A 57,671-nucleotide genomic window follows, 5' to 3' on the forward strand; every position below is an offset into this window, starting at 1 on the left:
CCGGTCCCATTCCGAACCCGGAAGCTAAGCCTGCCAGCGCCGATGGTACTGCACTCGTAGGGGTGTGGGAGAGTAGGACACCGCCGAACTCAACATGATAAGAAGCGGGCCTGTCGGCTCGAGTCCGGAAACGGATTCGCCGACAGGCCCGCTTTTCTTTGTGCGTGAATGATGCCGCGGACATGAATTACGCTGGGCGTGTGACTACGTCGACCGAGCCCACGCGCATTCTCGTCCTGCAGCCCGAGGAGAACGTCCCGCTCGGCACGCTCGGCGACTGGCTGCAGGAAACGGGCGCCACCCTCGACATCGTCCGGGCCGGTATCGACGACATCCCCGCCGGCGCCGACGGCTACGACGCCGTCGTCTGCCTCGGCGGCGGCATGGGGCCCCTCGACGACGACCAGCACCCGTGGCTGCCCGCCATCCGTGAACTCCTCGCCAGCTGCACGGCCGCCGAGGTGCCGACGCTGGGTGTGTGCCTCGGCGGACAGCTCCTCGGCGCCGCCACCGGCGGGACCATCGCCCGCGGCAGTGCCGGACCGGAGGCCGGCCCCGCACTCGTCTCCAAGAAGGACGCGGCCTGGACCGACCCGCTCTTCGCCGACACCCCACTTATGCCCGACGTGCTGGAGTTCCATCGGGACGTCGTGGAGCAGCTCCCGCCGGAGGCGACCCTGCTCGCCTCCTCGCCGAAGTACCCGAACCAGGCGTTCCGCATCGGCCGCTACGCCTACGGGCTGCAGTTCCACATCGAGACCACGCCGGAGATCGTCAACGACTGGGTCGCCCGGTCACCGGACGTGGCCGCGGCCGCCGACGACGGCGCGTTCGACCCGGACAGACTGGAGCGAGCGCACCGGGACTTCGCCGAGGTGTGGCGCCCGTTCACGCACCGCTTCGTCGAGCTCGTCCGCGGCGAGCGCCCGCCCGTGCAGGAGCCGAAACGTCGCCTCCCGCTGCTCTGAACCGCGGCCCGAGGAGGACCGGATCTGATCACACCGTCGATCAGCGGGGATGTCCTAGGCTAGGGGCGATGGTAGACAGCGTTCGCCCGGCGGCATCGGTCGCGAGGTTCGGTTTCACGTCGGAGCATTCCGTCGACGAACTGCGTGCCGCGGGCTGGTGGTCGGGCAACGGCCCGGCCCCCGGCGCGGAGGCCGTGGTGACGGCGTTGTCCCACACCCCCGACCCGGACCTGGCGCTGCGTACCGTGGACCGCATCCGGCAGGCCGACCCCGACACGTGGACCCGGCTCGCCGCGGCCATCGCGGACGACGAGGTCGTGCGCGGCCGGCTGTTCGGCGTCGCCGGCACGTCCACGGCGCTGGGCGATTTCCTCGTCAGCGCACCCGCCGAATGGCGCCGGCTGCAGGACCCGACGCCGCGCACCAAGTACGGCGCCGCGCTGCAGCAGGCCGTCGCGCCCGGCGGCGCGCCACTGGCGGGCAGCGCCGCCGAGCAGGCCCTGCGCAAGGGCTACCGCGGGCTGCTGCTGGAGATCGCCGCCGACGACCTGGGCCACCTCGTCGAGGACCGGATCCCGGAGCCCACGTTCGCCGACACGGCCCAGGCGCTCACCGACCTGGCCGACGCGGCGTTGCGGGCCGGGTTGTCCGTCGCCGAGTACGAGACCCGTGGAGCCGAGAACGCGACGTTGGCCGTGATCGCCATGGGCAAGTGCGGCGGCGGCGAACTGAACTACGTGAGCGACGTGGACGTCGTGTTCGTCGGCGACGGCGACCTCGACGTGGGGACGCGCCTGGCGTCGGCGATGATGCGGGTCGTCGGCAAGGCGTGCTTCGAGGTCGACGCGGCGCTGCGCCCGGAGGGCAAGGCCGGGGCGCTCGTGCGCACCCTCGACAGCCACGAGGCCTACTACAAGAAGTGGGCGCGCACGTGGGAGTTCCAGGCGCTGCTGAAGGCCCGGCCCGCGGCGGGGGACGCCGAACTGGGCAGGCGGTACGCCGAGCTCGTCGCGCCGATGGTGTGGTCGGCGGCCGAACGCGACAACTTCGTCACCGACGTGCAGCACATGCGCCGCCGGGTCGAGAAGCACATCCCCGCCGACATCGCCGACCGCGAGCTGAAACTCGGCCGCGGCGGGCTGCGCGACGTCGAGTTCGCCGTGCAGCTGCTGCAGTTGGTGCACGGCCGGGTCGATCCGCAGTTGCGGTCGGGGTCGACGTTGAACGCGCTCGACGCGTTGGGCTCCGGCGGGTACGTCGGGCGGACCGACGCGGCGGAGATGCAGGAGTCCTACGAGTTCCTGCGGTTGCTCGAGCATCGGCTGCAGCTGCGTGCGCTGCGCCGGACCCACCTGTTCCCGGAGGCCGACGACACGGCGGCGTTGCGGTGGTTGGCGCGGGCCGTCGGCATCCGGCAGTCGCGGTCGAAGTCGGTGGCCGAGTCGCTCCTCCAGGAATTCCGCAAGCACGTGCGGCATGTGCGGACGCTGCACGAGAAGCTGTTCTACCGGCCGTTGCTGGACGCCGTGGCCCGCGTGCCGAGCGCGGACCTGCGGTTGACGGCGAAGCAGGCCTCGCAGCGGCTCACGGCGCTCGGATTCGCCTCGCCGGACGGGGCGTTGCAGCACATCCGCACCCTCACCGCGGGCGTGAGCAGGCGGGCCGCGATCCAGCAGACGTTGCTGCCGGTGCTGCTCGACCTGCTGGCCGACACGCCGGAACCGGACGGCGGCCTGCTGGCGTATCGGCGCGTGTCGGAGGCCCTGGCGGAGACCCCGTGGTATCTGCGGGTGCTGCGCGACGAGGCCGAGGTCGCCGAGAACCTCGCGACCCTGCTCGGCACGTCGCGGCTGGTGCCCGACCTGTTGGTGCGCGCGCCCGAGGTGTTGCGCATGCTCGGCGACGCGGACCGGTTGTGCGGCCGCGACCCGGCGGAGACGGCGACGTCGTTGCGCGCGGCGGCACGGCGCCAGCCGGGGATGAACGCCGCGGTGGCGACCGCGCGGTCGTTGCGCAGGCACGAGATGTTGCGGGTGGCGTGCGCCGACATCCTCGGCCTGCTCGACGTGCCGTCGGTCTGCGATGCGCTGTCGTCGGTGTGGGTGGCGGTGCTGCAGGCGGCGTTGGAGGCGGCGACGCGGTACCAGCAGGCGCAGATCGGTGGGCAGCCGGCGAAGCTGGCCGTCATCGGCATGGGCAGACTCGGCGGCGGTGAACTCGGGTACGGCTCGGACGCCGACGTGATGTTCGTGTGCGAGCGGGCCGGCGACGCGACGGACGCCGAGGCGCTCAAGTTCGCCACGACGGTCGCGGAGACGTTGCGCTCGGTGCTGGGCGCGCCGACGCAGGACCCGGCGTTGGAGGTCGACGCGGAGCTGCGCCCGGAGGGTCGCAGCGGGCCGTTGGTGCGAACGTTCGAGTCGTATCGCGCCTACTACGAGCGTTGGGGTGAGGTGTGGGAGTCGCAGGCGTTGCTGCGGGCCCGGTTCCTCGCCGGCGACGACGACCTGGGGGAGCGGTTCATCGCGGCGATCGACCCGGTGCGCTACCCGGAGGGCGGGTTGGACGCGACGAAGGTGCGTGAGGTGCGGCGGATCAAGGCGCGGGTGGACACCGAGCGCATGCCGCGCGGGGCGGACCCGACGATGCACACGAAACTCGGCCGCGGCGGACTGGCCGATGTGGAGTGGACCGCGCAGCTCGCGCAGTTGCGGTACGCGCACGAGGTGCCGGCGCTGCGGACGACGTCGACGCCGGGTGCGCTCGAGGCGATGGGCGAGGCGGGGCTGGCCGAGCGGGACGAGGTCGAGGCGTTGCGCGAGTCGTGGTTGTTGGCGACCAAGGCGCGCAACGCGGCGATGTTGGTGCGCGGCAAGGCGGTGGACCAGCTGCCGGCGTCGGGCCGGGAGTTGACGGCGGTGGCGAGCATCTTCGGCCACGGCGTCGACGACGACGCGGGAGAGTTCCTCGACGCCTACCGCAAGACCACTCGGCAAGCCCATGCGGTGGTCGAGCGCCTGTTCTACGACGCCTGACCCGCCGACACGGACCGCGAGCTGAGCGGCTGCTCACCATGGGGAGACCTGCGCCGGACGGGCGTTCTAGGGTGACAGGCGTGACTGAGCGTGCTCCCTTCTCGATCCAGACCAAGGTCCGCACCTACGAGTTGGACCCGAACGGCCATGTGAACCACGCCGTGTACCACCAGTACGGCGAGATCGCGCGCACCGAGCTGGCCGTGGCCGCCGGCGTCATGGAGGGGATGCTCAAGCAGGGCATCGGCATCGTGATGCTCGAATCGCACATCCGCTTCCGCCGCGAGCTGCACTTCGGCGACGAGGTCACGGTGACGTGCACGGCGCGGTTCGAGGAGGACAAGAAGGTCTTCTGGATGGACAACGTCATCACCAAACTCGACGGCACCGTGTCCGCGGAGATCGAGTCGACGTTGGGCCTGATGGACCTGGACAAGCGCAAGCTCGTGCCCGGCCCGTTCGAGCGCATGCAGGACGCCGGTATCGACCTGGACCTGCTCCGCGCGGCGTGACCGCGCCGCTCGCTGCCGACAGGGGCTCCGCTGACAGAGCCCCGTCGACAGGGCCTCCTCACTGACAACACAGCCTCCCCGCTGACACCCACTGATACCCGCTGACAGGTCGTTGTCAGCGCGCTGTGCGTGTGTTGCCAGCGCCGCCGTCCACCGTGTGGTTCGAGCGGCGCAGGAGGAGGCAACATGTCGCACGCGATTCAGGCCGAGGGCCTGGTCAAGCATTTCGGGGAGACGAAGGCGCTGGACGGGGTGGACCTGGAGGTCCCGTTCGGCAAGGTGGTCGGGGTGCTCGGGCCGAACGGCGCGGGCAAGACGACGGCGGTGCGCATTCTGGCGACACTGCTCAAGCCCGACGCGGGGCGCGCCACCGTCGGCGGGTACGACGTGGTGCGCGATCCGGTGCGGGTACGCAACCAGGTGGGACTCACCGGGCAGTACGCCTCGGTCGACGAGGACCTCAACGGCACCGAGAACCTGGTGCTGATCGGCAAGCTGCTCAACCTGTCCGGCCGGGACGCCCGCGCCAGGGCCGTCGAGCTGCTGGAGCGGTTCGAGCTCTCGCACGCGGCGAAGCGGCCGATCCGCACCTACTCCGGCGGGATGCGGCGCCGGCTCGACCTCGCGGCGAGCCTGGTCGGACGGCCTGCCGTGCTGTACCTGGACGAGCCGACCACGGGGCTCGACCCGCACGCCCGCAACGAGGTGTGGAACGTCGTCCGGGGGCTCGTCGACGACGGCGCCACGGTGCTGCTGACGACGCAGTACCTCGAGGAGGCCGATCAGCTGGCCGACCGGATCACCGTGTTCGACCACGGCAACGTCGTCGCCGACGGCCGCGCGGACGAGCTCAAGCGGAAGGTCGGCGGCCAGACGTTGCAGGTCCGGCCGACGTCCCTGGCCGACCTCGACGCCGTCGAGGCGATCCTCGCCGAACTCACCGGCACCCGGCCGGCCCGCGACACCGCGACCGGACTGCTCACCGCGCCGGTGGCCGATCCGATGCTGCTGTCCACAGTGGTCCGCCGGCTCGACGGCGCGGGCATCACGGCCGACGAATTGGCACTGCGGCTGCCCAGTCTCGACGAGGTGTTCCTCGCCCTGACCGGCCACGCGACCGACAAGAACACAGACGCAGACCCGAAGGGCGAACTCGAAGGGAGCCCGGCATGACCGCCACCATGACCCCCGCCGCCCCCACCGGGACGGCGACGGCCGGGGAGCCACCCCGCCGCATCGGCCTCGCCCAGGGCGCCAACCACGCGCTGTCGCTCGGGTGGCGGGGCATCCTGAAGATCCGCAAGAACCCGGAACAGCTGGCCGACGTCACGCTGATGCCGATCATCTTCCTGCTGATGTTCACGTACCTGTTCGGCAACGCGCTCGGCGGTTCCATCGACGCGTACCTGCAGATGCTCGTGCCGGGGCTGATCGTCATGAACACCCTGCAGGCCTCGATGACCGTCGGCACGCAGCTCAACACCGACGTCACCAAGGGCGTGTTCGACCGGTTCCGAGCGATGCCGATCGCCCGTTCCGCCCCGCTGGTCGGTGCGGTGCTGGCCGACATCGTGCGCTACGTGGCGTGCCTGGTGGTGCTGCTGGTCGTGGCGACCGTGATGGGTTTCGTCGTGCAGACCGGGCCGGTCGAGTTCACGGCGGCGATGCTGCTGGCGATCGCGTTCGGACTGTGCTTCTGCTGGATCTCGGTGTTCGTCGGCATGTTGCTGAAGTCGCCGGGTGCGGTGATGGGGCTGATGTTCGTGTTCATCATGCCGTTGACGTTCGGCAGCAACGTCTTCGTCGACACCGCCACGATGCCGAGTTGGTTGGCGGCCTGGGCCGACATCAGTCCGGTCAGCCTGATGGCCGACACGATGCGCGGCCTGCTCAACGGCGGCGCGGTCGCCGGACCGCTGGCCGGGGCGCTGATGTGGATGGCGGCCACCGTGGCCGTGTTCTTCCCGCTCGCGATGTGGGCCTATCGCAGGCGGGTCTGAGGGCGTCCGCCCTCGGGGGTGCGGATGCCGGTGAGCTCCGGTGCCCGGTCGGTACGCGGCCGGGCACCGGGGTTCACGTCGTGTGCTGTGCCAGCACCCACGCGATCGCCTCGTCCCGCGACCACCGCTGCATCTCGGCGGCGAGCTCGTCGTAGCGTTCGGTGCCCAGCGCGGCGGTCAGGTCGGCGGCCAGCTCGCTCACCTCGGGACTGCCCAGGTCGAGCTGGCCGCGCACCACGGCGGTCAGCGACAGCAGCCGGGCCGCGAGTTCGGCCTCGCCCTGGCGGAGGCGGATCCGCGCGAGGAGTTCGATCATCGCGGCCACGTCGGGCATGTCGGAGCGTTCGACGGACGAGGCGAGCACCGTGGACACGAGTCGTTGAGCCTCGTCCGCCTCGCCCTCGGCCAGTAGCAGACCGGCCTCGACGGTGTCGTTCCACTCCTGTTCGAACAGCTCCTGGTCCGGATCGGACTGCCGGATGCGGATCTCGCGGAACACCTCCCGCGCCTCGGCGAGGCGCCCTTCGCGCAGCAGTACCTCGACGCGGCCCATGAACAGCAGGACCCGCTGCGCGCGGCTCGGGCCCCTGGCGGCGGCGTGGCGTTCGGCTGCCTCGAGGTCACGCCACGCGCCTTCCTGGTCGCCCGCCCGCGAACGTTCCGAGGCCAGTCGCCAGTACTGGTGCACCACGTCGTCGGCCGAGCGCATTTCCATCGCCCGCCGCAGACCCTCCGTGTAGCCGGCGAGCGCCGCCTCGTGGTCGCCGCTGTAGGACTGCTGGGCGGCGCGGAACGTGACCGTGACGCCGAGTCCCCAGCGGTCGCCGACCTCGACGAACCCGCGGTAGGCGAGTTCGCGTGCCCGCCGCGCACCCTCGAGGTCACCGGAGAGGGTGAGCACGAAGCCCTGTTCCCAGTGTCCGACGGCGCGGCGCCACGGGTCCTCCCACGCGGTCACGCGGTCGACCTCGCGCATCGCCAGGTCGCGTTCACCGTTCAGATACGCCACGAGCGCCACGCCGACCCACAGCCACGGGTACTTCTGCGTGGCGCCGGTGCGCACGCAGTCGTCGACCAGTTCGGGCAGGTTGGTGATCGACTGGTTCGACCAGGCCAGGATGGAGACGTCGCACATCCGCAGGCACGCCGCGACGTCCGGTGGGAGGCGATCGGCGAACTCGAGCACCTCGGTCACGAACGCCGCGCCGCGTTCGGTCTGGCCGACGAGGTTGAGGTACCAGTACATCCCGAACAGCAGGCGGACCGCCGTGTCGGGCGAGTCCGACTCGATCGCCTCCCGCAGCGCGGCGTTGAGGTTGTCGCTCTCCCGTTCGTACACCGCGATCGCGTCGAGCTGGTCGCGCGTGCGCAGCAGCGGTTCGTTGCGTTCGACCAGGTCGGCGTAGTGGGCGACCATGGCCGCGAGCATCCGGTCCCGTTCCCCGGATTCGGCGAGCCGGTCGGAGGCGTAGACGCGCAACGTCTCGAGCATCCGATACCGCGGACCGGCGCCGTCCACAGTGGAGTCCTCGGACTTCTCGACGATGGACTTCTCGACGAGCGAGCCGAGCACGTACACCACGTCGGCGGCGGGCAGGTCGTCGTCGGCGCAGACGATCTCCACCGCCTCGGCGGAGAAACTGCCCGCGAACACGGCGAGGCGCCGGGCGAGCCGGCGTTCCGGTTCGGTCAGCAGGTCCCAGCTCCATTCGACGACGGCCCGCAGCGTGCGTTGCCGCGGCAGCGCCGTGCGGCTGCCCGAGGTGAGCAGTCGGAACCGGTCGTCGAGGCGTTCGGCGATCTGGGCCGGGGTCATCGACCGCAGCCGGGCGGCGGCGAGTTCCAGTGCGAGCGGCATGCCGTCCAACCGCAGGCAGATCTGCCGGACGGCGTCCACTGTGGATTCGTCGAGGCGGAAGTCCGGTTGTGCCGCCCGCGCGCGGTCGAGCAGCAGTCGCACGGAGTCGAGCTGTTCCAGGGCGGAGGCGGTCGCGTGCCGTTGGGCACGGGCAGCGGGCCGACCTGGCACAGGGCCTCGCCGGTGATCGCGAGCGGTTCGCGGCTGGTGGCCAGCACCCGCAACGACGGCAGGTTCAGCAGCAGCTGCTCGGCCAGTTCGGCGGCCGCGTCGATGACGTGTTCGCAGTTGTCCAGCACGAGCAGCGCCTCACCGCCGCTGAGGGTTTCCACCACCTGCGCGAACGGGTCGTGTTGGCGCCAGATCGCCTCGGTCTCGGTGGCCCGCAGGTCGCGGACGCCCAACGCGTTGGACAGCGCGGGCAGCACGTCGTCGGCGTCGCGCACGCCGGCGAGGGGCGCGAACCACACCGTGCCGCGGGTCTGCGCGGGATGCCGGGACGCCGCCTCGATCCCGAGCCGCGTCTTGCCGGCCCCGCCCGGGCCGACGAGCGTGACCAGCCGGGACACCTCGAGCAGATCGGCGAGGCGGTCGAGTTCGTCGGTCCGGCCGATGAAGCTGGTCAGCCGTCGCGGGAGCCGGTCCACGGCGGTGGCCGCGGGCGAGTACTCGCCGCGGAGCGCGCGCAGGTGCACGTCCTGCAGTTCGGTCGACGGGTCGACGCCCAGTTCGTCGGCCAGGGTGGTGCGCAGTTCGGCGTAGGCGGCGAGCGCCTCGGCCTGCCGTCCGGCGGTGGACAGGGCGCGGATGTGCAGCCCGGCCAGTCGTTCCCGCAGCGGGTGCGTCTTGGCCGCGTCGGCGAGGTCGGCGAGTACGGCGGCGTGCCGTCCGCGCTGCAGCTCGGTCTCGAACCAGTCCTCGCGGGTCTCCGTATGGCGTTCGTCGAGGCGCGTGGCGGGGCCGGCGGCGAACGGCGCGTCGAGCACGTCGGCCAACGCCGCGCCGCGCCACAGGGCCAACGCGTCGGTCAGCGTGTCGGCGGCGCGGTCGAGCCGGCCTGCGGCGAGGTCCCTGCGCCCGGCCGTGGCCAGGCGTTCGAACCGGTGGATGTCGACCGCGTCGGGATCCACCGCGAGCCGATACCCACCGGCGCCGGACTCCAGTTCCACCCCGGCCGCGGCCAGCGCCCGGCGCAACCGGGAGACGAGCGACTGCAGGGCGTTGGCGGCCCCGGCCGGCGGCTCGTCACCCCACAACCCGTCGATCAGCGCCTCCACGGGCACCGCACGCCCGGCGTCGAGCGCCAACCTGGCCAGCAGCATGCGCAGGCGCGGCCCGCCGACATCCGCCGGCGTGCCGTCCTCCGTCTCCACCCGCACCGGGCCGAGCAGCGCTACCTGCACAGACCCAGCCTTCCAGATCGCCCGCGCTCCGCGACGCCGACGGCGCCGGAGACCTCGTCGTAGGCACAAAAACCGGCGGCGGGGGCCTCGATGACTCGCAAGCCCCGCGCGGGGGTGGATCTCAGCGACGCGACGAATCAGCAGTCGTAGTACAGAGCGAACTCGTACGGGTGCGGACGCAGGCGCAGCGGGTCGATCTCTTCCTCGCGCTTGAAGGCGATCCACTTCTCGATCACGTCGGGGGTGAACACGCCACCCTCGAGCAGGTAGTCGTGGTCGGCCTCCAGTGCGTCGAGCACCGTGCCCAGGTCGGCCGGGACCTGCTTGACGTCGCTCGCCTCCTCCGGCGGAAGCTCGTACAGGTCCTTGTCGATCGGCTCCGGCGGCTCGATCTTGTTCTTGATGCCGTCGAGGCCGGCCATCATCATCGCGGCGAACGCCAGGTACGGGTTACCGGACGAGTCGGGGCAACGGAACTCGATGCGCTTGGCCTTCGCGTTGTTGCCCGTGATCGGGATACGGACACACGCCGAACGGTTCCGCTGCGAGTACACCAGGCTGACCGGCGCCTCGAAGCCCGGCACGAGCCGGTGGTACGAGTTGACGGTCGGGTTGGTGAAGGCCAGCAGGCTGGGGGCGTGGGCCAGGATGCCGCCGATGTAGTGGCGGGCCGTGTCCGACAGGCCGGCATAACCGGACTCGTCGTAGAACAGCGGCTGGCCGTCCTTCCACAGCGACTGGTGGCAGTGCATACCGGAACCGTTGTCACCGAACAGCGGCTTCGGCATGAACGTGGCGGTCTTGCCGTTGGCGAAGGCCGTGTTCTTCACGATGTACTTGAACAGCTGCAGGTCGTCGGCAGCGTGCAGCATCGTGTTGAACTTGTAGTTGATCTCGGCCTGACCGGCGGTGCCCACCTCGTGGTGCGCACGCTCGAGGTCGAAGCCCGACTCCATCAGGTGCGTCGAGATCTCGTCGCGCAGGTCGGCGTAGTGGTCGACCGGCGGGACGGGGAAGTAGCCGCCCTTGAACTTGGTCTTGTAGCCCAGGTTGCCGCCCTCTTCCTTGCGGCCCGTGTTCCACCAGCCCTCGACCGAGTCGATCTCGTGGAAGGTGCCGTTCTCGGACGAGTCGAAGCGCACGTCGTCGAAGACGTAGAACTCGGCCTCCGGGCCGAAGAACACCGTGTCGGCGATGCCCGACTCGGAGATGAACTGCTCGGCCTTGCGCGCGATGTTGCGCGGGTCGCGGCTGTAGGGCTCACGCGTGAACGGGTCGTGCACGAAGAAGTTCATCGACAGCGTCTTGGCCTGCCGGAACGGGTCGATCTTCGCGGTCGCCGGGTCCGGCAGCAGCAGCATGTCCGATTCGTGAATGGACTGGAAGCCGCGCACCGAGGAACCGTCGAAGGCGAGACCCTCTTCGAAGGCGTCCGCGTCGAAAGCCTTGGCGGGGACGGTGAAGTGCTGCATGATCCCGGGAAGGTCGCAGAACCTCACATCGATGAATTGCACGTCCTCGTCAGCGATAAGACGCAGGACATCGTCTGCAGTAGTGGACACCCTCGGTGACTCCTTCTAAATCGAGCTCGTGCGGCGTTGCTCTCTTCGGCCCAAGTTAAAAGGGCGGTGTTGCCCGACCGTCACCCGAATGTTTCACCGGGGTTAACGGATCGGGAGATACCGGATGGTCGCACGTCAGGCCGGTCACGGCACCGCCGAACCGGCGACTTACCCTGTTCGCGTGGCTAGATGGACCGGAGAGTGGCTGTCGAATCCGTCCGGAGCGGCGGATGAGGACCCTCCGCGTTGGCCGGGTGAACGACTCGGCCTTCCGGAGGACGGTATCGGAGCGGCGGCGCCCGCCGCACGGCGCTTCTTCGGCCTCGTCGCCGACCTCCTCGTCGCGTCGTTGCTGACCGCGATCTTCATCCGCCCCGACTACGGCGACATGGCCGCCATGGAGGCCTTCAACCTGTGGTCGCTGGCCACCTGGGCCGTCATCACCACCGGGTCGGCGGCGTTCTTCAGCTTCACCCCCGGCATGGCCCTGTGCGGCGTGCGGATCGGCCGACTCGACGGCGCCGGCGTCCCCGGCCTGTGGCGCGCCGCCGTGCGCTGCGTCCTGACGTTCCTCATCATCCCCGCGGTCGTGCGCAACGCCGACGGCCGCGCCTGGCACGACCGCGCCACCGGCACCGTCGCCATCCGCATGCGCTGACACCGGCCCGAACACCCCGGCCCCGAACGCACGAGAGCCGCCTCCCGGACCGGGAGGCGGCTCTCGCGTGTTCGTGCGGCTCTACATGGCGAGTAAGCCGGTCAGCGGCGACGGATCGTCCGCTGCATGTTGCGCATCTTGGCGCCCTGGGGCATCGGACCCTTCGGCATCGCGGCGCCGCGGTTGCCCAGCGCGCTCAGCTTCGCCTCGAGCGCGTCGACCTGCCCACGCTTGAGGTTGCGGGGCAGCTTCATGAGGGTGCTCTGCAGCTTGCGCAGCGGGATCTGACCCTCTTCGGTGCCGATGGTGACCTCGTAGATCGGGGTGTCGCCGATCAATCGGGCGATGCGCTTCTTCTCCTGCGAGATGAGGCCCTTGATGCGGTGCGGAGCGCCTTCGGCCACGAGGATGACGCCCGGCCCACCGAGAACCCGGTGGACGGCGTCGAGATGGGTGGTGGCCGCGACCGTCTGGGTCACGCGCCAGTTGCCGCGCAGGTTGTCGAGCGCCCACGCGCCCGCACCCGGCTGGCCCTCGGCCTTGGTGAACACGTTCCGCTGCACGCGGCGGCCGAACACGATGATCGCGGCCAGCACACCGAGCATGATGCCGACCGGCAACAGGAACCATTCGATGCCGATCCACATGCCGAGCAGGAAGACCAGGCCCGTGATGCCCAGGAGTAGTCCCAGCATCCACGGGATCAGCGCCTTGTCCTCCTTGCGCTGCATGTGGAACGCCTGGAAGATCTGACCGCGGCGCGCCTTGCTCGCGGCCTTCTTCTCCTTCTTGGCCTGCTTCTTGGCCTCTTTGTCCAGCTTCTCCGCCATAATGAGCCAGGATACGGACGCCCGGGCTGTGGGTGTTCTGTCGGCCCCCTCTGCGAGGATGCGGGGCGTGGGAAGTGCGTCGTCGAACCGTCATCCGGAACTGCTCGAGGGCCTCGACCCGCAGCAGCGCGCCGCCGCGTGCGCGCCGCGCGGGCCCGTGTGCGTCCTGGCCGGAGCCGGCACCGGCAAGACGCGGACGATCACCCATCGCATCGCCTACCTGGTGCGATCCGGCCACGTATCCGCAGGTCAGGTCCTCGCCGTCACGTTCACCTCGCGGGCGGCGGGGGAGCTGCGGACCCGGTTGCGGGGCCTCGGCGTCGAGGCGGCGCAGGCCAGGACGTTCCACGCCGCGGCGCTGCGTCAGCTGCGCTACTTCTGGCCGCGCGTCGTCGGCGACCGCCAGTGGGACCTCATCGAGGGCAACAAGCTGCGGATCGTCGGCCAGGCCGCCAACCGGCTCGGCCTGCCCACCGAGGTCGAGCTCCTGCGCGACCTGACGAGCGAGATCGAATGGGCCAAGGCCTCGCTCATCGGCCCGGACGACTACCCGGCGGCCGTCGCCCGGCGCAAACGCGACATCCCCGAACCCGCCGAACGGATCGCCGAGCTCTACCGCGGCTACGAGCGCACGAAGAACGAGGCGCAACTGCTCGACTTCGACGACCTGCTGCTGCACACCACCGCGGCACTCGAGGAACACCGCGCCGTCGCCGAGGAGTTCCGCGACCGGTACCGCTGCTTCGTCGTCGACGAGTACCAGGACGTCACCCCCGCACAGCAGCGACTCCTGGACGCGTGGCTCGGCGGCCGCGACGACCTCACCGTCGTCGGCGACGCCAACCAGACGATCTACTCCTTCGGCGGCGCGTCCCCGCGTCCACTGCTGGAGTTCACGCGGCGCTTCCCGGAGGCCGTCGTCGTCCGGCTCGAACGGGACTACCGCTCGACGCCCCAGGTGGTCTCGCTGGCCAACCGGGCCATCGGCGCGGCCAGGGGCCGTCCCGCCGGATCGCGGCTGGAGCTGATCGGGCAGCGGGCCGACGGACCCGAACCCCGGTTCGCCGAGTACGACGACGAACCCGCCGAGGCGGCCGCGGTCGCCGCGCGCATCCGCACGCTGCTCGACGAGGGCGTGCCGGCCAGCGAGGTCGCCGTGCTGTACCGGGTCAACGCCCAGTCGGAGGCCTACGAACAGGCCCTGTCCGAGGCGGGCGTGCCGTACCTGGTGCGCGGCGGCGAACGCTTCTTCCAACGGCAGGAGATCCGGCAGGCCATGTCCGCCCTGAGGACGGCGGCGGCCGAACAACCGCAGGGCGAGCTCGTCGCCCTGGTCCGCCGGGTACTGGCCCGCGCTGGTCTGAGCGAGCAGCCGCCGGCGGGCGGTGCGGCACGCGAACGGTGGGACGCGTTGCTGGCGCTGGTGGAGGTGGCCGAGGAGCTCGCACGCACCGTCGAGGGCGCCTCGCTCGGCAGGTTCGTCACCGAACTCGACCAGCGCGCCTCGGCGCAGCATCCGCCGACGGTGGAGGGCGTGACGCTCGCGTCGCTGCACGCGGCGAAGGGCCTGGAATGGGACGCGGTGTTCCTCGTGGGGCTGGCCGACGGGACCGTGCCGATCCAACGCGCCGACGGCGACGACGAGGCCGTGGAGGAGGAACGGCGGCTGTTCTACGTGGGCGTGACGCGCGCGCGGGAGCATCTGTCGTTGAGCTGGGCGCTCTCGCGGCATCCCGACGGCAGGCGCAACCGGCGGCGCAGCCGTTTCCTGTACGGCCTGGTGCCGGAGGACCACCCGGCCTCCCGGGTGGCGAAGTCGGCCAAGCCGAACAAGTTCGGTGCCGCGTGCCGGATCTGCGGCCGCCCGCTGATCTCGACGATGGAGGTCAAACTCGCCCGCTGCTCGAAATGCCCCGCCGATGTCGACGAGCATCTGCTCGACCTGCTGAAGGACTGGCGGACCGAGCGGGCGAAGGAGTTGAACGTGCCGGCGTTCGTCGTCTTCACCGATTCGACGTTGGTGGCGATCGCCGAGCAGCGGCCTGCCGACACGAAAGCTCTCGTGGGTATCTCCGGGATCGGCGCCTCGAAGCTGCAGCGCTTCGGCGAGGAGGTCCTGGCCGTGGTGCGTGACGCCGCGGAGTGATCGGAGCGGCCGGCGCGGCGGCCGGTGCTGCGGGTGCTGCCGGTGCGGCCGGCTCGGTCGTGTGGTCCGGGTGGTGGATTTTCGCGGTGATGTCGCTGGTCACGGTGGATTCTGGGCTTCGCGGCGGAACTTTTCGGAAAATGAGTTGCTTGGGTGTGGCCGGGCGCCATAACCTGCAGTGACCAGGTCGTAGAGCGCGGCCGTCCCGGCGACGGCTGCCCGTTTCGGAAGGAGGTGTCGGCTGTGAAGTTCACGAGTATCGGTATCGCCGACATCTCCGGTCTGCGTGCCCGCACTGGCCTGCGTAGCGCCGTTTCGGTCCGTGGTGACCGTCGGCGTCCTGCCGTGTTCCTGAACGAGCGTCACCTCGGTGCGTGCGCTGCGCGCGTGGGGGCTCCGACCATCCCGGTTGAGTCCGGGATGTCGGCTGCTGCCGAGGTGCACCTCGCTGCCGTGACGGGCGATGCCCGTACGGCGCAGGTTCAGCCGCGCAAACGTCAGGGCAAGTCCATGGTTCCGCCTGGCTCATCCGAGAGGCAACGCCTAGCCATCGTCTAGGCATCAGGCTCTCGAAGGCCGCGGAACCGCACTCCGGATCCGCGGCCTTCGTGCTGTTCGAGGGTTTGTGGATCTGCCGACCAATCCGCACACACTCGTCATTGAAGGAGAGCCGACATGCCAACGGCCACCGTCTCCGCGTCAGAGGAGGCGTTTTCCGCTCTGTTGGCCGGGACGACCGGGGTCGCCGAACTGATCGACTCCGGGCAGTCCACCGATCTCGACCTGCCCTGCCAAGCGGGCGACGCGGACCTGTGGTTCGCCGACCGTCCCGCGGACCTGGAACGCGCCAAGGCTCTCTGTGGGGATTGCCCGGTGCGCTCGGCCTGCCTGGCCGGTGCACTCGCGCGCGGTGAGCCCTGGGGTGTCTGGGGTGGCGAGATCTTCGACCGCGGCACGGTTGTCGCCAGGAAGCGGCCGCGAGGCCGCCCCCGGAAGCACCCGGTGCCCGAGTCCCGGGAATGGAGCGCGGCATGACCGACACGAACAGGGAGACCTCCGTGATGTTGCTCCAGGATCTACTCCACGAGGAACTGGCCCGGGATCGAATACGGGAACTACAACGGTTCACCGACGGCAGGCGGGAACACCGGCGGGCCGAATCCGCCCGCCGCTGGCACCGGGTCGCCAGGTGGGCGGCGCGTCGCGCCGCCCGCTACGACCGATAACCCGACGCGACGATCACCACGTGCGGTGTTCGCGAGTCCGAAACCGTGCTCGCGGACACCGCACGTTCGCTGTTCAATGACGGCATGGCCGCACGCTCCCGGGACGACGCCGCCGATGACGTCCACAATGCCGTGCGCGCCGGAGCGGACCCGGTGTGCTGCCGGCTGTGCGGTGCCAAGGGTTCGGGCGGCGCGGCCGCCACGGCGCTGGGCTGGTCGTGCGAGACCGACGGGGATGGCACCCGCTGGGTGTGTCCCGCGTGCGTGCGGGAGAACGTTCGCGCCATCGAGGGCAAGTTGCCTGCCGAGTACTGGTGAACCGTGCAGGCCCGGCGGGATGGTCCTCATGCCGTCGCCTTGCTGCGTGCGGGCGGGCTGCCGTGGAGCGCGTCGAGGCACTGCACCGGTGGTCGTTCGCACCGCGTGGCCAGGTGGAAGGATCGGACGAGTTCGCGCAGCACCCGGGTGCGGTCGGTGCGCAGCATGTCGGGCTCGGTGCGCACCATCACGACCCCGGCCGCGCTCAACGCCAGATGACCGAGATGCGCACGGCCCGGCGGGTTGAACTGCCAGCCCATGCCCACCTCGTCCCACCACGCGTCGACCGTGCCGATGGCCTTGCCCCGCCGGTCGCAGATCGTCACGTCCCACCGGGGCGGCGGTAGCGGCCCGTTGCGCAGCAGGGTGCGGGCCCACCCGTGGATGTAGGTGTCGCACTCGCGCTCGATCGCCTTGAGCTCGGTGCGCACCGCCGAGGAACCGCGCTGGCTGCCCGCATCGAGTTCGTCGCGCAGCCCGGCACTCGTGGCCAGCCCGTAGTAGACCGGCAGCGACAGCAGATCCCGCAGCCGCGCGACGTCCTTCTCGCGGCGCGCGGCGTCGAGCGCCGCGCGGGTGGCGGGCGCGTACGGGATGCCGTCGACGACCAGCGGGTCGGGCAGCCGCGACGTGCGTTCGACCAGGGCGAAGGTCGGACTGACCATGCGTCTGCCCGGCGGCACCAGGACGTGGACGGTGGTCGGCCGCGCCAATTCCAGCCCGTGGGCGCCGAGCGCGTCGACGCCCGTGATGACGGCCTCCGGGCCGAGATAGCGCACGAGCGCCTGCTGCATCTGTCTGCGTGTCGGTTCGCCCGGGGCGAGCAGCACGATGCCCGGCAGGAGACGGCGCCAGGGGCCGTCCGGCCGGCATCGCCGGTTGATCGTGCCGTCGGACAGGCCCCGGGCGCGAAGCTCGGCGACGGATTGGACGGTGTCGGTTGCGGCGGGTGCGAGCTGTGCCGCATCAGCGAGAACGGTCATGGGTTCGAGCGTGGCGACTGCGGAGTCGGCAGGGGAGGGTTCGGTGCGAGATGTGGATAAACCGGGGCCGCGAACGGTGAATTCGCTCCGTTTTCGCGAAAACTGTGGACAACTCGGCCCACGGTGGTGCTCAGTCGGCGAATCCCGGCTGCATTTCTGCACAATCGACCGCAGCGGAAGCTCGGCGTCGAGCTGACACAGAATGCCGATGGCGCCCGCCGTCACCCGGTGGATCATCAACCAGTGCGGCGGCAGGTTGAGGGACCTCCCGGTGCGGAAGTCCTGGCTGCGTAGGTCGCCCATGCGCAGCGCCTGGTCCTGGGCCCAGCGGCGCGAGAAATGGAAACGCTCCTGTTCGAGGGGAGCCACGATGGGTTGGAGGTATGCGTAGACGTCATCAGGATCGATCTCGGTGTCCGGCCGGACGAATCCCTCGGCGCGCAACGCGCCGTAGAGCTCGTCGGAACGGCCTTCGAGCGCCAACCGCATGATCCGACCCATGGCGGGCGGTGCGCCGTGGGGAAGGCGTGCGACGGCGCCGAAATCGATGACACACACGCGGCCGTCCTCGCGCAGCATGAAATTGCCCGGGTGCGGATCCGAATGCAGCAGCCTGGCCCTGGCCGGTGACGAGTAGTGGAACTCGGCCAGCATCAGGCCCGCGTTGTTGCGCTGCTCGGGCGTGCCCGAGCGGATGATCTCCGAATACGACGTGCCGGTGACCCACTCGGTGATGACGACCTTCGGCGCGCTGGCGACGACGCGCGGCACGAGCACGCGGTCGTCGCCGGCGAACGCCTTGGCGAAGGCCCGCTGGTTGTCGGCCTCCCGGCGGTAGTCGAGTTCCTCGTCCATCCGCTCGGCCAGCTCGGTGAGCAGTGGCTTGACGTCGGTGCCCGGCACCAGGCTCTGGAACAGCCTGCTGAACCGCTGGAGCTGGCGCAGGTCGCCGCGCAGCGCGTCGTCGGCGCCGGGGTACTGCACCTTGACGGCGACCTCGCGTCCGTCGTGCCAGACGCCGTGATGAACCTGGCCGATGCTGGCCGAGGCGGTCGGCTCGTCGTCGAAGGAGGAGAACCGCTGCCGCCACGACCGGCCCAGTTGCTCGGTCAGCACCCGGTGCGTCTGGCGGGCCGGCATCGGCGGAGCGGCGGCCTGCAGGCGGGTGAGCGCGTCGCGGTAGGGCTCGGCGAGCTCGTCCGGCACGGCGGCCTCGAACACGCTCAGCGCCTGGCCGAACTTCATGGCGCCGCCCTTGAGCGTGCCCAGGACCTCGAAGAGCTGTTCGGCCGCCTTCGCGGACAGATTGGCGTTGACCTCGTCGGCGCTCCGGCCGGTCAGGCGGCGTCCCCAACCGCCGACCGCGCGGCCGGCCATCCCCAGCGGAAGGCTCGCAAGCTTCGCCGTGCGCGCCACGGTCCGGCGGGGGAGCGCATCACCGTCCTCGCCCTGCTCGGCGCCGTCCAGCTGGTCGCCACCTCGGAAATCCGTCACGTCTGCGATTGTGCCCTGTCGATCACAGCCGTGGGGCATCGATGGCGCTACGAACCCGGTGGGGACGGGGTCCGCGGGCGTGAGGTGCGCCGCATCGCCGGTGGGGCCGGGCGGTCACGGGGCGCCGGTCGTCGCGCCGGCCCGGTCCTGCGCGGCCGCTTTCGCGGCCTCGGCCGCCGCGGTGCGCGCCAGGTGGTCGGCCGCGCCGCACCGGCAGGCGGCCTGCGGCGTCCAGCCCCGGGTGTAGGTCGTGGCGCCGAAGGCGTCGATCTCGATCGTGCCGTTCCACGCGGGCGGGACCCCCTCGTCGGGATCGAGCATGCGCAGGATCTGCCCGCCCGCGACCCCGGCGGCCGCGGTCACGCTGCACAGCTCGGTGCGGGGGATCTTGCCGGCCAACTGGCTGGCGACCCGTGGCCAGCACGCGTCGAACCCGGTGCGCTCCAGGTCGCGCATTCCAGACACGCACTGCGCCCGGGATACACCAACGGCCCGACGATGCCGATGCCGTCGCGCACCCGCACCAGCAGATGCGGCTGCCGTTGGGCCATGAGGTCGCTGACCACCTCGGGCGCGGGCACCACCGTGTCGGTCAGCACCACCAGATCGGGCCGGTTCTTGCCGCGCACCTTGCCGGTCCTGATCGACGAGTTCGTCCGCTTGGCCAGCTCCGTGATCGCCTGCCGTCGCGGGGAGCCGACATCGCCGTCGACGAAACCCGTGCCGAGGTCCTCGGGCCCGACCCGGCCTTCGGCCCGGGCGTCGAGGTGCCCCACACCCGCCGTCGCGAGGATCCGGGCGAGGGCGGCGGCCAACCGGCCACCACCCTGCAGCAGCACGGTGCTCCGGGCCCAGCGGCCGGCCGACGTGCGCCGCTGTCGCGACGACGTCAGCGACCACAGCGCGGGCTCGTCGGTGCGCACCGAGCGCGCGTGCGCCGGGGCGTCGGTGTCCTCGAGCAGGCCGCGGCGCGCCAGCTCGGTGAGGATCCGGCGCAGGTGCTCGGCACCGGCACCCTCGCTCGGGTGGCCCGGTTCGGACGCGGCGAGCTGCATCAGGGTGGCGGTGCTGCGACTGCGTCGAGGCCGCGGACGATGTCGGTGAGCATCGGGGACAGGTTGTTCAGCACGACCGCGTGCCGCGGTTCCACCCCGATCTGCAGCTCCCCGTCGCGGCGGTGCAGGACGTCCAGACCGGGCACCACGCGTGGCCGCGTCGGCAGCGCCACCTCCTTCCCGGTGGCGAGTGTTCCGTCGGCGGCCGGCGCCGGGTCCGCTGTCGCATCGTCTGTCGTCGATTCCGTGGTCGGGGCCGGACCTGCGTCCGTTCCGGTGTCACTCCGTGTACGAGTCATGACCCCAGGGTGACGGCAAACCGGACATCGGGTGGATCGAACCGGCGAGTTATCCACAGGCAAATCTCAATGTGGATAAACAGGGCTCTGTGACGTTCGAGCCATCCCGGATGTCGGTGCTGCGCTCTACGGTGTACGGGTGGCGGAAACATGGGTTCCCGACGACAAGATCGAGGTGCGTCGCAGTGCGCGGCGACGCAGGACGGTCACCGCCTACCGGGAAGGCGAGACGATGGTCGTGCTCATCCCGGCGACCATGACGAAGGCGGAAGAGCGGCACTGGGTCGCCGAGATGCAGAAGAAGCTCCAGCGCACCGAGAGCAAGCGGGCCTCGCCCGCGCGCGCCTCCGACGAGGCCCTGCTGCTGCGCTGCACCGAGCTGTCCCGGCGGTACCTCGACGGCACGGCCAAACCGGCCAGCGTGCGGTGGGTGCGGCCGATGCGGACGCGTTGGGCCTCGTGCACGCCGGTCAACCGCACCATCCGCGTCAGCAGGCGGCTGCGGGACGTGCCCCCATGGGTGCTCGACTACGTCCTGGTCCACGAACTGGCGCACCTACGGGTCGCCGACCACAACGACGAATTCTGGGAGCTCGTCCACCGCTATCCGAAGGCCGAACGGGCCATCGGCTACCTGGAAGGCCTGTCGGCCGCCGCGAACCTCGGCATCGCCGCGGTCGACGACGAGGACTACGCCGACGACGAGTGACGCCGGCGCGGTGTCAGCGCTCGTCGTCGGGCTTCGACCCGTCCGAGCCCGAGCCCGAGTCGGTGTCCGAGTCGGTGTCGGAGTCGGCCGCCGAGTCGGTGTCGGAATCGGAACCGGAACCGGAATCGGAACCGGAGTCGCCGTCCGAGGCCGGCCTGGTCTTCTCCAGCTCGGCGATCGGGTCGACATCGGCGCCGATCACGGTGCCGCCGAGCTTGTCGGCGAAGTCCATCGGCTCGTCCAGGTCCTCGGCCGTCGGCATGAGGTCGGGGTGCGACCACAGGTGGTCGCGCGTCTCGGTTCCGTGCCGGTCGCCGACGAGCTTCCACAGCGCCGACGCCGCACGCATCCGCCGCGGCCGCAGTTCGAGGCCGACGAGCGTGGCGAACGTCTGCTCGGCGGGGCCGCCGGTCGCGCGGCGCCTGCGCAGCGTCTCCCGGAGCGCGTCGGCGCCGGGCAGTCGGTTGCCGACCGCGTCGGCGACGACCACGTCGACCCAGCCCTCCACGAGCGCCAGCAGCGTCTCGAGCCGGGCCAGTGCTGCCTTCTGCTCCTCGGTCGTCTGCGGCTCGAACAACCCGGACGACATGGCCTGCTCGATGCTCTGCGGGTTGGACGGGTCGATCTGGCCGGCCAGCTGCTCGAGGCCCGAGACGTCGACCGTGATGCCGCGCGCGAACTCCTCGACGGTCGCCAGCAGCCGCTGCCGCAGCCACGGCACGTGCGCGAACAATCGCTGGTGGGCGGCCTCGCGCGCGGCGAGGAACACGAGCACCTCGCTGGCGGGGCGCTCCAAACCGTCGGTGAACTTCTGGATGTTCGCCGGCAGCAGCGCCGACGTCGTCTCCGGGCCGAGCGGCAGGCCGATGTCGGCCGAGGTCAGGACCTCCGAACCCAGTTCGGCCAGCGCACCGCCCAGCTGCGAACCGAACGCCATGCCGCCCATCTGCCCGAGCATCGACAGCAGCGGCCCGGCGGCCTGCTTGGCCTCGTCCGGCAGAGCCTCGGTCCACGCGCTCGACACCTGCTGGGCCACGGGGTCGCACAGCCGCTGCCAGGTCGGCAACGTCTTCTCCACCCAGTCCTTCGCCGACCACGCGACCGCCTGGGTCGCCCCGGCCGGCAGGATCGTGGCCTCGTCGAGCCACAGCTCCGCGAGGTGCGCGGCGTCGCGGACGGCGTTGTCGCCCTGCTCGAGTTCACCCGACGGTGCGAAGCCCATCGGCGGTTCGCCCGACTCGCCGCCCGAGCCGGCCGAACCGCTCTCGGACGCGAGTCGCTGCAGCGCGATCTGCTTGGCGAGGTCGTAGTTCACCGGCCCCGACGAGCTGCCCGCCTGGCTGAGCATCTGACCCAGCTGGCTGAGCATCTGGCCCAGCTGCTGGAACGGATCTCCACCCTGACCGCCGCCGGAGCCGGACGCGTCGTTGCCGGGGCGTTTGTCGGGATCGGGCATGCCGAAGCCGAAGCCGAAGGGGTTGCTCATACCTCCCACCGTACGCGTGCAATGTCGCCTCCGACGCGCCGATCAACGGCATCGATCGGACCTTCGCTCTGAGCTGACACGCCTCGCCGTACGCTGTGCCCGTGAACGAGCCCGACGACACGAGGTCCGCGTCAGGAGTCACGGAGTCCGGCCCCGCCGACAAGCGGGACGGGTTCTCGCCCTACTCGCCGCCGGACGAGGCGAGCGAGAAGGAGTCGAAGCGGAGCCTGCGCCGCCCCACCAGACGCACCTGGACGATCATCTTCAGCATCGCCCTCGTGGTGACGTTCGTTCTCGTCGGCTCGTACGTCCGTGTCCCGTACGTCGCCCTCGGGCCGGGGCCGACCTACGACACCCTCGGCGAGAACGAGGGCAGGGACGTCGTGACGATCGACGGCGCGCGCAGCTACGACGACGACGGCCAGCTGCGCATGACGACCGTCTCGCTCAACGACGAGGTCACCCTGTTCGGCGCCCTCGGCCTGTGGATCAGCGGCCGCTACTCGGTCGCGCCGCGCGAGGAGTACTTCCAACCCGGGCAGACCGACGAGCAGGTGCGGCAGGAGAACGTCGAGCAGTTCCAGCAGTCGCAGAGCCAGGCCGAGGTGGCGGCGCTGCGGGCCCTCGGCCACCCGGTGCGGGTCGTGGCCGACCAGATCGTCGACGACACCCCCGCCGCCGAGCTGCTCGAGCCGGGCGACGAGCTGAACGAGGTCAACGGCCGGAGCGTGTCCGAGCAGTCCGAGGTGATGGCGGCGCTCGAGAACACCCGGCCCGGTCAGGACGTCGAGATCACGTACACGCGCGGTGATGCCGAGCCGCGCACCGTGACCGCGACGCTCACGCAACATCCGCAGGGGCAGAACCACGGTTTCCTGGGCGTGCAGCCCGCGGACCGGGCGACGTGCCGTTCACGGTCGACATCTCGCTCGAGCACGTCGGCGGCCCGTCGGCGGGCATGATGTTCGCGCTGGCCATCGTCGACCGGCTCGACGAGGAGAAGCTGCTCGACGGCCGGACCGTCGCGGGCACCGGCGAGATCAACTCGCGGGGCGAGGTCGGCGCGATCGGCGGAATCTCGTTCAAGGTCGTCGCCGCGAAGGAGGACGGCGCCGAGGCCTTCCTCGTGCCCGCGGACAACTGCGCCGAGGCGGCGGCCGCCGCGCCCGAGGGGCTGAAACTGCTGCGCATCGAGACGCTCGACGATGCCGTGGACGGGCTCCGCGCCCTGCGCGACGGCCGCGAGGCCCCGACCTGCCAGGGCTGAGTCCCGGCCGCCGGGGCTGAGCTCCGGCCGGCGGGGCCCGGGCGAGCTCAGTCGCTCAACGTCGTCCGGAGCGCGTCGACCAGGTTCGGCGCGAGCTCGGGGTGCTCGACGATCTCCTCGGTGGGCTCGGAGTCGTCCTCGGGCTGGGTGCGGATGCCGCGCAGCCGCATCACGCACGCTGCGGGACCGTCCCGCAGCACCGCGGCCACCAGTCGGGCCTCGGTGCGCCGGGGATGATCGGCTGCCGCCTGCTTGAGTCGTTCGACGTCGGCGGGGGAGACCGCGGCCGAATCCTCGCCGACGTCGTTGTCGGTACCGTCGCCGGTACCGCCTGCGGTACCGACGTCGGGCAGCTCGCCCTCGGCGTCCGGCGGAAGCACGATGATCTCCTGCGCGAGCGCGCAGCCGTGCACGGCCTCCGGCCAGGCGATCCTGGCCAGCGCCTCGGCGAGGTCCTCGTCGGGCAGCGAATCCTGCGCCACCGGGGTCAGCGTGGAGGTCGGGTCCAGCTGATCGGCCAGCTCGGGCTGCTGGGCGAGCAGGTCCGCGGTCGGCACGAGCGCGAACAGCGCGGGCGGCTGTCCCCAGCCTCCGGACGCCACGAACTCCTCCACCTCGCGGGCGATGGCGCCGACGACGCCGGCCTGGCCAGACGCACTTTCGCTCTCGGTCATGGGCACCATCGTGGCAGGTGCGATCGAGTCCGATTTAGGGGCATTCCGGGAACTCTCACCCTGGTCCGTAGAGTTAGGTTTAGTAGGGACGCCGCACGCGCGGGGGATCCCTGGACCACGCCGGTTACGACCTCAGGAGTGTGCGCAGTGGCCACTCGGCCTCCCGTCGGGATCCCACAACTGTCCAAGCGGGCTCGTGTCCTGCTGACACTTGCGGCTGTCCTCGTCCTGCTTCTGCTGCTCGGAGCGCGTTTCCTCAACGCGTACGTCGACTGGCTGTGGTTCGGCGAGGTGGACGCGCGCGGCGTGTTCACCACCGTCCTGTTGACCAGGGCGATCCTCTTCGTGGCGACCGGCGTACTGGTCGGTGGCGCGTTGGCCGTCAGCCTGATGATCGCCTACCGGACCCGGCCGGTGTTCGTACCCGTCAGCGGGGACAACGACCCGCTCGCGCAGTACCGGGCCGTCGTGTCCAGCAGGGTCAAGCTGTTCGGCATCGGCATCCCCGTGCTGGCCGGCCTCGTCGCGGGCGTGTCCGGACAGGCCAACTGGCAGACCGTGCAGATGTTCCTGAACGGCGGCGAGTTCGGGCGTACCGACCCGCAGTTCGGCAACGACATCGGCTTCTACGTCTTCGACCTGCCGTTCCTCGGCTGGGTCCTGGGCTGGCTGTTCGCCGCCGTCGTCGTCGCCTTCATCGGCGGACTGATGGCGCACTACCTGTTCGGCGGCGTCCGGCTCGCCGGCCGCGGCGGTTCGATCTCCAGCCCGGCGCGCATCCAGCTGTCGATCCTGATCGGCCTGTTCGTGCTGTTCAAGGCCGCCGAGTACTACCTCGACCGCTACAACCTGCTGCTGTCGGACCGCAACGAGCTGTTCACCGGTGCCACCTACACGGACCTGAACGCCGTGCTGCCCGCCAAGCTCATCCTGCTGTGCATCTGCATCTTCTGCGCGATCGCGTTCTTCGTGGGCGCGTTCATGCGCAACATCCAGCTGCCGGCGATCGCGCTCGTCCTGCTGCTGCTGTCCGGCCTCGTCGTCGGCGTCGCCTGGCCGGCCATGGTCGAGCAGTTCTCGGTCCGTCCGAACGCCAACCAGCGTGAGGCCGAATCGATCGAACGCAACATGGAAGCCACGAGATTCGCCTTCGGCCTCGACAACATCGAGTACGAGGACTATTCGGGCGAATCAGAGGCCACCCCGGAGCAGATCCGCGACGAGCAGGGCACCATCCGAACGTCCGCCTGCTCGACCCCAACGTGCTGTCGCCGACTTTCACCCAGCGGGTCGGCCGTGAGAACTTCTACGGTTTCCCCGAGAAGCTCGACATCGACCGCTACGAGGTCGACGGCCAGCGGCAGGCCTACATCGTCGCTGCCAAGGAGATCAACACGCAGGGTCTGGCCGCCAACCAGCAGACCTGGATCAACCGGCACCTCGTCTACACCCACGGCAACGGCTTCGTCGCGGCCCCGGCCAACACGATCGACCGTGCCTCGAGGACGCCAACAGCGACGGCGGCTACCCCGTCGCCGGCACCTCCGACACGCAGAACCCCGAGCGCCGGCATCCCGGTCGACGAGCCGCGCATCTACTACGGCGAGCTCGCCACCGACTACGCCATCGTCGGCGGTGAAGAGGGCGTCGCACCCGGCGAGTACGACACCGCCCAGGACCGTTCGTACCTGTACGACGGCGAAGGCGGCGTGCCGATCGACAACTGGTTCAACCGGGCCGTGTTCGCCATGCAGCACGGTGAGCGGAACATCCTGTTCTCGAGCGCCATCAGCGAGGGCTCGAAGATCATGTACAACCGCGACCCGCGCGACCGTGTCGAGAAGGTCGCCCCCTGGCTGACCGCCGACGGCGACCCGTACCCCGCGGTGATCGACGGCAAGATCAAGTGGATCATCGACGGCTACACCACGCTCGACAACTTCCCGTACTCGCAGCGCACCTCGCTCGGCGAGGCGACCCAGGACTCGCTCCAGGGCGTCGCGGCGCAGCAGGACACCGAGGTCAACTACATCCGCAACTCGGTGAAGGCCACCGTCGACGCGTTCGACGGCTCGGTCGACCTGTATCAGATGGACCAGCAGGACCCGGTCCTCGACGCCTGGATGAAGACGTTCCCCGGCATGGTGACGCCCGAAGGCAGATCCCCGACGAACTGCGCGAGCACTTCCGCTACCCGGAGGACATCTTCAAGATCCAGCGTGAGCTCATCACGCAGTACCACGTCCAGAACGCGCAGGAGTTCTACGCGACCCAGACGTTCTGGAACGTGCCGCAGGACCCGACCACGGAAGGCGGCCTGGACCCCAACTCCGACGCCGCCAAGCTGCCCGCGTACTACACGTTCTCGCAGTCCCCGTGGCAGGACGAGCCCACCTTCCAGCTCACCAGCGCACTGACGCCGCTCAACCGGCAATACCTCGCCGCGTGGGTGTCGGCCTCGTCCGACCCCGAAACCTACGGCGACATGCGCGTCCTGCGACTGCCCACGGCAGGCAGCAGGCAGCTCGAAGGCCCCGTGCAGGTGCAGAACGCCTTCCAGTCGCACCCCGAGTTCACCCAGGACCGCACGCTCCTCGGGAACCAGAGTGTCGACCTGATCTACGGCAACCTGCTCACCCTGCCCGTCGCAGGCGGGTTCATGTACGTCGAACCCATCTACGTCCAGCAGCGCAACGCCCAGAGCTACCCGCAGCTGGCCCGAGTGCTCGTCTCCTTCGGCGGCCGCATCGGCTTCGACTCCACCCTCAACGGAGCCCTCGACCAGGTCTTCGGTGAAGGCACCGGCGAAGCCGCCACCGGACCCGAAGCCGGCGACCCCGAAGGCGGCGACAGCGGCGGTCAGGACGAGGGCCAGCAAGGCGGCGACACCGACAACCAGCAGGCACCCGGCAGCGACAGCCAGGACGGCCAGCAGGGCGGCGGGGCCGACAACGCCGAGATGAGCGCCGTCGTCGAGGACATCCAGGACGCACTCGCCAAGCTGCGAACCGCCCAGGAGAACGGCGACTTCCAGGCGCAGGGCGAAGCGCTCTCCGAACTCGACGAAGCCACCCAGCGGTACGACGAACTCCAAACCGCAGGCGGCTGACCAGCAACGACACCCAACGGGCACCCGCTTTACGCCTCGCCGACACCGAGGCGTAAAGTGGGACCCACACAACGCGGGGTGGAGCAGTTCGGTAGCTCGCTGGGCTCATAACCCAGAGGTCGTAGGTTCAAATCCTGCCCCCGCTACAGAGATCGGGAGACCCCTGTCCACGAAGTGCGTGGACGGGGGTCTCTTTCGCTTTGTTGTGGGGGCCCAGCCCCCACACCCCCAGGCCGGCGGGCTCCGCCCCCGGACCCCCGGTTGTGGGCCGGCATTGTTCGCTTGCGCTCACTTGCCTCTTTGCGTACGTGTGTTTCGTTGCGTACGGGGGCGGCGTTGTTCGCTTCACTCACTCGCCTTCCTGGCACGCGTGTGTCCACACGTCTCGACGTCTTCCGCACCTCGAGGTCTGCGTTCCTTGCTGGTCGGGTGAGGGGCTACCCCCTGTCATGGTGATCTTGGTGGGGGTGTAGAGTTGTGTTTACACAACGACGCGGGGTGGAGCAGTTCGGTAGCTCGCTGGGCTCATAACCCAGAGGTCGTAGGTTCAAATCCTGCCCCCGCTACCAGGTTGAAGGCCCCGGCTCACTTTGGTGAGCCGGGGCCTTTTTGCTGCTCTGGGGTATCGCTCGGCTCGGCTTGGCTCGCTTCGCATCGCCATCGCCGTTGCCTTCGCTTGCGGTGTCAGGGGGCTGGGGCTCGGCTTCGGCTTCGCGGGGTCACGGTGTGTGGTGGGGGTGCGCTTGGCGGGTGGGTGTCAATACGCCGTTCGTCCGTGTGGGTCTGGTGCTTGTGGACTTTGCGCGACTCCACTGTGGACCAGGACGGCGGCCACTGTGGACAGAAAGGCCGGAACGTGGCACCGTAGAGACGTGTCCGATTTGAACGCAACAGCCGCAGCACTGCTTGGCCTGCTTCACGACGGCCCCGCCACCGGCGGTGAACTCGTCGCCGGAGCTGAAGAACGCTTCGGAGCGTTCTTCAGCGTCACCCGAAGCCAGGTCTACCGCGAACTGCCCGCACTGCACGAAGCCGGGTACGTCCGCATGGGCAAGCAGGGGCCGCGCTCCAGCCAGCAATACGTCATCACCGCCGCGGGTAAGAAGGCCTTCAAGGCCTGGGTCGCCGCCGACTCCGCGGCCGACCACCTGCGGTCGCCGCTCATCCTGCGGCTCGTGCACGCCCGCGTGCTCACCCAGAAGCAGCGGGAGAACCTGTTCGAGACGGCCAAGGCCGTGTACACCGAACAGTCCGACGAAGCCAGGGCCCTCTCGAAGGCCGCCGACGACCCCGTCACCAAGGCCGTCGCCGACTTCGACCTCGCCCACGCCAAGGCGGCACTGAAACTCCTCGACACCGTCGTCAGCGCCGCAGCCAAGTGACCCCGGCGCGCATCTCGTGCGGCCGCCTCAGGCGGCCGCACGATTTGCCGTAACCTAGTCATTCGTGAGTGCTGAGTTCGAAGACGTCGTCAAGGACCTCGACGGCAAGCTGACGCAGGTCGAAACCGTCATGGACATCGACGCGTTGCGCCAGGAGGTCGCCTCCCTCGAGGAGGAAGCGGCCCGGCCCGACCTGTGGGACGACCCCGACGCCGCCCAGAAGGTCACCAGCCAGCTGTCGCACAAGCAGGCCGACCTGCGCCGCGTCGGCGAACTCCGCCAGCGCCTCGACGACCTCGGCGTTCTCCACGAACTCGCCCAGGCCGAGGGGGACGCCGCCAGCAAGGGCGAGGCCCAGACGGAACTGGCCGCCCTCACCGAGGCCATCGACACCCTCGAGGTGCGGACCCTCCTGTCCGGCGAGTACGACCCGCGCAACGCCGTCGTCAACATCCGCGCCGAAGCAGGCGGCGTCGACGCCGCCGACTTCGCCGAGATGCTCATGCGCATGTATCTGCGCTGGGCCGAACGCCACGGCTACGGCACCGACGTCTACGACATCTCCTACGCCGAGGAAGCCGGCATCAAATCGGCCACCTTCAAGGTCGGCGCCTCCTACGCCTACGGCACCCTGTCCGTCGAACAAGGCACCCACCGCCTCGTGCGCATCTCGCCGTTCGACAACCAGAGCCGCCGCCAGACCTCTTTCGCCCACGTCGAGGTGCTGCCCGAGGTCGAAGAGGTCGACCACGTCGACATCCCCGAGAAGGACCTGCGCATCGACGTCTACCGCTCCTCAGGGCCCGGTGGGCAGAGCGTCAACACCACCGACTCGGCCGTGCGCATCACCCACCAGCCCACCGGCATCGTCGTGTCCTGCCAGAACGAGAAATCGCAGCTGCAGAACAAGGCCGCCGCGATGAAGGTCCTGCAGGCCAAGCTCCTCCAGCGCAAGAAGGAGGAGGAACAGGCCGAACTCGACGCCCTCAAGGACGGCGGCAGCAGCTGGGGCAACCAGATGCGCTCCTACGTGCTGCACCCGTACCAGATGGTCAAGGACCTGCGCACCGAGCACGAATCGGGCAATCCGTCCTCCGTGCTGGACGGTGACATCGACGCGTTCCTCGACGCCGGCATCCGGTGGCGAAAGCAACAGGAAGCCGACGTCGCCTAGCTGGACCAGCGGACGAGCATCGCCGCAGGTGACGGCATCGCCGTGAGCGTAGGCTGGGCAACCCGGCCTTAACGTCGCCCAACTGTAGGATGCCCAATCGTGATCCAGCTCGAATCCGTATCCAAGGTCTACAAGACCTCGACACGTCCGGCCCTGGACAACGTCTCGGTCGACGTGGACAAGGGTGAGTTCGTCTTCCTCATCGGCCCCTCCGGGTCCGGGAAGTCGACGTTCCTCCGACTGCTCCTGCGGGAGGAAGTGCCCAGCAACGGTCGGGTGTCGGTGTCGAACTTCGACGTCGCCAAGATGCCCCGGCGCAAGGTCCCCCGCTTGCGCCAGACCATCGGTTGCGTGTTCCAGGACTTCCGCCTGCTCAACAACAAGACGGTGTCCGAGAACGTCGCCTTCGCCCTCGAGGTCATCGGCAAGCCCAAGCGCACCATCACCAAGGTGGTGCCCGAGGTGCTGGAACTGGTCGGCCTCGACGGCAAGGCGGACCGCATGCCGCACGAGCTCTCCGGTGGTGAACAGCAGCGCGTCGCCATGGCGCGGGCGTTCGTCAACCGGCCCCTCGTGTTGCTGGCCGACGAGCCCACAGGCAACCTCGACCCCGACACCAGCCAGGACATCATGCTGCTGCTGGAGCGGATCAACCGCACCGGCACGACCGTCGTCATGGCCACCCACGACCACTCGATCGTCGACTCGATGCGCCGCCGCGTCGTCGAACTCGACCTCGGCAAGGTCATCCGCGACGACCGTCGAGGCGTGTACGGCGTCGGTCGCTGACCCCCGCAGCGACTCGAATCCCCGCCCAGCAAGACCCGACCCCCGACTTCCAAGGAACCGTGCCCTAGATGCGCGCCAGCTTCGTCTTCAGCGAGGTCGTCACCGGTTTGCGCCGGAACGTCACGATGACCATCGCCATGATCCTGACCACCGCCATCTCACTCGGGATGTTCGGCGGTGGGCTGCTGTTCGTCCGCACGATCGACAAGATGCAGGCCAGCTACCTCGACGACGTCGAGGTCACGGTCTACATGACCCAGGACATCAGCGCCAACGACCCGAACTGCACCGCCGAGCCGTGCTCGACCATCCGGCAGTCGCTCGAGACCAACCAGGCCGTCGAATCGGTCGTGTTCGAGGACCGGCAGCAGGCCTACGAGCGGTTCCAGCGGATCTTCGAGGGTCAGCCGGAGCTCGTCGAGCTCGCCCGACCCGAATCGCTGCCCGCCTCCCTGCACGTCAAGCTGTTCGACCCCGAACGCAGCGACGTCATAGTGCAGGAGTTCTCCAACCAACCCGGCGTCGCCAACGTCGACGACCAGAACAAGTTCCTCGAACGGTTCTTCAGCCTGCTGAACTCCGGACGGAACGGCACGTTCATCGTCGCGCTCATCGCCGCCTTCGCCGCCGTGCTGCTGATTGCCAACACCATCCAGGTGTCGGCCTACACCCGGCGCACCGAAGTCGGCATCATGCGACTCGTCGGCGCGACCCGCTGGTACACCCAGCTGCCGTTCCTCCTCGAAGCGGTGGTCGCCGGCGTCATCGGTGCGGTCATCGGCACCGGGGGGCTGATTGCGATCAAATACATAGCGCTCGACCGGATCCTCGAAGCGACCGGCGGCGCCATACCCACGATCGAACTGATCGACATCCTGTTCCCCGTGGCACCGATACTCCTCGGGACGTCGATCCTCATCTCCGCCATCACCGGGTACGTCACACTACGTGCCTACGTGCGCACCTAGCGGAGTTGAGCAAGCGTCTGCGCCGGGGTTCCGTGACGGGGCCCCGGCGCAGCGCCGTTCCGGGGCTCGGTGGCGGTAACCCGTTAGGACTGTAGGTCGAGGGCGGTTAGAGTCGAGACATGGTCAAGGAAGTCGGACACAAGGTGATCGCGTCGAACCGCCGCGGGCGGTACGACTACACGATCCTCGACACCTACGAGGCCGGCATCGCGCTCGCCGGCACCGAGGTCAAGAGCCTTCGTGCCGGCAAGGCGTCCCTCGGCGAGGCCTTCGCGACGGTCGACGACGGCGAGGTCTTCCTGCGCAACGTGCACATTCCCGAGTACGCGCAGGGCACGTGGACCAACCACGCCCCGCGGCGCACCAGGAAGCTCCTGCTGCACCGCAAGGAGATCGAGAAGCTGATCGGCAAGACCAAGGAGAGCGGCGTCAGCCTCGTGCCGCTGTCGCTGTACTTCAAGGACGGCAAGGTCAAGGTCGAACTGGCCCTGGCCCGCGGTAAGAAGGCGCACGACAAGCGTCAGGACATCGCCAAGCGCGACGCCCAGCGCGAGATCTCCAAGGCCATGGGGCGCGCGATCAAGGGCAAGCACAAGCAGCAGCGCGCGGCCCGCCGGTGACGGGCCCGGCCGGCGACGACGACGTCGCGGCCTGGGCGCGGGGGCTCGGGCTCGACGGCCTCGTCGACATCCACGTCCACTTCCTGCCCGACCGCATGCTGCAGAAGGTGTGGGCCTACTTCGACCGGGCCGAGGAGCACTACGGCCTGCCGTGGCCGGTGCACTACCGGCTGCCCGAGGCCGACCGCGTCGACACGCTCCGCGCGCTCGGGGTACGCACGTTCGCGCCGCTGGTCTACCCGCACAAACCCGGCATGGCCGACTGGCTCAACAGCTGGGTCGCCGAGTTCGCCGAGCGTGAGCCGCTCGCCGTGCGCACCGCGACGTTCTTCCCCGAACCGGAGGCCGCGACCTACGTCGACGAGGCCGTCCGGGCGGGCGCGCGCTGCTTCAAGGTGCACGTCCAGGTCGGGGCCTACGACCCGCGCGATCCGCACCTCGACGCCGCGTGGGGCGCGCTCGCCGACGCGGGCATCCCTGCCGTCGTGCACTGCGGCCACGGCCCGCTGCAGGGCGAGCACACCGGACTCGACGTGTTCGCCGAGGTGCTGCAGCGGCATCCGCAGCTGGTCGCCGTCCTCGCCCACGCGGGCATGCCCGAGTACGACGAGGCGCTGGAGCTGGTGCACCGGTTCCCGCGCGTGCACCTCGACACCACGATGGTCGGCGTGCCGTTCACCGAGAGCTTCATGCCGATGCCCGCCGACTGGCCCGCCCGGCTCGCCGACGTGGCCGACCGGGTCGTACTGGGCACCGACTTCCCGAACATCCCGTACGACTACGCGACGCAGCTGCGTGCCATCGCCGGCTGGGCCGAGTCCGACGACCGCCTCGGCGAACCGTTCCTGCGGGCCGTCCTCCACGACACGCCCGCGAAACTCCTCGGCGTCTAACCCACCGTTCAAGCCTCCCGAGGGCCCCATGGTTGCGTTGATCGCGACTAATGTTCCCTTGACGCTTCGCCAACGGCGGGCCTGGTGAGCAGGTAAGCACCGGCGACGAGGGCCGCCCACAGCTCCGGTCCGTTGCCGAAACCGGTCGCGGCGAGGCCGAGGACACCCGCCGCGCCGAGCAGCCCCGCGGCGACGAGCCTGCCGATCGGGGCCGGGGTCTGCGTCGCGGGCGTGCGCTGCGGTGCCGCCGTCTCGAACCGGCCGGCGACCCGCACCAACAGCACCAGCACGACGCCCGCGGCCGCGAGCCAGACCGGCAGCGTCACGGCCCAGGCGAGGGTCCCGGGCTGCGGCGTCGCACGGCCCAGGCCGACCACGGCGACCCCGGCGACGACCACGAGCGCCGGCATGTGCCAGAGGTAGATGCTCATGAACCGGGGCGCCGCCCACGTCAACGCCGCGGACCCGAGGCGCCGCCGCGCCGGCCGCGTGAGCAGCGGGCGGACCGCGAGCGCCAGGCCGATCTGACCGACAGCCAGGGTGATCAGGCACGCGGCGGGCGGGCTCATGTTCGACACCGCATCGCCCGGCATGCCGATCATGCTCTGCGCGTACGGCCCGAACGCCACGAGCAGCGCCGTCCCGGCGAAGCCTGCGCCGGACAGGGCGACCGCGCGGCTCGTCGACAGCCGCGCGAGCCCGCCGTCGGCGTAGTGGAAACCCAGCTGGGCGACCGCGAGCCACACGAACACCGCGTTGGCGTAGCCGACCACGGGTACCTCCCCCAGCTGGGGCAGGCCGCCGAACCGGGCGACGTCGACGGCCGCCGCCGCGACCGCGAACGCCGGCACCACGCCGAACCTCGCGAGCCCGCCGCGGCGGTGCGCGGCTGCCAGCAGGGGAGTGGCGACGACCGCCAGCAGGTACACGGCCAGGAACCAGAGCAGCTGCGCCGCGATCGCCCCCGCGACGGCCACGGGCTGCTCCGGGACGCCGAGATCACCCAGCAGCGTCGGCACGACGAGCCACACCGCGAGCAGGGGCAGCACCGGCAGCAACAACCGATGCAGCCGCGCGGCGAGCCAGTCCCGGGTCGAGCTCGCCCGCCGCAGGGAGATCAGATTGGCCGCACCCCCTGCGAAGAACACCAGCGGCATGACCTGCGACAACCACGTCACGATCCACCAGCCGGGGGTGGTGAGCGCGTTGCCCGTGGTCAGCACCCCGTCGGAGTAACTCAGCACCGGCATCGTCCAGTGCTGCACCACCACGCCCACCACGGCAAGCGTCCGCACAGCGTCGAGAAACCGATCCCGCCCCGGAGGCTGCGTGGGTGGCGCGGTGGGCCGGGGTGCCGGGGGCGCAGTGGCAGGAGCGGCGGGTGGCGCGACAGGTGGCGTGAGGCTCGTGGTCATACCGTTCAGCCTGGTCAGCCGGCGATGCCCGCACAGCGGTGCCACCCACCGTCCCGCGCTACCGATTTTCGTACCCGCCAGGTGGGGTGAGCCCTACCGCCCCGGGAGCATTTAGCGTTTGAGGTAGGTGAGGACGGCTCGGACGCGGCGGTGCTCCTCGGCGCTGCCGTCGAGGCCGAGCTTGAGGAAGATGTTGCCGATGTGCTTCTCGACGGCGCCGTGCGAGACGACGAGCTTCGTCGCGATGGCCGAGTTCGACAGGCCCTGCGCCATCAGTTCGAGCACCTCGCGCTCGCGGGCGGTCAGCGCGTCGAGCGGGTTGCGCCGTCCGCGGGCCATGACCTGCGAGATCACCTCCGGGTCGATGGCGGTGCCCCCGGCGGCGACGCGGCGGATCGCGTCGAGGAAGTCGGCGACGTCGGCGACCCGTTCCTTCAGCAGGTAGCCCACCCCGCCGGTGCCCGCCGACAGCAGTTCGACCGCGTAGGTCTCCTCGACGTACTGCGAGAGCACAAGCACGGGCAGGTCCGGCACGATCTCCCGCGCCCGCAGCGCCGCGCGCAGGCCTTCGTCGGTGAACGTCGGCGGCATGCGCACGTCGACGATCGCCAGGTCGGGGCGGTGCTGTTCGACGGCGGGCAGGAGCTCGTCGCCCGAGCCGACCGCGGCGAGGGTCTCGATGCCCTCGTCGGCCAGCAGCCGCTGCACCCCGGCGCGCAGCAGGACGGCATCCTCGGCGATGACGACGCGCAACTCTCCACAACCCCCATCGGACGGTTCACCAGGTGCAGGGCAGTTCGGCTCGGATCACCGTCGGACCGCCGTGCGGGCTGGACACGGATACGACGCCGTCGATCGTGGCCGCCCGGTCGGCCAGGCCCGCGAGCCCGCCACCGGGGCGCATCTCGGCGCCGCCGTGACCGTTGTCGGTCACCTCGGCGATCACGGTAGTGCCATCCCCGCGGACGGCAACCTCGACCTCGGTGGCACCCGAGTGCTTGGCCGCGTTGGTGAGCGTCTCGCCGACGATGAAGTACGTCGTGCTCTCGACCGCCGCGGGTGGACGTTGCGGCACGTCGACCGACACCGACACGGCGATCGGCGACTTCGCGGCCAACGCCGACAGCGCCGCGTCCAGTCCCCGGTCGGCCAGCACGGCCGGGTAGATGCCGCGGGCCAGGTCGCGCAGCTCCGCGACGGCGAGCTTGGCGTCGGTGTGTGCCTCGTCGAGCAGCTGCGCGAGCTCGGTGTTGTCCGACCCGGCCTTGGTCTTCGCACGGCCCACCGTCATGGCGACGGCGACGAGCCGCTGCTGGGCACCGTCGTGCAGGTCGCGTTCGATGCGCCGCCGTTCGGCCTCGGCCGCGTCGACCCCGCGGGCACGGGAGGCCTGCAACCGGGACGCCCGCGCCTCGAGTCGCTGGGCGCGCGGCGGCCCGAGCAGCGCCAACGCGAGCTTGCCGTGCAGCCAGCCCACGCCGGGGGCCAGCGTCAACGCCAACGGCACGACGATCGCCGACGCGATGCCCAGCGCGAACTCGATGACCGCGATGGGGAAGGCGAGCAGCAGATAGGCCAGGTCGCGCCACGTCGTCGAGTCGGCCAGCCGCGCGAACCAGTCGCGCAGCCGGCCCTCGCCGTGGGCGCGGATCGCGTCCGGCACCGGGGTCCGCAGCATCCGCCGCAACCACCGCCGCTCGACGTCGGCGAACCACTGCGTCAGATACGTCGCGGCCATCAGCAGCGGGATGCCCACCCACACGATCGTCGTCGCGACCCCGGCCAGCAGCAGGGTCACCAGCACGACGAACTGGACGAGCCGCAGCGGCAGCGTCAGCACCTGGTAGCCGATCGTGCGCCAGGTGCCGGGCCACGGCTGGTCCTCGTTCACTGCTCTCGCCCCGCTCCGCCCGGGCGCATTCCCCGGGTCGCCGTTCATCCTGCCACCGTGGACGTCGACCCGGCGGCATCTCCCGACGCAGCATCCGTCGGGGCCCTATCCCTGGACGCCGCTTCCCTCGAGGTCGGCACCGGCGGGGCCGCCTCGGCGGCGCGTTCCCGCCGCGGCGACGGACCGAGCAGCGCCGCGGCCAGCCGGGCATGCCCGGCCCCCACCCCGCGCGTCAGTGGCACGGCCAGGCACACCAACAGCACGCCCAGCACCGCCCACGGCAGCGCCGTCGGCACCGAGTCCACGACGATCCACCGCACATCGTGCCCGGGGAAGGCGTACAGCCCGTCGGGCAGGAAGCGGTAGTACACCGGTAGCGCGACCAGGCCCAGGGCCAGCGCCCAGAACGTCACCATCACCGTGAACTCGACGACCCCCAGCGGCAGCAGCAACACCAGGTAGGTCACATCGCGCCAGGTCTGTGCATCGCGCGCCCGCGTCAACCAGCGTGCCCGGAACCCCGTCGTCGGCAGCGGCCGATACGGACGCGGAACCGGCCTGCCCAGCCACGCCCGCACCCGTATGCGCTCGAGGTCCGCCAACCCCCGTGAACCCGCCAGGAACGCCATCAACACCGGAATGCCCAACCACACCAACGACAGCGGAAGCCCCACCGCGAACGTCGTCACCAGGAAGACGAACGAGAAGATCCCCAGCGGGAGGCTCGACACCAACACCGCCGACGATCCGCTCAGCCCCGGCGTGCCCGGTGCGACGCGCGTGTCCATCGTCGTGACCCCTTCCCGCAGTCGTCGAGCACCAGCATCCCCGCTGCCCGGTCGCGCCGACAGGGAGCTGCCCGCCCACCGCAGGTAGGGCTGACCCCACCACCGACCCGTCCGATGCGCCCGGCCTGGGGAATTAAAGACTTGCCGGACGGGTTATCCTGGTGGGAACGAGAGATCCACACCGACCCCGTGTCGGTACCCAAGGGGGTGAACGGTTTCGACTCTGGACGTTGATCCAGTGGGAAGCGTGCCGGTGCAGGCAACGACCACCGCAAGCGTCGTAGCAACTAAATATAAGCGCCAAGACGAACAGTCAGCGCGACTTCGCCCTCGCCGCCTGAGCGAGTGCGAGTCTGTCGGCCCGGGTAAGCCTTCGACCCGGTCTGCCGGCATCAGCTAGAAGGCTTACCGCCGGTCCCGGCCACGGGGACCGGTTGGGACACAAACAGTGGCTGGGCCCGTCACACCGGCTTGTTCGCGTGACCGGTGGGGCCGAGTAGAGGCACAGCGAACTGCGCACGGAGAAGCCCTGGAAAGGCGGCAGAGGACCCGGGTTCGATTCCCGGCACTCCACTCGACGGCCGGCGAGTGCTCGCGAAGAGCACTCGCCGGTTTCTCGTTCCGGGCTGCGTCACGGGGGCCGAGCCCGCGGACCCCACGGGGCGTGCTCCGCACCCTACCGGCCCGGGCACCTCGGGCGGGAACCAGCCGCTGCGGCTTCGTCGCTTCGCTCCTCATCGTGTCGGCACCCGACGTCGCCGTGTCAGCAACCCACGTCGCCGTGTTGGCAGCCTGCGTCGCTGTGTTGGCGTTCGGGCTCAGCCGCCGGCCGCGCGGAGGTGGTCGACGTAGTCGTCGACGGCGGAGACCAACGTGGTGTCGTCGGCCAGGTCGCTGTCCACGGCGGCCAGCACCCGGCGGGCGCCGTCGCCGGAACGGGCCAGTGCGGTGAGTTCGTCGGCGCGCGGGTCGGTGACCTCCCGGTCCCGCAGGTGGATCAACCACCCTGCCAGCGCCGCGACCGCCGGCTCCGGCACGCGCCCCGCGGACCGTTCGGCGCGCAGCACCGGCAGGATCCGCGCCGGGATCTTCTGCGATCCGTTGACGGCGATGTGCAGCAGGTGGTGCCGGATGCCGCGGGACGCGAACCGCTGCAGGAGGCGCTGCCGGTAGTCGCGGAGGTCGTCCTCGGGCAGCGCGGCGTGCCGGGCCGCGGTGTCCCACCACGACTCCGTCAACGCCATCAGCGTCGGATGCTGTATCGCCTCGTCGACCGTGGTGCAGCCCAGCGCGGGGCCGGTGTGGGCGAGCAGCGTGTGGGCGCCGTTGAGGAACCACAGCTTGCGCTGTTCGTAGGCGGCGAGGTCGTCGACGAAGCGCGCCCCCGCGTTCTCCCACGCCGGCCTCCCGAGTGGGAACTGCCCCGACAGCAGCCATTCGCTGAACGGCTCGGTCACCACCGGGGCGTCATCGGCGAAACCGGTGAGCCGCGCGGCCGTCGCGGCGTCCTCGTCGGTCGCGGCCGGGGTGATGCGGTCGACGACGGTGTCGACGAACGACACGTGCTCCTCGAGCCACGCGCGGAACGCGGTGTCGTCCTCCGTCGTCGCCGCGGTCAGTGCGTCCCGCAGGACGCCGCCGTTGTCGGGCAGGTTGTCGCACGGCACCAGGGCGATCGGAGCCCCGCCCGCCCGGTGGCGTCCGCGCAGTCCGGCGACGACGCGGTCGATCGCACTGCCGGGCCCGCCCGTGCGGTAGCCGGGCTCGGTGATCGTCAGCGTCAGCAACGCGACGTCCGGCGAGGCGAGGTCGGCCAGCCACCGGTCGGTGTCCCCGCCGGGGTGTGCCCTGCTGATCGCGTCGACGATCTCGGCGCGGGGCTCGCCGTCCCCGCGCACCTGGAGGGTGTACAGCCCGTCCTGCTCGGTGAGCGTGCGCGGCAACGCGGTGTTGCGGAACGTGTAGGCCGCGATTCCCCAGTCCGGATCGGCCATCGTGTACACGGCCTGGTGGGCACGGTGGAACGCGCCGAGTCCGAGGTGGACGGCGCGCACCGGGGCGGGCGGCCGCATCGATGCGGCGGTGCGGGTGAGCCGGGGCACGGCGTTGTCCGGCATCAGAGACGGAACGCCGTGCGCGGCTGACGGTCGTGCAGGTCGCGGATCACCGTCGCCGCGTCGTCCTCGCTGACGACGTGCTCGGCCACGAGGCTCGCCAGGTGCGCGGCGTCCACCCGGCGTGCCGTGTCGTGGCGGGCCGGGATGGAGCAGAACCCGCGCGTGTCGTCGATGAAGCCGGCGTTGCGGTAGAAGCCGGCCGTCTCGGTGACCGCGTCCCGGAACCGCTGCATCGCACGCGGCGCGTCGAGGAACCACCACGGTGCGCCGAGATACACCGACGGGTAGAAACCGGCCAGGGGAGCGAGTTCCCGCGAGAACACGGTCTCGTCGAGCGTGAAGATGACCGTCTGGAACCGCGGGTTCGTGCCGAAGCGCTCCAGCATCGGCTGCAGCGTCGTGGTGAACTCGGCCTGCAACGGGATGTCGTGTCCGGTGTCGGGACCGAAGCGGCGGAACGTCTCCGGGTGGTGGCCTCGCCGGACACCCGTGTGCAGCGCCATGACCATGCCGTCCTCACCGGACATGCGCGCCATCTCGCCGAGCAGTTGCCGCGACAACGCGCGCGCGTCCTCGGGGCCGGCGGCCCCGGACCGGACCCGCTCGAACAGCCGCTGTGCCTCCCCGGCGTCGAGGTACAGCGTGCCCGCGTCGGGTGCACTGTGGTCGGTGGCGGTGGCGCCGTGCGTGCGGAAGTACTCCCTGCGGTTCTCCAGCGCGCACACGAGCCCGGCGTAGTCGCCGGTGTCGATGCCGCTCGCCTCGGCGAGCGCGTCCAGCGCCGACGGCCAGCCGGGTTTGGTGGCGTCGAGGTAGCGGTCGGGGCGGAACGTGGGCACCACGCGGCCCGACCACGACGGGTCGTCGGCGAGGGCGCGGTGGTGCGCGAGGTCGTCGGCGGGGTCGTCGGTGGTCGCCAGCACCTCGATGCCGAACGCCTCGTACAGCGCGCGCGGCCGGAACTCGGGCCTGCGCAGCCGTTCGGAGAGCTCGTCGAAGAGCTCGTCGGCGGTCTCGGCCGACGGCTGCACCGTCACGCCCAGCACGTCGTGCAACTCGGCCTCGATCCACTGCCGCGACGCCGTTCCCAGGAACAGGTGCCAGTGCTCGCAGAAGGCGCGCCACACGGCACGCGGCTCCGCCGGAGCCGCACCGGTGTCCCCGTCGCGCAGGCCGAGCTCGTTCATGGGCACGCCGTTGGCGTGCAGCAGGCGCGTCACGTAGTGGTCGGGCGTGACCAGCAGCGAGGCCGGGTCGGTGAACGCCTCGTCGTCGGCGATCAGCTGCGCCTCGACGTGGCCGTGCGGGCTGATCACCGGGAGATCGCGGACGCTCTCGTAGAGCCGGCGCGCGATGTCGCGCTGCGACGGCTCGGGCGGCAGCAGCCGGTCGGGGTGCGGAGCCAGCGGTACCCGGCCGCCCTGGCCCGGGATGTCGCGGGCGGCGCGGGACGGGCGTTGCGGAGCGGGCGTGCCGGGATGGTCTGTCGTGCCGCGGTCCATGCGGGCAGCCTCGCTGCCACCGGCGCCGGGTGCAACTAGTTGCCGTCAGTTGTCATGACGGCACGCGCAGCGGGCGCCGGTGCCGTGGACCCGCGGGTGACGAGGTGTGCGTCGAACACCGCCGAATCGCCTGCCGTGCGGTGCGCGATCTGCGCGTGGAGGGCGTCCACGGCGGACCGGCCGAGGCGTTCGGTCGGCCCCGCGATCGTGGTCAGCGCGGGCACGGTCAGGTCGGCGCCGAAGATGTCGTCGCAACCGATGAGGCTGAAGTCGTCGGGCACGCGGACGCCCGCGGACTGCAACCGTTGCAGTGTGCCGATCGCGACCAGGTCGTTGTAGGCGACGGCCGCGGTGGCGCGCTGCAACATCAGTGCGTCGGCGGCTTCGTGGCCGCCCTGCCGATTGGGTGTGTAGGGGCCCAGGAAGGTGGCGTCGAGCCCGAGCGTCGCGGACTCCTCGCGGACCGCCTGCCAGCGGGCACCGTTGATCCACGAGTTGCGCGGACCGGACAGGTACGCGATGCGGCGATGGCCGAGGGCCGCCAGATGGCGGACGGCCTTGCGCATGCCGCCCGCGGTGTCGACGACCAGGCTGGGAATCCCCTCGATCTCCCGGTTGACGATGGCCAGCGGACGGTGCTGGGCCAGCTGGCGGATGACGTCGTCGGACAGCCGGGACGTCGCCAGGATGGCTCCGCTCGTGGTGGCCAGCAGTTGCCGGAGGTTGCTGACCTCGACGCGCGGCGACTCGTCGCTGTCGGTGAGCGCGAGGGTGTAGTCGCTCGTCAGCGCCTGGGCCTGGGCCGCCTTGATCAGCGGTGCGTAGTACGGGTTGGCGATGTCGGTGACGACCAGGGTCAGCGTCCGCGTGCGTCCCGGGGCCTCCGCGCGGGCGAGCGGACGGGGGACGTAGCCGACCTCGTCGGCGGCCGCGCGGACCTTCTCCCTGGTGGCGGGATTGACGCGGCTCGGGTGCGAGAACGTGCGCGACACTGTGGACGCGGCCACGCCGCAGCGGCGGGCCACGTCGTAGATCGTCGGCCTCGCCTCGTCCACGCGGTTTCCTCCCCGGTATCGGCGGTCGTGTCCGCCCGATGGCAACAAATGGCAACTGATTGTCAGTCTACGGGGCGGCTCTTACGTTGAACCGACCACGAGGCCCCGGCGCTCGCACGGCTCTTCCGGCAGGCGCGTCGGCGGCTGCTCGTCGTTCGGAGTCAAGGAGGACCAGTGCTCATCGAGCGCGCCGACGTGATCGTCACCAGCCCCGGGCGCAACTTCGTCACGCTGCGGATCACCACCGACGACGGGGTGGTGGGCTACGGCGACGGCACGCTGAACGGGCGGGAGCTGGCCGTCGCCAGCTACCTCACCGACCACGTGGTGCCGTTGCTGACCGGTCGCGACGCCCACGCCATCGAGGACACCTGGCAATACCTGTACCGCGGCGCCTACTGGCGGCGCGGCCCGGTGACGATGGCGGCCATCGCGGCCGTCGACACCGCACTGTGGGACATCAAGGCCAAGGTCGCGGGCCTGCCGCTGTATCAGCTGCTCGGTGGGGCCAGCCGCGAACGGTGCCTGGTCTACGGCCACGCGAGCGGCAAGGACATCCCCGAACTGCTCGACTCGGTGCGCCGGCACCTCGACGAGGGCTTCCGCGCGATCCGCATCCAGACCGGCGTGCCGGGGCTGGACTCGGTGTACGGCGTGGCCTCCAGCGCGGCCGCGTCGGTCGGCGGTGGCGGCAGCGACGCCCGCTACGACTACGAGCCCGCCCGCCGCTCGGCGGTGCCCGCCGAGGAGAGCTGGGACACCCGCGCCTACCTGCGGCACGTGCCTTCGGTGTTCGAGGCCGTGCGCGGCGAGTTCGGCGAGGACATCGCGCTGCTGCACGACGCCCACCACCGCCTGACGCCGATCCAGGCGGCCAAGCTCGGCAAGTCGCTGGAGCCCTACGACCTGTTCTGGCTCGAGGACGTCACCCCGGCCGAGAACCAGGAGGCGCTGCGGTGGGTGCGCCACCACACGACGACGCCGCTGGCGATCGGCGAGGTGTTCAACTCCGTGTGGGACTACCAGCACCTGATCCGCGAACAGCTCATCGACTACGTCCGCTCGCCGATCACGCACGCAGGCGGGATCAGCAGCGTGCGGCGGATTATGGACTACGCCGCGATGTACCAGATCAAGTCGGGCATGCACGGTCCGACGGACGTCTCGCCCGTCGGTCTCGCCGCGGCGGTGCACCTCGGCCTGGCGCTGCACAACTTCGGCATCCAGGAGTACATGGTCCACAGCGAGCAGACGCGGGAGGTCTTCGGCCCGACGTACGAGTTCGCCCACGGCGGACTGCGGCCGAGCGAGGAACCCGGTCTCGGCGTCCGTGTCGACGAAAAGCTCGCGGCGCAGTATCCCTACGAACGGGCCTATCTGCCGGTGAACCGGCTGCTGGACGGAACCGTTCATGATTGGTGAGGACACGTCGGTGCCCGAGGTGGTCAGGCCCGGCCGGTAAAGCAATTCGCGATCGAGAGAAGTCCCCCGTGCGCGTCACATCCCGAGTCGAACGAGTGGAACGGACCGGAGAGACGGTCCGGGTCCACACCGACGGTGTCGAGATCCGGCTGACCGTCCTCGCCGACGGCATTCTGCGTATCCGCGCGGGTTTCGACGGCGACTTCGCCGAGGAGTCGTACACGCTCGCCACCACGGCCTGGCCGGACCGGCTCGACGACGTGCTCGGTGACGAACGCACCCGGGTGGCGCCCGCGCCGTGCGAGCTCGACGAGCAGGACGACGTCGTCTCGGTGACCGGCGGGGACTTCCGCGTGGAGATCGACAGGGAGCCGTTCCGCATCCGGGTGCTCGACGACGAGGGGACCGTCCTGCACACCGACGTCGTCGGTCTCGGCTACCGGCAGGACGCGAACGGCCGGCGCATTCACACCAGCGAGATCTCCCGCGACGACGCGTTCTACGGATTCGGCGAGACCACGGGACCGCTGAACAAGGCGCAGAAACTCATCACGATGAGCCCGAAGGACGCGCTCGGCTACGACCCGCGGGAAACGGATCCGCTGTACAAGCACATTCCGTTCTACCTGAAGCTGAATCGGCGGAACCGGAAAGCGGTCGGGTACTTCTACCACAACACCTACGACTGCGATTTCGATCTGGGGCGGGAGCGGAGCAACTACTGGCCGCCGCACAGCCGGTACCGCACCGACGGCGGCGACGTCGACCTGTTCCTGATCGCCGGTCCCGGCATCCGCGAGGTACTGCGGCGCTACACGGTGCTCACCGGACGTCCGCCGTTGTTGCCGAAGTACGCGCTCGGCTACCTCGCCTCGTCGATGTACTACTCCGAATTGGACGCCGACAGCGACAGTGCGATCACCGAGTTCGTCGACATCGCCGGGGAGGAAGGGATCCCGGTCGACGGGTTCCAGCTCTCGTCCGGTTACACCACACAGGACACCGAGGCCGGCGCGAAGCGCTGCGTCTTCACGTGGAACGAGCGCAGGTTCTCCGACCCGGAGGGCTTCTTCTCGGCGATGTCCGAACGCGGCATCACGGTGTCGCCGAACGTCAAACCGGGTGTGCTCGACGTCCATCCGCGGCTGGCCGAGTTCACCGAGGCCGACGTGTTCGTGACCCGCAGCGAGGACGCGGTCGCTGTGTCGGGCGAAGGGCCCGCGACCGGGGCGTGGTGGGGCGGCCCCGGCCGGTTCGTGGACTTCACCAAGCCGGCCGCGCGCGAGGCGTGGCGGCGGTGGCTGACCGAGTCGGTGCTGAGCAAGGGCACGACGTCGGTCTGGAACGACAACTGCGAGTACGACGGCATCATCGACACCGATTCGCGCGTCGACTTCGAGGGCGCGGGCGCGACGGTCGGCAGGCTGCGCAACGTCATGTCGAACCTGATGTGCCGGGTCGCGCGCGACGCCGTTACCGACACGGCGCCGGATGCCCGGCCCTACATCGTGTGCCGCTCCGGCCACGCCGGCATTCAGCGCTACGCCCAGAGCTGGGCGGGCGACAACTCGACGTCGTGGGAGTCGTTGCGGCACAACGTCGCCACGATCCTCGGCATGGGGCTGTCGGGTTTCCCGCACCACGGCTGCGACATCGGCGGGTTCCACGGCCCCGCGCCCGAACCGGAACTGCTGGTGCGCTGGGTGCAGCACGGCGTGTTCCAGCCGCGCTTCTCGATCCACTCGGTCAACGCCGACAACACGGTCACCGAACCGTGGATGTATCCCGCGTACACCCACCACGTCCGCGATGCGATCCGGCTGCGGTACCGGCTCTTCCCGTACCTGTACTCGCTGACGGCGCGGGCCGCGGAAACCGGATGGCCGATCATGGAGCCGCTGATCAGCGCGTTCCAGGACGACCAGGGCGTGGACGAGGTGTCCGAGGAGTTCATGCTCGGCGACTCGCTGCTCGTGGCGAACGTGCTCGAACCCGGCGCACGCACGCGCACCGTGCGGCTGCCCGCGGGCGAGGTGTTCTACGACGCCTGGACGCGCCGGCGCTGCGAGGGCGGGCAGGTCGCCGAACTGCCGGTCGACCTCGGTTCGATCCCGCTGTTCCTGCGCGGCGGCGGAATCGTGCCGGTGGCGGAGAACCCGCTGACGAGCCTCACCCGCGACGAGGTGACGGACCTGCGGCTGATCTGCGTTCCCGACCACGACGGCCGGTTCACCCTCTACGAGGACGACGGCCTGACGCGCGCCCACGAACGCGGCGAGTTCCGCGAGACGGAGATCCGCATGACCGCGGGCACGCACGTCCGGCTGCGGTTGACCCGCCGCGGCGAGTACCGCAGCCCCGTCGAGCGCCTGCTGTTCGACGTCGTGCGCCCCGGTCGATGCCCGCACCGGGTGCTCGTCGACGGCGAGGAGGTGCCGCAGCAGCTGCACCGCGGCCGGTTCGACGCCGCCGGCGAGGGCTGGCACTACGACATCGACCTCGGCTCGGTGTTGATCAAGACCCCGGACCACGGCGGTGACCGCACCGTCGACATCTCGTTCGAGCCGGTCGACATGATCGGCATGTGAGGAAGGCAGGCATGAGGAACCGACTGATCAGCGGCACTGTCGCCGTGATCCTCGTCGCGGCACTCGGGGCGTGCGCGCCTGCCTCGGGTGCCCGGACGAGCGCCGAGGCGACACCGGAGAACCCTCTCGTGCTGACCCTGGCGAACAACCTCGGCGACGACCACGTGACCTCGCAGGCACTGGCCGAGTTCGCCGAGGACGTGCAGGAGCGCAGCGACGGCCGCATCGAGGTGAAGATCTACGGCAACGGCCAGCTGGGCGACGAACCCAACGTGCTCGGCCAGCTCAACCAGGGCATCGTCGACATGACGAGGGTCAGCGCACCCGGACTGGCGACCTACGACCCCGGCTATCACACCTTCGGCCTGCCCTACATCTTCGAGGACGAGCGCGAGTTCCACGACGTGATGGACTCGCCGGAGATGGCCGAGTACTTCCGGTCGACGGCAGACGACGGATTCGTCGGCCTCACGTACTACAGCTCGGGCGCCCGGTCGTTCTACACCCGCAACACGCCGGTACGGGAGCCGGCGGATCTGCGCGGGCTGAAACTGCGGGTGCAGGACATGCGCTCGCAGACCGACTTCGTCGGTGATCTCGGCGCCGCGCCGGTGGTGATGGCCTTCGGCGACACCTACACCTCGTTGCAGACCGGCTTGATCGACGGCGCGGAGAGCAACGAGACCGTGCTGACCGACAGCGCACACGGCGAGGTGTCCAAAGTGTTCTCGATGACCGAGCACACCTGGATTCCCGACGTGCTCGTGATCAGCACCGAGACGTGGGAGCGGCTCGACCCGGCCGACGCGCAGCTGCTGTCCGATGCGGCCCGCGACTCCACCGAGAAACAGAAGGAGGCGTGGGCCGAGACGATCGAGCAGTCGATCGCCGACGCGAGGAGATGGGTGTCGAGTTCGTCGACGACGTCGACACCGACGCCTTCCGCAGGGCCACCGAGCCGGTTGTCGACCGGTACGCCGAGGAGTACCCCGAGGTCGCGGAACTCCTGTCCGTCATCGAGTCGGGCAGGAGCTGAGGAGCGATATGACCACGCATGATCGTCTGAATCGGGTGCGGCAGGTGCTCGGCCGCGTGCTGGCCGGGTTCGCCGGCGGGCTCCTCGTCGTGATGACCGCGCTCGTGCTGTACCAGGTGTTCACCCGGTACGTGCTGGGCGAACCGGCGGCCTTCACCGAGGAACTCGTCCGGTACGCGCTGATCTGGACGTCCATGATCAGTGCCGCCTACGCCTTCGTGCACCGCAAGCACATGGCGCTGCTGTTCGCGCGCGACCGGCTTCCTGCGCAGGCGCGGCGCGTGCTGATCATCGGCACGGACGTGCTCGTGCTCGCCTTCGCCGTCGTGGTGCTGATCGTCGGCGGGACGATGCTGGCGCTCAGCGCGGCCACCAACTACTCGGCGCTGCTGGGCGTCTCCCGCGGCCTGGTCTACACGATCGGCCCGATCGCCGGCGCCGCGATCGTGTTCGCGCAGGTGCTCAACATCTGGGAGGACCTCACCGGTGAGGTCCCCGCCGAGACGGAGAGGACAGACTGATGGGCGCCCTGACCGCCGCCGCCATCCTGTTCGGCGCCTTCTTCCTGCTGCTGTTCGCCGGCGTGCCGATCTCGGTGTCGCTCGGGGTCGCCGCGATGGTGACCGCGCTGATGTTCCTGCCGGCCGACGATGCCACCTACGTCGTCGGACAGCAGATGAACGTCGGGATCGAGAGCTTCCCGCTGCTGGCGGTGCCCCTGTTCATCTTCGCGGGCACCATCATGAACACCGGCGGCATCGCCCGCCGGCTCGTCGACCTCGCCCTCGTCGCGGTGGGACGCGTGCCGGGCGCACTGGCCCACACCAACGTCGTGGCCAACACGCTGTTCGGTTCGCTGTCCGGTTCGGCCGTCGCGTCGGCCGCCGCCGTCGGCAGTACGTTGCACGACCGCCAGAAGAAAGCCGGCTACGACCCGGCTTTCGGTGCGGCGGTGAACATCGCGTCCGCGCCGAGCGGATTGCTCATCCCGCCGACGACGGCCGCCATCGTCTACTCGACCGTGGCCGGCGGCGTGTCCGTGTCGGCGTTGTTCATGGCCGGCTACGTTCCCGGCATCCTCATGGGCATCGTGATCATGGCGATCGCGTACGTGTTCACGCGGCGGCAGGGGTATCCGAAGCTGGGCCGCGTCGGTGCGGCCGAGGCGGCCCGCGTCTTCCTCCGGGCGTTGCCCGGCCTGCTGCTGATCGTCGTCGTGGTGGGCGGCATCGTGTTCGGCGTGTTCACGGCGACCGAGGGCGCCGGCATCGCCGTGCTGTACACGTTGGTGCTGTCGCTGGTCTACCGGAGCATGTCGTGGTCGGCGTTCAAGGACGTTGTCACGCGCACGGTCGTCGCGACCGGTGTCGTCATGTTCCTCATCGCCGCGTCCGCGGGCATGTCGTGGGTGATGGCCTACACCGGGATTCCCGGTGCGATCACCGACGCGTTGCTGTCGGTGGCCGACTCGAGGGTCCTCGTCCTGCTGCTGATGCTCGTGGTGCTGCTGGTCGTGGGCACGTTCATGGACATCACGCCCGCGATCCTCATCTTCACGCCGATCCTGCTTCCGCTCGCCGAGGAGCTCGGCATGGATCCGGTCCACTTCGGAATGGTGCTGATCCTCGCGATGTGCATCGGCACGATGACGCCGCCGGTCGGGTCGGTGCTGTTCGTCGGCAGCGGGGTGAGCGGGGTGTCGATCGAGAAGGTCGTGCCGAAGCTGCTGCCGTACTTCGCCGGGCTGGTGCTGCTGTTGCTGGCCGTCACGTTCATCCCCGAGCTGTCCCTCGCGCTGCCGGAGATGATGGGCCTGCTCGACGAGTGACCCCGCCGGGTGCGCACCGCCCGCTCAGGAACTGGCGGTGCGCACCCGCGCTCACCCCGTCCGCACGGCCAGGACCAGGCCCGACGGCAGATCGTCGACGAGGTCGAACGCCGGACCGCGGAACGAGTCCGGGTTGAACTCGACGCGGTCGTCGAAGTACCACCCCGTGCCGGTCTTCCTGAGCACGAACACGTCGATGCCGCCGAACCGGGTGTTCGCGGAGGCTCCGCGAACCGCTCCGGATCGTCGATCTCGGCCAGTCTCGCCAGTTCGTCCGAACGCTGGTCGTACCGCATCAGGCTGTTGGCCGAGTAGTGCCCGCGTTGCAGGTAGGCCCACCACCGTTCGTAGACGTACAGCCGCATGTCCGTCGACAACGACAGCGGCATCGCGCCGGGCCCGAGCCGCTGTTCGACCTCGGACGCGATCCGGTTCGCCGGCATCTCTGGCGCCGCCATCTCCGGTGGGATGTACTCGGACGGCTCCCCGTCGGCCCGGGTTCCATGTGGGCCCGCAGCGCCGCGTTCGGTTCGACCGCGTCCTCGGACACCTCCGGCAGCGCGTCGGCGAAACCCTTGGGATCGCCCGGCATCCACGTGTTCCAGGCGACCAGTCCCGACGAGACGAGCAGGACGGCCAGGGCGGCGACGGCGACACCGCGCGGCGGGGCGAGCTCGAACCGGCGCAGCAGCGCTGCCCCGGCGTGTGCCACGGTGAGGATCCCCGCCGTCACCAGCACCATCGTGATCATGCGCGGGGTCTTCACGAGGAATCCGCTGTGCCCGCTGCCGACGAGGGACAGCATGTAGATCGCCCAGTACAGGTAGATGCCGCCGACCAGCAGCAGCATCGGCTGGGCCCACCACTGCCGCGTGCGGTACCCGAACAGTCCGATCAGCCCCGCGAGCGCCAGCGCGCCGATCGGCGTGGGCTCAAGGAACGGCAACGGCACCGGGTCGTCCGGGATGGCGATGTTCGGGTACGTGTCGGCGACGACCTCGCGGGGTTGCGTCAGCCACGCCCACAACAACGGGAGGAGATACCAGGACGACACGACGACCGACGTGACCAGCACACCCAGCAGATGCAGCAGGTACGGTCCTCGGTTCGGCCGCAGCAGTCGCGCGGCGATGATCGCCAGTCCGCCGATGGCGCCGAACATGAGGTAGCCGGTGTAGGTGCAGACGAACAGGCCCCCGATGATGCCCGCGGGCAGCCAGTGGAGACCGCCCTCGCGGCGGGACAGGCCCGCGAACGTCGCCAGCGCCCACGGCACGAGCACCGCGAGGGTGAGGATCTCGTAGCTCTTGTGCCCGTGCGTGAACACGATCGGCGCCACGGCCGCCATCGCGAGCGCGACGGGTGCGGTGGTGAGCCGGCGCCAGAGCAGGAAGGCCACGAGCGCCGTTGCGGAGATGAACAGGACCTCCATGTGGCCCACGAGTGTCCACGTCGGACGCTCCGACAGCTCCGACGCTCGCGCGACGAGCCACGGGTACAGAACCGGGTACTCCGAGGGCAGACCGGGCAGGAAGGCGTCCGTGCTGCCCCACGTCGTGGTGAGCCGGTTCGCCAGCGCCGACATGCGGATGGTGTCCCAGTCGTGCAGCTCGTTGTGCCCGAACGGGGTCCCGTTCAACGCCGTCCAGAGCGTCATGCCGATCCAGCCCGAGTACAGGCCCGCGACCGCACCGGCCACGTGGTCGGAGACGAACCGGGCGGCGAGCGCGATCGCGACGACGGCAACCACCGTGCCCGCCGCGACCGGTGCGAGCGAGCCGCGCAGCGACAGCGGGTCGAAGTCGGCGGCATCGATCACCAGCCACGACACCGTCATCGCGACGAGATAGCACGCGACGGCCGTCGCCGACGGCCCGATCCGGCGCACCGCCCGCCGGACGGGGTGCTCGGTCGGCGGTGCTGCGGGTCGTCCTCGGGGCGGCGTGGGGGCGTCGGCGACGTCCTCGCCCGCGCGCATGTCCGTGTCGAGCCGGGCGGAGTTCACGCCCGCACTTTATTAATCCCCGACACGAACCGCCCGCCGCCACGCGCACCCGCTGTGTGAGCACGCGCAATGGGAGCGGCCCGGCAGGCGCTCGTCGAGTCGTCTGCCGGGCCGCTGCGTGGGGTGTGATCAGGAGCTGATCGTGGAGGTGTCGATGACGAAGCGGTAGCGCACGTCGCTGGCCGAGACCCGCTCGTAGGCGGTGTTGACGTCGTCGGCCGAGATCGTCTCGATCTCCGCCCCGATGCCGTGCTCGGCGCAGAAGTCCAGCATCTCCTGGGTCTCCGGGAGGCCGCCGATCATCGAACCGGCCAGTGACTTGTTGCCCGCGATCAGCGAGAAGGCGTTGTAGGACAGCGGCTCGCCGGGCGCGCCGACGTTCACCATCGCGCCGCCGGTCCGCAGCAGGCCGAGGTAGGCGTCGACCGGGATCTGGGCCGACACGGTGTTGAGGATCAGGTCGAACCGGCCGCGCAGGACCTTGAAGGTCGACTCGTCGGCGGTGGCGTAGTACTCGGTGGCGCCGAGCCGCTTGCCGTCCTCCTGCTTCTTCAGGCTCTGGCTCAGCACCGTCACCTCGGCGCCCATCGCGGCGGCGATCTTGACGGCCATGTGGCCGAGGCCGCCGAGGCCCACGACCGCGACCTTCTTGCCCGGGCCGGCGCCCCACTGGCGCAGCGGCGAGTACGTCGTGATGCCCGCGCAGAGCAGCGGCGCGGCGACGTCGAGGCCGATGCCGTCCGGGATCCGGCACACGAAGCGTCCTTGACGACGACCTGCTGGCTGTAGCCGCCGTAGGTGGCTCACCGTCGAAGCCGACGCCGTTGTAGGTCTGCACGTTGCCCTTGACGCAGAACTGCTCGGTGCCCGCCTGGCAGTACTCGCACTCGCCGCACGAGTCGACCATGCAGCCGACGCCGACGCGGTCGCCGACCTGGTACTTGGTGACCGCGGAACCGACCGCGGCGACCGTGCCTGCGATCTCGTGCCCCGGCACCATCGGGAAGATCGCCTCGCCCCATTCGCCGCGCGCCTGGTGGATGTCGCTGTGGCAGATGCCCGCGTAGGCGATGTCGATCAGGACGTCGTCGGGACGCAGGTCGCGCCGCTCGATGGTGGTCCGCTCGAGCGGTGCGCCAGGGCCGGGTGCGGCGATGGCGTGCGTCGTTGTGCTCATCAGAACTCCTGCGATACTCGATCACTAGCCCGAAGTAAGGGCCCTCTTACGCTACGACGTAAGAGGGGTCTTACATATTCCGACATAGAGATGTGTGCACGGCCATGGGTGACCGGTACCACCGCGGCGAGCTCCGCGACGAGCTCGTGCGCGTCGCGCTCGACCTCATCGCCGAGCAGGGGGTCGCCGGGTTCTCCGTGGCCGAGGTGGCCCGTCGTGCGCAGGTCAGCCCGGGTGCGCCGTATCGGCACTTCGCCGAGCGCGAGAGCCTGCTCGCCGCCGTCGCGACCGCCGTCGCCCGGCAGCTCGCCGATCGGGTCGCCGAGGCCGCCGACGGGATCGCCGATCCGGCCGAGGCGTTGGCCGCGGCGGCCGGCGCCTACACCGACTACGTCATCGAACGCCGCGCCGGTATGAACGTCATCTACACCGACGGACTCCAGGGTGGCGGGGCCTACACCGAGCTGCACGACCAGACACGGCGGCTGACCGACCAGTTCCTCATGCTCTGCCTGGCCGTGACCGACCGGCCCGAGAACGCACTCGAACTCATGGAGCAGTTGTTCACCCAGGCGCACGGCTACGGGATGTTCTGGATCGACGGCGTGTTCACCAAGCACGGCTATACACCCGAGCTCGTGGTGCGCAAGTCCGTCGCCGCGGCGAGACTGACCATCGAAGGCCACCGCCACCAACCCGGAACCGTCTGACGCCCGTGTCAGCACCCCACGTCGCCGTGTCAGCATCTCGCGTCGCCGTGTTGTCGATTCGGCGTCACGCGCCGGGCTCCACGACGGGGGTTGTCAGGAAATCGAGGACCGTCTCGTTCAAGGGGTACGCCAACGAGACAGGAGCGCCCCATGAGCCACCGCGACACCAGCCACCGCAGCACGAGACACCGCATCGTCGTCCTCGGCGCCGGGTACGCCGGGACCTACGCCGCCGGGAATCTGGCCCGCAGGCTGCACGGTGACGACGTCGAGATCACCGTCGTCAACGCCGCGCCCGACTTCGTCGAGCGGATGCGCCTGCACCAGTTCGCCGCCGGACAGGACCTCCGTCGCCGGCCGCTGGTCGACATCTTCGCCGGCACAGGCATCGACCTGCGCATCTCGGAGGTGACGGGCATCGACGCCGACAACCGCACCGTCACCGTCGACGGCCAGGACCAGCTCGGTTACGACTCGCTCGTCTACACGCTCGGCAGCACCGCGGCCCTCCACGCCGTGCCGGGGGTCGCCGAGCACGCCTTCCACGTCGCCACCGCGCCCGCCGCCGGCCGGCTGCGCGCCCGCCTCGACGAGATCGACGGCGGGCGGGTCGTGGTCGTCGGCGGGAACCTGACCGCGATCGAGGCCGCCACCGAGATCGCCGAGTCCCACCCCGGACTGACCGTCGAGCTCGCCACCACCGGCGAACTGGGCGGTTGGCTGGATGCGAAGGCCCGGCGCCACGTGCTGGCCGCCTTCGACCGGCTGGGAATCGACGTCCACGAGCACGCCACCGTCACCGGCGTCGACGCCTCGTCCGTGACCGCCACCGGCACCGTGCTGGCCTCCGACGCGACCGTGTGGGCGGCCGGGTTCGCCGTCCACCCGATCGCCGCCGCCGGCGGCCTCGACGTGACGCCGGAAGGGCAGATCGTCGTCGACCGGCAGCTGCGTTCGGTGTCGCACCCGGACGTCTACGCCGCGGGCGACAGTGCCCACGTCGTCGGCGACAACGGCCTGACGCTGCCCATGTCCTGCGCGACCGCGGGCCTGAGCAGCCGGCAGCTGGCCGCGACGGTCGTCGGCGACCGCACCGGACGCCGGATTCCGGCCACGCCGAAGTTCTACGTGGGCAGCCACGTCAGTCTCGGCCGGCGGGACGCGGTGTTCCAGCTCGTCGACAAGCAGGCGCAGTCCCGGACGGCGTCCCTGCGCGGCCGGGCTGCGGCCCGGTTCAAGTCGAGTGTCGTCGACGGCGCGGCCTGGTCGACGACCCACCCGACGTTCGGACTCCCCAGCCGCCGGCACCGGCTCGCGGCCTCGTCGACCCCCGCGCCGGCGACGACGTCGGCCTAAGGTCATCGACATGGATTCGTCCGCCGTGGCGACGTTCGAGGCCAGCCGCGACCGGCTGGCCTCGCTCGCGTACCGCCTTCTCGGCTCGGCCGCCGACGCCGAGGACACCGTGCAGGACGCCTTCCTGCGCTGGCAGGCCGCCGATCGGGAGCACATCGAGGTGCCCGAGGCATGGCTGACCAAGGTAGTCACGAACCTGGCCCTCGACCGGCTCCGCTCGGCCAGGACGCGCCGCGAACGCGCCGCCGGCACCTGGCTGCCCGAACCGCTCCTCGACGGCGACCCGATGCTGGGCCCCGCCGACACCGCCGAACAACGCGAATCGGTGACTCTGGCCGTGCTGATGCTGTTGGAACAGCTCTCTCCGGTCGAACGCGCCGCCTACGTGCTGCGGGAGGCGTTCGCCTACCGCCACTCCGAGATCGCCGAGATCCTCGGCATCACCGAGTCCGCGAGCCAGCAGCACACGAGCAGGGCCCGCCGCCGCGTTGCCGCGGGTCAGCAGCGCCGGGACACGGACGTCGACGAGGCGACCGCGCGCCGCATCGTCGGCGCGTTCGTCGCCGCGGCCTCGTCCGGCCGCACCGAGCAGCTCGTCGCGCTGCTGACCGACGACGCCGCAGGCGTGTCCGACAGTGCCGGCTTCGGGCCCGCGAAGAAGCTCATCCGGTTCGCCGGTCCGCAGCGGATCACCCGGGCGATCCGGTCGGCGTTCACGCCCTCACCCGCCAAACGCGCGTTCGTGGGCGGTTCTCCGGACGTCCACGCGGCCGTCGTCAACGGCTGCCCGGCCATCCTCTTCGCACTCGGCGACCAGGTCTTCGGCGCCGTCGTGCTGGAGGTGCGGGGCGAGCAGGTCTGCGGGTTCCAGGGCGTCGCCACGCCCGAGCGGCTCACCCGCCTCACCGAGGCATGGCAGCGGCAGGGGCCGGCCGAACCGCTGGCCCAGCTGTGGTGACCGACCCCGTGAGCGACCCTGTGGCCGGCACCCTCAGCACGGCTCCCCTCAGCACTGCTCCTCGGGGATGTAGCCGTGTTCGCAGGCGTACTCGAGCTGCGCCTCGCCGGCGGTGTCGTCGCGTCCCGCGCCGCCGGGGTCCAGGTAGCCCTGGTACTCCTTGCAGTCCGCGTTGAACTCGCCCTGTTCGAGTGCGCGCTGGCCGCAACCCTCGGCGACGTCGGGCCCGCCGCGCGGCGCCGGTCCGTCCGATGTGGACGGCTGCTGGGATGTCGTGGGCGCCGGCGCGGGTTCGGTGCTCTCGTCGTCACCGCACGCGGCCGTCAGTCCTGCCGCCGCCAGCAGCGCGATCGCCGCAACCCACGTCCTCATCCGCCTATTGTGAACGTGTCGTGCTGCGCAGTCACAGCCCCTCTGCCGGGTGAGCCACGGCGACTCGGCTGCGCGGGGAGGTCGCCGTCTCCATCGGCAGTTCCGCCCACACGACCTTCCCGCCCCTCGCGCGGTATTCGACACCCCAGTCGGCGGCCAGTGTCGACACGAGCAGCAGGCCACGGCCGTGCCCGAGTTCCGGTCCGGGGTGCATGAGCACCGGCGGGCGCGATCCGTGGTCCGACACGGCGATCCGCAGCCGCCCGCCGGCCGCCTGCACCCGCAGTCGCGACGGCGGGCTGCCGTGCACGACGGCGTTGGTCACGAGCTCGGTGACCAGCAGCGACGCGTTCTGTCGTGCGTGTTCGTCGACCTCGGGCAGCTGGGCCACCGCGTCGTCGACGGCGTGTCTGGCGGCGGTGGGGGTATGTACTCCGGGGTGGAGGTCGAGGTCGATCTGGAAGGCATCGGCCGCGACGCGGCTCCGTTCGGTCATCATCGCCCGCCCCCCTGGGAACAACGGCCCTGATTCGAGGGCCACGCACGTCGTGGCCGCGGATTGTTCACAACTTCCGTGTGCCCTGACTGGCGTGTCGGTACACGCGTTCGGTTCCAACTTCTCCGACTGGGCCGGTCGGGTGTCACCCACTCGGCTAGTTGCGAGACATAACCGCTGGCAGCGGGCATAGTGGAGGCGCGGCGAGGGCGGAGGTGGTACGTCGTGAGCATCGAGCGCGAGCTGAGCGGTCCGCTCAGCGCCGAGCTCGCCAGAGCCGTGCGCGCGGGACGGTTGCCCGCCAGCGCATGGGCGGCCGTGGCGGAGGTGCTCGAGAGTCTCGATCCCGGCGTTCCCGTCGGCGACGTCGTCGCGTCGCTGTCCGACATCACCGGGGGAGACGTCGGCGACGATCCACGCGCCGACCTGCCGGATGCGGCATCGGACGAGAGCGTGCACGGCTCCCACTGCCTGCCCGGCGACCCGCGCGAGAACGGCGCGGCGTTCTCGTCGCGCGCGCACGCGGCCGGCGTCGAGGGCGATATGCCCTGGCAGCGGGGCGTGCGTTCGCGGGCGAGCGCCTGGCACGCCGACATCGACCGCACCACGTTCCTCGACGAGATCAGCCGCGCCTCGGCGACCTCGCTCAACAGCGCGGAGATGCTCGCCCAGGTGTGCGCGCTCGTGCGCTCGCATCGGCTCGCCGACCGCACCGCCGTGTGGCGGGCCACCGACGACGGCCTGCGTCGCACGTCGCCGCCGCCGCGCGACGACGGCCCGGCCGAGCGGCCGGACCTCACCGTGCAGCAGGCGCTCATCACCCGCAGGTCGGTGCGCACCGGCGACCGCAGGCTGAGCGTGCCGCTGCTCGCCGGGCGGCTCGTACTCGGCGTGCTCGACCTGACCCGCGAACGGCGGGAGTTCACCGCCGACGACATCTCCCTGGCCCACGCCGTGGCCGGTCGCGCCGCACTGGGCCTGCGCAACGCCTACGAGTACGAGCGGGAACACGAGCTCGCCCAGCGGCTGCAGTACGCCATGCTGCCCACGCTCGCGAGTCTCGATGAGGTCGACATCGCCGCGCGGTACCGCTCGTCGACACGCGGGGTGCACATCGGCGGCGACTGGTACGACGCGTTCGCCCGGTCCGACGGCACCGTCGTGCTCACGGTCGGCGACGTCACCGGGCACGGCCTCGACGCGGCCGTCGTCATGGGCCAGTTGCAGAACGCGCTGCGCGCCTACGCGCTCGAGGGGCACGGGCCGGCGTCGTCGCTGCGCCTGGTGCACGAGTTGCTGCGAGAGGGGCGCGGATCGTTGTACGCCACGGCCGTCGTCGTCGAGATGCAGCTGCGCACCGGTGTCATCCGGTGGGCCAGCGCCGGACATCCGCCGCCGCTGGTGCAGGACCCGTCGGGAGCGGTCACCTACCTCGACGCCGAACACGGGCCGATGCTCGGCGTCGACCCGCGGTGTCGCATCCCCGAGCATCAGCGCTCGCTCGCGCCCGGCTCGTCCGTCGCGTTGTACACCGACG

48 protein-coding genes, 2 tRNA genes, 1 rRNA gene, 1 other RNA gene and 3 pseudogenes (1 of these 55 running past the window's edge) are annotated in these 57,671 nt (G+C 70.4%); 33 read left to right on the top strand and 22 right to left on the bottom strand.

Features of this window, described 5'->3' with window-relative positions; genetic code table 11:
• The 6 genes from rrf to BJF85_RS07950 all read left to right on the top strand — a co-directional run.
• Window positions 1–89 (top strand): 5S ribosomal RNA (rrf, locus tag BJF85_RS07925); the annotation flags it as partial.
• A gap of 111 nt (window positions 90–200) precedes the next feature.
• A complete protein-coding gene (locus BJF85_RS07930; protein ID WP_255375477.1) occupies window positions 201–968 on the top strand; it encodes a type 1 glutamine amidotransferase in 768 nt (255 codons plus the stop codon).
• Window positions 969–1,036: 68 nt separating this feature from the next.
• Window positions 1,037–4,003 (top strand): bifunctional [glutamine synthetase] adenylyltransferase/[glutamine synthetase]-adenylyl-L-tyrosine phosphorylase, encoded by a 2,967-nt coding sequence (locus BJF85_RS07935; protein ID WP_075846419.1) that lies wholly within the window; start codon window positions 1,037–1,039, stop codon window positions 4,001–4,003.
• Between the two features lie 80 nt (window positions 4,004–4,083).
• The gene (locus BJF85_RS07940; RefSeq protein ID WP_075846420.1) at window positions 4,084–4,515 is read left to right on the top strand and encodes a thioesterase family protein; all 432 of its coding nucleotides are present in this window, start codon (window positions 4,084–4,086) and stop codon (window positions 4,513–4,515) included.
• 186 nt (window positions 4,516–4,701) lie between these two features.
• Window positions 4,702–5,688, top strand: a complete 987-nt coding sequence (locus BJF85_RS07945; RefSeq protein WP_075846421.1) for an ATP-binding cassette domain-containing protein — start codon at window positions 4,702–4,704, stop codon at window positions 5,686–5,688.
• Complete coding sequence (locus BJF85_RS07950) at window positions 5,685–6,515, top strand: ABC transporter permease (RefSeq protein ID WP_187346884.1); 831 nt, start codon at window positions 5,685–5,687, stop codon at window positions 6,513–6,515. Before BJF85_RS07945 ends, BJF85_RS07950 begins: the two co-directional genes overlap by 4 nt.
• A gap of 1,812 nt (window positions 6,516–8,327) precedes the next feature.
• On the opposite strand, the gene BJF85_RS31255 is transcribed toward BJF85_RS07950, so the two are convergent.
• Both BJF85_RS31255 and glnA read right to left on the bottom strand, forming a co-directional pair.
• Window positions 8,328–9,776, bottom strand: a complete 1,449-nt coding sequence (locus tag BJF85_RS31255) for a BTAD domain-containing putative transcriptional regulator (RefSeq protein ID WP_369822120.1) — start codon at window positions 9,774–9,776, stop codon at window positions 8,328–8,330.
• Window positions 9,777–9,913: 137 nt separating this feature from the next.
• Complete coding sequence (glnA, locus tag BJF85_RS07960; protein ID WP_075846422.1) at window positions 9,914–11,338, bottom strand: type I glutamate--ammonia ligase; 1,425 nt, start codon at window positions 11,336–11,338, stop codon at window positions 9,914–9,916.
• A 181-nt stretch (window positions 11,339–11,519) separates the two neighbouring features.
• Between glnA and BJF85_RS07965 the strand changes: the two genes are divergently transcribed.
• Complete coding sequence (locus BJF85_RS07965; protein ID WP_075846462.1) at window positions 11,520–11,996, top strand: hypothetical protein; 477 nt, start codon at window positions 11,520–11,522, stop codon at window positions 11,994–11,996.
• Window positions 11,997–12,097: 101 nt separating this feature from the next.
• Here the strand turns inward: BJF85_RS07965 and BJF85_RS07970 are convergent, their stop codons facing one another.
• Window positions 12,098–12,826 (bottom strand): DUF4191 domain-containing protein, encoded by a 729-nt coding sequence (locus BJF85_RS07970; RefSeq protein ID WP_075846423.1) that lies wholly within the window; start codon window positions 12,824–12,826, stop codon window positions 12,098–12,100.
• A 58-nt stretch (window positions 12,827–12,884) separates the two neighbouring features.
• On the opposite strand from BJF85_RS07970, the gene BJF85_RS07975 reads away from it, so the two are divergent.
• From BJF85_RS07975 to BJF85_RS07990, 4 genes are all read left to right on the top strand, one after another.
• Complete coding sequence (locus BJF85_RS07975) at window positions 12,885–14,972, top strand: ATP-dependent DNA helicase UvrD2 (protein ID WP_075846424.1); 2,088 nt, start codon at window positions 12,885–12,887, stop codon at window positions 14,970–14,972.
• Window positions 14,973–15,647: 675 nt separating this feature from the next.
• Window positions 15,648–16,007, top strand: a complete 360-nt coding sequence (locus BJF85_RS07980) for a WhiB family transcriptional regulator (RefSeq protein ID WP_075846425.1) — start codon at window positions 15,648–15,650, stop codon at window positions 16,005–16,007.
• Window positions 16,004–16,198, top strand: coding sequence for a hypothetical protein (locus tag BJF85_RS07985; protein ID WP_139320523.1), 195 nt, complete (start codon window positions 16,004–16,006; stop codon window positions 16,196–16,198). Before BJF85_RS07980 ends, BJF85_RS07985 begins: the two co-directional genes overlap by 4 nt.
• A 45-nt stretch (window positions 16,199–16,243) precedes the next feature.
• Window positions 16,244–16,516, top strand: coding sequence for a hypothetical protein (locus tag BJF85_RS07990; RefSeq protein ID WP_083666078.1), 273 nt, complete (start codon window positions 16,244–16,246; stop codon window positions 16,514–16,516).
• Between the two features lie 26 nt (window positions 16,517–16,542).
• Here BJF85_RS07990 and BJF85_RS07995 read toward each other — a convergent pair whose 3' ends face one another.
• From BJF85_RS07995 to BJF85_RS27895, 5 genes and pseudogenes are all read right to left on the bottom strand, one after another.
• Entirely contained in the window at window positions 16,543–17,499 is a 957-nt protein-coding gene (locus tag BJF85_RS07995) for a hypothetical protein (protein ID WP_075846427.1), read from the bottom strand.
• A gap of 130 nt (window positions 17,500–17,629) precedes the next feature.
• Window positions 17,630–18,966 (bottom strand): annotated as a pseudogene (locus BJF85_RS08000) (ABC1 kinase family protein).
• Window positions 18,967–19,107: 141 nt separating this feature from the next.
• Complete coding sequence (locus BJF85_RS27185; RefSeq protein ID WP_158056826.1) at window positions 19,108–19,356, bottom strand: hypothetical protein; 249 nt, start codon at window positions 19,354–19,356, stop codon at window positions 19,108–19,110.
• Entirely contained in the window at window positions 19,353–20,048 is a 696-nt protein-coding gene (locus tag BJF85_RS08005) for a ThiF family adenylyltransferase (protein WP_139320525.1), read from the bottom strand. Before BJF85_RS08005 ends, BJF85_RS27185 begins: the two co-directional genes overlap by 4 nt.
• Window positions 20,048–20,221, bottom strand: coding sequence for a hypothetical protein (locus BJF85_RS27895; protein WP_158056828.1), 174 nt, complete (start codon window positions 20,219–20,221; stop codon window positions 20,048–20,050). Before BJF85_RS27895 ends, BJF85_RS08005 begins: the two co-directional genes overlap by 1 nt.
• A 295-nt stretch (window positions 20,222–20,516) precedes the next feature.
• Between BJF85_RS27895 and BJF85_RS08010 the strand changes: the two genes are divergently transcribed.
• Window positions 20,517–21,056: a M48 family metallopeptidase gene (locus BJF85_RS08010; protein ID WP_075846464.1), complete on the top strand. Its 540-nt coding sequence runs from the start codon at window positions 20,517–20,519 to the stop codon at window positions 21,054–21,056.
• 13 nt (window positions 21,057–21,069) lie between these two features.
• Here BJF85_RS08010 and BJF85_RS08015 read toward each other — a convergent pair whose 3' ends face one another.
• Entirely contained in the window at window positions 21,070–22,542 is a 1,473-nt protein-coding gene (locus tag BJF85_RS08015; RefSeq protein ID WP_075846428.1) for a zinc-dependent metalloprotease, read from the bottom strand.
• Between the two features lie 101 nt (window positions 22,543–22,643).
• On the opposite strand from BJF85_RS08015, the gene BJF85_RS29830 reads away from it, so the two are divergent.
• Both BJF85_RS29830 and BJF85_RS29835 read left to right on the top strand, forming a co-directional pair.
• Window positions 22,644–23,504 (top strand): PDZ domain-containing protein, encoded by an 861-nt coding sequence (locus BJF85_RS29830; RefSeq protein ID WP_255375479.1) that lies wholly within the window; start codon window positions 22,644–22,646, stop codon window positions 23,502–23,504.
• On the top strand, window positions 23,447–23,809 hold the full coding sequence (locus BJF85_RS29835) for a S16 family serine protease (RefSeq protein ID WP_255375480.1): 363 nt from the start codon (window positions 23,447–23,449) through the stop codon (window positions 23,807–23,809). The genes BJF85_RS29830 and BJF85_RS29835 overlap by 58 nt, the downstream gene beginning before the upstream one ends.
• Before the next feature lie 47 nt (window positions 23,810–23,856).
• Here BJF85_RS29835 and BJF85_RS08025 read toward each other — a convergent pair whose 3' ends face one another.
• Window positions 23,857–24,483: a PPA1309 family protein gene (locus BJF85_RS08025; protein WP_075846465.1), complete on the bottom strand. Its 627-nt coding sequence runs from the start codon at window positions 24,481–24,483 to the stop codon at window positions 23,857–23,859.
• 147 nt (window positions 24,484–24,630) lie between these two features.
• On the opposite strand from BJF85_RS08025, the pseudogene BJF85_RS08030 reads away from it, so the two are divergent.
• The 9 genes and pseudogenes from BJF85_RS08030 (at window position 24,631) to BJF85_RS08070 (ending at window position 33,418) form a co-directional block, all read left to right on the top strand.
• Window positions 24,631–27,592 (top strand): annotated as a pseudogene (locus tag BJF85_RS08030) (UPF0182 family protein).
• A gap of 72 nt (window positions 27,593–27,664) precedes the next feature.
• Window positions 27,665–27,738, top strand: a tRNA-Met gene (locus BJF85_RS08035).
• Window positions 27,739–28,084: 346 nt separating this feature from the next.
• Window positions 28,085–28,161 (top strand) — tRNA-Met (locus BJF85_RS08040).
• 303 nt (window positions 28,162–28,464) lie between these two features.
• On the top strand, window positions 28,465–28,974 hold the full coding sequence (locus BJF85_RS08045) for a PadR family transcriptional regulator (RefSeq protein ID WP_187346885.1): 510 nt from the start codon (window positions 28,465–28,467) through the stop codon (window positions 28,972–28,974).
• Between the two features lie 64 nt (window positions 28,975–29,038).
• A complete protein-coding gene (prfB, locus tag BJF85_RS08050; protein WP_075846429.1) occupies window positions 29,039–30,148 on the top strand; it encodes a peptide chain release factor 2 in 1,110 nt (369 codons plus the stop codon).
• Between the two features lie 99 nt (window positions 30,149–30,247).
• Window positions 30,248–30,937 carry a cell division ATP-binding protein FtsE gene (ftsE, locus tag BJF85_RS08055; RefSeq protein WP_075846430.1) on the top strand — a complete coding sequence of 230 codons (690 nt, stop codon included), beginning with the start codon at window positions 30,248–30,250 and terminating at the stop codon, window positions 30,935–30,937.
• A 68-nt stretch (window positions 30,938–31,005) separates the two neighbouring features.
• Window positions 31,006–31,905 carry a permease-like cell division protein FtsX gene (gene ftsX, locus BJF85_RS08060; protein WP_075846431.1) on the top strand — a complete coding sequence of 300 codons (900 nt, stop codon included), beginning with the start codon at window positions 31,006–31,008 and terminating at the stop codon, window positions 31,903–31,905.
• A 119-nt stretch (window positions 31,906–32,024) separates the two neighbouring features.
• Window positions 32,025–32,525, top strand: a complete 501-nt coding sequence (smpB, locus tag BJF85_RS08065) for an SsrA-binding protein SmpB (RefSeq protein WP_075846432.1) — start codon at window positions 32,025–32,027, stop codon at window positions 32,523–32,525.
• Window positions 32,522–33,418: an amidohydrolase family protein gene (locus BJF85_RS08070; protein WP_075846433.1), complete on the top strand. Its 897-nt coding sequence runs from the start codon at window positions 32,522–32,524 to the stop codon at window positions 33,416–33,418. The genes smpB and BJF85_RS08070 overlap by 4 nt, the downstream gene beginning before the upstream one ends.
• Window positions 33,419–33,465: 47 nt before the next feature.
• Here BJF85_RS08070 and BJF85_RS08075 read toward each other — a convergent pair whose 3' ends face one another.
• The 4 genes from BJF85_RS08075 to BJF85_RS08090 all read right to left on the bottom strand — a co-directional run bounded on the left by BJF85_RS08075 (window position 33,466) and on the right by BJF85_RS08090 (window position 37,512).
• A complete protein-coding gene (locus BJF85_RS08075) occupies window positions 33,466–34,833 on the bottom strand; it encodes an acyltransferase (protein ID WP_075846467.1) in 1,368 nt (455 codons plus the stop codon).
• A gap of 111 nt (window positions 34,834–34,944) precedes the next feature.
• The gene (locus tag BJF85_RS08080; RefSeq protein ID WP_075846434.1) at window positions 34,945–35,586 is read right to left on the bottom strand and encodes a response regulator transcription factor; all 642 of its coding nucleotides are present in this window, start codon (window positions 35,584–35,586) and stop codon (window positions 34,945–34,947) included.
• Window positions 35,587–35,611: 25 nt separating this feature from the next.
• Complete coding sequence (locus BJF85_RS08085; protein ID WP_075846435.1) at window positions 35,612–36,724, bottom strand: sensor domain-containing protein; 1,113 nt, start codon at window positions 36,722–36,724, stop codon at window positions 35,612–35,614.
• A 44-nt stretch (window positions 36,725–36,768) separates the two neighbouring features.
• Window positions 36,769–37,512, bottom strand: coding sequence for a sensor domain-containing protein (locus BJF85_RS08090; RefSeq protein WP_075846436.1), 744 nt, complete (start codon window positions 37,510–37,512; stop codon window positions 36,769–36,771).
• Between the two features lie 203 nt (window positions 37,513–37,715).
• Between BJF85_RS08090 and ssrA the strand changes: the two genes are divergently transcribed.
• Window positions 37,716–38,088, top strand: a transfer-messenger RNA (tmRNA) gene (ssrA, locus tag BJF85_RS08095).
• Window positions 38,089–38,330: 242 nt separating this feature from the next.
• Here the strand turns inward: ssrA and BJF85_RS08100 are convergent.
• The 3 genes from BJF85_RS08100 to BJF85_RS08110 are packed head-to-tail and all read right to left on the bottom strand — an operon-like array spanning window position 38,331 to window position 42,186.
• Window positions 38,331–39,629: a mannitol dehydrogenase family protein gene (locus tag BJF85_RS08100; protein WP_255375481.1), complete on the bottom strand. Its 1,299-nt coding sequence runs from the start codon at window positions 39,627–39,629 to the stop codon at window positions 38,331–38,333.
• Window positions 39,629–41,131 carry a glucuronate isomerase gene (gene uxaC / locus BJF85_RS08105; protein ID WP_083666082.1) on the bottom strand — a complete coding sequence of 501 codons (1,503 nt, stop codon included), beginning with the start codon at window positions 41,129–41,131 and terminating at the stop codon, window positions 39,629–39,631. The genes BJF85_RS08100 and uxaC overlap by 1 nt, the downstream gene beginning before the upstream one ends.
• 35 nt (window positions 41,132–41,166) lie before the next feature.
• Window positions 41,167–42,186, bottom strand: coding sequence for a LacI family DNA-binding transcriptional regulator (locus BJF85_RS08110; protein WP_075846437.1), 1,020 nt, complete (start codon window positions 42,184–42,186; stop codon window positions 41,167–41,169).
• A 174-nt stretch (window positions 42,187–42,360) separates the two neighbouring features.
• On the opposite strand from BJF85_RS08110, the gene manD reads away from it, so the two are divergent.
• The 5 genes from manD (at window position 42,361) to BJF85_RS08135 (ending at window position 49,060) form a co-directional block, all read left to right on the top strand.
• Window positions 42,361–43,608: a D-mannonate dehydratase ManD gene (manD, locus tag BJF85_RS08115; RefSeq protein ID WP_075846438.1), complete on the top strand. Its 1,248-nt coding sequence runs from the start codon at window positions 42,361–42,363 to the stop codon at window positions 43,606–43,608.
• Window positions 43,609–43,703: 95 nt separating this feature from the next.
• On the top strand, window positions 43,704–46,196 hold the full coding sequence (locus BJF85_RS08120) for a TIM-barrel domain-containing protein (RefSeq protein WP_083666084.1): 2,493 nt from the start codon (window positions 43,704–43,706) through the stop codon (window positions 46,194–46,196).
• An 11-nt stretch (window positions 46,197–46,207) separates the two neighbouring features.
• Window positions 46,208–47,254, top strand: a complete 1,047-nt coding sequence (locus BJF85_RS08125) for a TRAP transporter substrate-binding protein (protein ID WP_255375482.1) — start codon at window positions 46,208–46,210, stop codon at window positions 47,252–47,254.
• Window positions 47,241–47,753 (top strand): TRAP transporter small permease, encoded by a 513-nt coding sequence (locus BJF85_RS08130; RefSeq protein ID WP_075846440.1) that lies wholly within the window; start codon window positions 47,241–47,243, stop codon window positions 47,751–47,753. The genes BJF85_RS08125 and BJF85_RS08130 overlap by 14 nt, the downstream gene beginning before the upstream one ends.
• The gene (locus tag BJF85_RS08135; protein ID WP_075846441.1) at window positions 47,753–49,060 is read left to right on the top strand and encodes a TRAP transporter large permease; all 1,308 of its coding nucleotides are present in this window, start codon (window positions 47,753–47,755) and stop codon (window positions 49,058–49,060) included. Before BJF85_RS08130 ends, BJF85_RS08135 begins: the two co-directional genes overlap by 1 nt.
• Window positions 49,061–49,111: 51 nt before the next feature.
• On the opposite strand, the gene BJF85_RS29840 is transcribed toward BJF85_RS08135, so the two are convergent.
• From BJF85_RS29840 to BJF85_RS08145, 3 genes and pseudogenes are all read right to left on the bottom strand, one after another.
• Window positions 49,112–49,246: a hypothetical protein gene (locus BJF85_RS29840; protein ID WP_255375483.1), complete on the bottom strand. Its 135-nt coding sequence runs from the start codon at window positions 49,244–49,246 to the stop codon at window positions 49,112–49,114.
• A 109-nt stretch (window positions 49,247–49,355) separates the two neighbouring features.
• A complete protein-coding gene (locus BJF85_RS08140; protein ID WP_075846442.1) occupies window positions 49,356–51,065 on the bottom strand; it encodes an arabinofuranosyltransferase in 1,710 nt (569 codons plus the stop codon).
• Window positions 51,066–51,194: 129 nt separating this feature from the next.
• Window positions 51,195–52,242 (bottom strand): annotated as a pseudogene (locus BJF85_RS08145) (NAD(P)-dependent alcohol dehydrogenase).
• A gap of 104 nt (window positions 52,243–52,346) precedes the next feature.
• Between BJF85_RS08145 and BJF85_RS08150 the strand changes: the two are divergent.
• From BJF85_RS08150 to BJF85_RS08160, 3 genes are all read left to right on the top strand, one after another.
• Window positions 52,347–52,952, top strand: a complete 606-nt coding sequence (locus tag BJF85_RS08150; RefSeq protein WP_075846470.1) for a TetR/AcrR family transcriptional regulator — start codon at window positions 52,347–52,349, stop codon at window positions 52,950–52,952.
• 150 nt (window positions 52,953–53,102) lie between these two features.
• Window positions 53,103–54,308 (top strand): NAD(P)/FAD-dependent oxidoreductase, encoded by a 1,206-nt coding sequence (locus BJF85_RS08155; protein ID WP_075846443.1) that lies wholly within the window; start codon window positions 53,103–53,105, stop codon window positions 54,306–54,308.
• Between the two features lie 10 nt (window positions 54,309–54,318).
• Entirely contained in the window at window positions 54,319–55,266 is a 948-nt protein-coding gene (locus BJF85_RS08160; protein ID WP_075846444.1) for a sigma-70 family RNA polymerase sigma factor, read from the top strand.
• 48 nt (window positions 55,267–55,314) lie between these two features.
• Here BJF85_RS08160 and BJF85_RS08165 read toward each other — a convergent pair whose 3' ends face one another.
• Both BJF85_RS08165 and BJF85_RS08170 read right to left on the bottom strand, forming a co-directional pair.
• A complete protein-coding gene (locus tag BJF85_RS08165; protein WP_075846445.1) occupies window positions 55,315–55,638 on the bottom strand; it encodes a hypothetical protein in 324 nt (107 codons plus the stop codon).
• Window positions 55,639–55,669: 31 nt separating this feature from the next.
• Complete coding sequence (locus tag BJF85_RS08170; protein ID WP_083666086.1) at window positions 55,670–56,137, bottom strand: ATP-binding protein; 468 nt, start codon at window positions 56,135–56,137, stop codon at window positions 55,670–55,672.
• A 222-nt stretch (window positions 56,138–56,359) separates the two neighbouring features.
• Here BJF85_RS08170 and BJF85_RS08175 point away from each other — a divergent pair, with 222 nt between their 5' ends.
• On the top strand, window positions 56,360–57,671 hold the 5' portion of the coding sequence (locus BJF85_RS08175; protein ID WP_075846446.1) for a PP2C family protein-serine/threonine phosphatase. 203 nt of this gene lie beyond the right edge of the window; 1,312 of the gene's 1,515 nt are visible here — the first part of the coding sequence; it begins with the start codon at window positions 56,360–56,362; its stop codon lies beyond the right edge, outside the window.

This window comes from Saccharomonospora sp. CUA-673, assembly GCF_001942305.1.
GTDB lineage: Bacteria > Actinomycetota > Actinomycetes > Mycobacteriales > Pseudonocardiaceae > Prauserella.

What these genes read in the sequence shown, in the direction of transcription:
- BJF85_RS07995 (WP_075846427.1), bottom strand. Translation starts at nt 17,499, where the DNA reads ATGACCGTTCTCGCTGATGCGGCACAGCTCGCACCCGCCGCAACCGAC.
- BJF85_RS08090 (WP_075846436.1), bottom strand. Translation starts at nt 37,512, where the DNA reads ATGGACACGCGCGTCGCACCGGGCACGCCGGGGCTGAGCGGATCGTCG.
- BJF85_RS07950 (WP_187346884.1), top strand. Translation starts at nt 5,685, where the DNA reads ATGACCGCCACCATGACCCCCGCCGCCCCCACCGGGACGGCGACGGCC.
- BJF85_RS08135 (WP_075846441.1), top strand. Translation starts at nt 47,753, where the DNA reads ATGGGCGCCCTGACCGCCGCCGCCATCCTGTTCGGCGCCTTCTTCCTG.
- BJF85_RS08075 (WP_075846467.1), bottom strand. Translation starts at nt 34,833, where the DNA reads ATGACCACGAGCCTCACGCCACCTGTCGCGCCACCCGCCGCTCCTGCC.
- BJF85_RS08130 (WP_075846440.1), top strand. Translation starts at nt 47,241, where the DNA reads ATGACCACGCATGATCGTCTGAATCGGGTGCGGCAGGTGCTCGGCCGC.
- BJF85_RS07945 (WP_075846421.1), top strand. Translation starts at nt 4,702, where the DNA reads ATGTCGCACGCGATTCAGGCCGAGGGCCTGGTCAAGCATTTCGGGGAG.
- BJF85_RS08125 (WP_255375482.1), top strand. Translation starts at nt 46,208, where the DNA reads ATGAGGAACCGACTGATCAGCGGCACTGTCGCCGTGATCCTCGTCGCG.
- smpB (WP_075846432.1), top strand. Translation starts at nt 32,025, where the DNA reads ATGGTCAAGGAAGTCGGACACAAGGTGATCGCGTCGAACCGCCGCGGG.
- BJF85_RS07970 (WP_075846423.1), bottom strand. Translation starts at nt 12,826, where the DNA reads ATGGCGGAGAAGCTGGACAAAGAGGCCAAGAAGCAGGCCAAGAAGGAG.
- BJF85_RS08100 (WP_255375481.1), bottom strand. Translation starts at nt 39,629, where the DNA reads ATGCCGGACAACGCCGTGCCCCGGCTCACCCGCACCGCCGCATCGATG.
- BJF85_RS08150 (WP_075846470.1), top strand. Translation starts at nt 52,347, where the DNA reads ATGGGTGACCGGTACCACCGCGGCGAGCTCCGCGACGAGCTCGTGCGC.
- BJF85_RS07985 (WP_139320523.1), top strand. Translation starts at nt 16,004, where the DNA reads ATGACCGACACGAACAGGGAGACCTCCGTGATGTTGCTCCAGGATCTA.
- BJF85_RS08165 (WP_075846445.1), bottom strand. Translation starts at nt 55,638, where the DNA reads ATGAGGACGTGGGTTGCGGCGATCGCGCTGCTGGCGGCGGCAGGACTG.
- BJF85_RS08025 (WP_075846465.1), bottom strand. Translation starts at nt 24,483, where the DNA reads ATGACCGAGAGCGAAAGTGCGTCTGGCCAGGCCGGCGTCGTCGGCGCC.
- BJF85_RS08015 (WP_075846428.1), bottom strand. Translation starts at nt 22,542, where the DNA reads ATGAGCAACCCCTTCGGCTTCGGCTTCGGCATGCCCGATCCCGACAAA.
- BJF85_RS07935 (WP_075846419.1), top strand. Translation starts at nt 1,037, where the DNA reads ATGGTAGACAGCGTTCGCCCGGCGGCATCGGTCGCGAGGTTCGGTTTC.
- BJF85_RS08005 (WP_139320525.1), bottom strand. Translation starts at nt 20,048, where the DNA reads ATGCAGCTCGCCGCGTCCGAACCGGGCCACCCGAGCGAGGGTGCCGGT.
- uxaC (WP_083666082.1), bottom strand. Translation starts at nt 41,131, where the DNA reads ATGGACCGCGGCACGACAGACCATCCCGGCACGCCCGCTCCGCAACGC.
- BJF85_RS08155 (WP_075846443.1), top strand. Translation starts at nt 53,103, where the DNA reads ATGAGCCACCGCGACACCAGCCACCGCAGCACGAGACACCGCATCGTC.
- BJF85_RS08160 (WP_075846444.1), top strand. Translation starts at nt 54,319, where the DNA reads ATGGATTCGTCCGCCGTGGCGACGTTCGAGGCCAGCCGCGACCGGCTG.
- BJF85_RS07975 (WP_075846424.1), top strand. Translation starts at nt 12,885, where the DNA reads ATGCGGGGCGTGGGAAGTGCGTCGTCGAACCGTCATCCGGAACTGCTC.
- BJF85_RS07980 (WP_075846425.1), top strand. Translation starts at nt 15,648, where the DNA reads ATGCCAACGGCCACCGTCTCCGCGTCAGAGGAGGCGTTTTCCGCTCTG.
- ftsX (WP_075846431.1), top strand. Translation starts at nt 31,006, where the DNA reads ATGCGCGCCAGCTTCGTCTTCAGCGAGGTCGTCACCGGTTTGCGCCGG.
- BJF85_RS08170 (WP_083666086.1), bottom strand. Translation starts at nt 56,137, where the DNA reads ATGATGACCGAACGGAGCCGCGTCGCGGCCGATGCCTTCCAGATCGAC.